This window comes from Streptomyces griseoloalbus, from assembly GCA_014650015.1.
GTDB lineage: Bacteria > Actinomycetota > Actinomycetes > Streptomycetales > Streptomycetaceae > Streptomyces > Streptomyces griseoloalbus.
Genome location: BMUD01000006.1, coordinates 301,681 through 359,351, shown reverse-complemented (window position 1 = coordinate 359,351; position 57,671 = coordinate 301,681). Strand labels below are relative to the sequence as shown.

The 57,671-nt window shown below is 71.6% G+C and carries 46 protein-coding genes and 2 pseudogenes (2 of these 48 only partly in view); 23 read left to right on the top strand and 25 right to left on the bottom strand.

The window, feature by feature from the left end:
• Positions 1–854 carry the 3' portion of an NAD(P)-dependent alcohol dehydrogenase gene (locus IE178_RS12275; RefSeq protein ID WP_193512241.1) on the top strand. The gene continues 127 nt to the left of window position 1, outside the view, so 854 of the gene's 981 nt are visible here — the last part of the coding sequence; the start codon falls outside the window, past its left edge; it ends in the stop codon at positions 852–854.
• 350 nt (positions 855–1,204) lie between these two features.
• Here IE178_RS12275 and IE178_RS12270 read toward each other — a convergent pair whose 3' ends face one another.
• Positions 1,205–1,852, bottom strand: coding sequence for a biliverdin-producing heme oxygenase (locus IE178_RS12270; RefSeq protein WP_193512240.1), 648 nt, complete (start codon positions 1,850–1,852; stop codon positions 1,205–1,207).
• Positions 1,853–1,981: 129 nt separating this feature from the next.
• Entirely contained in the window at positions 1,982–2,839 is an 858-nt protein-coding gene (gene map / locus IE178_RS12265) for a type I methionyl aminopeptidase (RefSeq protein ID WP_193512239.1), read from the bottom strand.
• Between the two features lie 59 nt (positions 2,840–2,898).
• On the opposite strand from map, the gene IE178_RS12260 reads away from it, so the two are divergent.
• On the top strand, positions 2,899–3,126 hold the full coding sequence (locus IE178_RS12260; protein ID WP_193512238.1) for a hypothetical protein: 228 nt from the start codon (positions 2,899–2,901) through the stop codon (positions 3,124–3,126).
• An 18-nt stretch (positions 3,127–3,144) separates the two neighbouring features.
• On the opposite strand, the gene IE178_RS12255 is transcribed toward IE178_RS12260, so the two are convergent.
• Positions 3,145–3,747 carry a hypothetical protein gene (locus IE178_RS12255; RefSeq protein ID WP_193512237.1) on the bottom strand — a complete coding sequence of 201 codons (603 nt, stop codon included), beginning with the start codon at positions 3,745–3,747 and terminating at the stop codon, positions 3,145–3,147.
• Positions 3,748–3,888: 141 nt separating this feature from the next.
• Here IE178_RS12255 and npdG point away from each other — a divergent pair, with 141 nt between their 5' ends.
• Both npdG and IE178_RS12245 read left to right on the top strand, forming a co-directional pair.
• Complete coding sequence (gene npdG, locus IE178_RS12250) at positions 3,889–4,614, top strand: NADPH-dependent F420 reductase (RefSeq protein ID WP_193512236.1); 726 nt, start codon at positions 3,889–3,891, stop codon at positions 4,612–4,614.
• A gap of 4 nt (positions 4,615–4,618) precedes the next feature.
• Positions 4,619–4,897 carry a hypothetical protein gene (locus IE178_RS12245; RefSeq protein ID WP_193512235.1) on the top strand — a complete coding sequence of 93 codons (279 nt, stop codon included), beginning with the start codon at positions 4,619–4,621 and terminating at the stop codon, positions 4,895–4,897.
• Between the two features lie 23 nt (positions 4,898–4,920).
• Here IE178_RS12245 and IE178_RS12240 read toward each other — a convergent pair whose 3' ends face one another.
• A complete protein-coding gene (locus tag IE178_RS12240; protein ID WP_193512234.1) occupies positions 4,921–5,715 on the bottom strand; it encodes a site-2 protease family protein in 795 nt (264 codons plus the stop codon).
• 240 nt (positions 5,716–5,955) lie between these two features.
• Here IE178_RS12240 and IE178_RS12235 point away from each other — a divergent pair, with 240 nt between their 5' ends.
• Positions 5,956–9,225, top strand: a complete 3,270-nt coding sequence (locus tag IE178_RS12235; protein ID WP_193512233.1) for an AfsR/SARP family transcriptional regulator — start codon at positions 5,956–5,958, stop codon at positions 9,223–9,225.
• A gap of 18 nt (positions 9,226–9,243) precedes the next feature.
• Here the strand turns inward: IE178_RS12235 and IE178_RS12230 are convergent, their stop codons facing one another.
• The 3 genes from IE178_RS12230 to panB all read right to left on the bottom strand — a co-directional run bounded on the left by IE178_RS12230 (position 9,244) and on the right by panB (position 12,172).
• Positions 9,244–10,065 (bottom strand): ABC transporter permease, encoded by an 822-nt coding sequence (locus IE178_RS12230; RefSeq protein WP_193512232.1) that lies wholly within the window; start codon positions 10,063–10,065, stop codon positions 9,244–9,246.
• Positions 10,062–11,087, bottom strand: coding sequence for an ATP-binding cassette domain-containing protein (locus IE178_RS12225; protein WP_193512231.1), 1,026 nt, complete (start codon positions 11,085–11,087; stop codon positions 10,062–10,064). The genes IE178_RS12230 and IE178_RS12225 overlap by 4 nt, the downstream gene beginning before the upstream one ends.
• 209 nt (positions 11,088–11,296) lie before the next feature.
• The gene (gene panB / locus IE178_RS12220; protein WP_193512230.1) at positions 11,297–12,172 is read right to left on the bottom strand and encodes a 3-methyl-2-oxobutanoate hydroxymethyltransferase; all 876 of its coding nucleotides are present in this window, start codon (positions 12,170–12,172) and stop codon (positions 11,297–11,299) included.
• 270 nt (positions 12,173–12,442) lie between these two features.
• Between panB and IE178_RS12215 the strand changes: the two genes are divergently transcribed.
• The 4 genes from IE178_RS12215 to IE178_RS12200 all read left to right on the top strand — a co-directional run bounded on the left by IE178_RS12215 (position 12,443) and on the right by IE178_RS12200 (position 17,324).
• The gene (locus IE178_RS12215) at positions 12,443–14,032 is read left to right on the top strand and encodes an MFS transporter (RefSeq protein WP_193512229.1); all 1,590 of its coding nucleotides are present in this window, start codon (positions 12,443–12,445) and stop codon (positions 14,030–14,032) included.
• 75 nt (positions 14,033–14,107) lie between these two features.
• On the top strand, positions 14,108–14,728 hold the full coding sequence (locus IE178_RS12210) for a TetR/AcrR family transcriptional regulator (RefSeq protein WP_184765462.1): 621 nt from the start codon (positions 14,108–14,110) through the stop codon (positions 14,726–14,728).
• 319 nt (positions 14,729–15,047) lie between these two features.
• Positions 15,048–15,965 carry an endonuclease/exonuclease/phosphatase family protein gene (locus IE178_RS12205; protein ID WP_438874367.1) on the top strand — a complete coding sequence of 306 codons (918 nt, stop codon included), beginning with the start codon at positions 15,048–15,050 and terminating at the stop codon, positions 15,963–15,965.
• A gap of 135 nt (positions 15,966–16,100) precedes the next feature.
• Positions 16,101–17,324, top strand: coding sequence for an MFS transporter (locus IE178_RS12200; RefSeq protein ID WP_184765464.1), 1,224 nt, complete (start codon positions 16,101–16,103; stop codon positions 17,322–17,324).
• Between the two features lie 666 nt (positions 17,325–17,990).
• On the opposite strand, the gene IE178_RS12195 is transcribed toward IE178_RS12200, so the two are convergent.
• The 3 genes from IE178_RS12195 to IE178_RS12185 all read right to left on the bottom strand — a co-directional run bounded on the left by IE178_RS12195 (position 17,991) and on the right by IE178_RS12185 (position 21,119).
• Positions 17,991–19,760 (bottom strand): NAD+ synthase, encoded by a 1,770-nt coding sequence (locus IE178_RS12195; protein ID WP_193512227.1) that lies wholly within the window; start codon positions 19,758–19,760, stop codon positions 17,991–17,993.
• Between the two features lie 76 nt (positions 19,761–19,836).
• Entirely contained in the window at positions 19,837–20,457 is a 621-nt protein-coding gene (locus IE178_RS12190; RefSeq protein ID WP_193512226.1) for a DUF305 domain-containing protein, read from the bottom strand.
• Positions 20,454–21,119, bottom strand: a complete 666-nt coding sequence (locus IE178_RS12185) for a thioredoxin-like domain-containing protein (RefSeq protein WP_193512225.1) — start codon at positions 21,117–21,119, stop codon at positions 20,454–20,456. Before IE178_RS12185 ends, IE178_RS12190 begins: the two co-directional genes overlap by 4 nt.
• Before the next feature lie 245 nt (positions 21,120–21,364).
• Here IE178_RS12185 and IE178_RS12180 point away from each other — a divergent pair, with 245 nt between their 5' ends.
• From IE178_RS12180 to IE178_RS12165, 5 genes and pseudogenes are all read left to right on the top strand, one after another.
• The gene (locus tag IE178_RS12180) at positions 21,365–21,808 is read left to right on the top strand and encodes an RrF2 family transcriptional regulator (RefSeq protein ID WP_193512224.1); all 444 of its coding nucleotides are present in this window, start codon (positions 21,365–21,367) and stop codon (positions 21,806–21,808) included.
• A gap of 241 nt (positions 21,809–22,049) precedes the next feature.
• The gene (gene glnA2 / locus IE178_RS12175; RefSeq protein WP_184765469.1) at positions 22,050–23,411 is read left to right on the top strand and encodes a gamma-glutamylpolyamine synthetase GlnA2; all 1,362 of its coding nucleotides are present in this window, start codon (positions 22,050–22,052) and stop codon (positions 23,409–23,411) included.
• Positions 23,412–23,808: 397 nt separating this feature from the next.
• A complete protein-coding gene (locus IE178_RS12170) occupies positions 23,809–24,783 on the top strand; it encodes a GNAT family N-acetyltransferase (protein WP_193512223.1) in 975 nt (324 codons plus the stop codon).
• Between the two features lie 46 nt (positions 24,784–24,829).
• Positions 24,830–24,997, top strand: a pseudogene (locus IE178_RS35850) (transposase); the annotation flags it as partial.
• Between the two features lie 364 nt (positions 24,998–25,361).
• The gene (locus IE178_RS12165; RefSeq protein WP_193512222.1) at positions 25,362–26,906 is read left to right on the top strand and encodes a pectate lyase family protein; all 1,545 of its coding nucleotides are present in this window, start codon (positions 25,362–25,364) and stop codon (positions 26,904–26,906) included.
• A gap of 321 nt (positions 26,907–27,227) precedes the next feature.
• Here the strand turns inward: IE178_RS12165 and IE178_RS12160 are convergent, their stop codons facing one another.
• The 5 genes from IE178_RS12160 to IE178_RS12140 form a co-directional block, all read right to left on the bottom strand.
• Positions 27,228–27,926 carry a DUF3618 domain-containing protein gene (locus IE178_RS12160; RefSeq protein ID WP_193512221.1) on the bottom strand — a complete coding sequence of 233 codons (699 nt, stop codon included), beginning with the start codon at positions 27,924–27,926 and terminating at the stop codon, positions 27,228–27,230.
• A complete protein-coding gene (locus IE178_RS12155; RefSeq protein ID WP_184765473.1) occupies positions 27,902–28,330 on the bottom strand; it encodes a phage holin family protein in 429 nt (142 codons plus the stop codon). The genes IE178_RS12160 and IE178_RS12155 overlap by 25 nt, the downstream gene beginning before the upstream one ends.
• Before the next feature lies 1 nt (position 28,331).
• The gene (locus IE178_RS12150; RefSeq protein ID WP_193512220.1) at positions 28,332–28,955 is read right to left on the bottom strand and encodes a hypothetical protein; all 624 of its coding nucleotides are present in this window, start codon (positions 28,953–28,955) and stop codon (positions 28,332–28,334) included.
• Between the two features lie 213 nt (positions 28,956–29,168).
• On the bottom strand, positions 29,169–29,609 hold the full coding sequence (locus IE178_RS12145; protein ID WP_184765475.1) for a VOC family protein: 441 nt from the start codon (positions 29,607–29,609) through the stop codon (positions 29,169–29,171).
• Between the two features lie 29 nt (positions 29,610–29,638).
• Complete coding sequence (locus IE178_RS12140; protein WP_193512219.1) at positions 29,639–30,151, bottom strand: pyridoxamine 5'-phosphate oxidase family protein; 513 nt, start codon at positions 30,149–30,151, stop codon at positions 29,639–29,641.
• Between the two features lie 201 nt (positions 30,152–30,352).
• Between IE178_RS12140 and IE178_RS12135 the strand changes: the two genes are divergently transcribed.
• The gene (locus IE178_RS12135; RefSeq protein WP_193512218.1) at positions 30,353–33,355 is read left to right on the top strand and encodes a bifunctional [glutamine synthetase] adenylyltransferase/[glutamine synthetase]-adenylyl-L-tyrosine phosphorylase; all 3,003 of its coding nucleotides are present in this window, start codon (positions 30,353–30,355) and stop codon (positions 33,353–33,355) included.
• Between the two features lie 36 nt (positions 33,356–33,391).
• Here IE178_RS12135 and IE178_RS12130 read toward each other — a convergent pair whose 3' ends face one another.
• Both IE178_RS12130 and IE178_RS12125 read right to left on the bottom strand, forming a co-directional pair.
• The gene (locus tag IE178_RS12130) at positions 33,392–34,261 is read right to left on the bottom strand and encodes a phosphatase PAP2 family protein (RefSeq protein WP_184765478.1); all 870 of its coding nucleotides are present in this window, start codon (positions 34,259–34,261) and stop codon (positions 33,392–33,394) included.
• Between the two features lie 132 nt (positions 34,262–34,393).
• Positions 34,394–35,428 carry a LacI family DNA-binding transcriptional regulator gene (locus tag IE178_RS12125; protein ID WP_184765479.1) on the bottom strand — a complete coding sequence of 345 codons (1,035 nt, stop codon included), beginning with the start codon at positions 35,426–35,428 and terminating at the stop codon, positions 34,394–34,396.
• A gap of 422 nt (positions 35,429–35,850) precedes the next feature.
• On the opposite strand from IE178_RS12125, the gene IE178_RS12120 reads away from it, so the two are divergent.
• The 7 genes from IE178_RS12120 (at position 35,851) to IE178_RS12090 (ending at position 48,597) form a co-directional block, all read left to right on the top strand.
• Positions 35,851–37,122 carry an extracellular solute-binding protein gene (locus IE178_RS12120; RefSeq protein ID WP_193512217.1) on the top strand — a complete coding sequence of 424 codons (1,272 nt, stop codon included), beginning with the start codon at positions 35,851–35,853 and terminating at the stop codon, positions 37,120–37,122.
• A 96-nt stretch (positions 37,123–37,218) separates the two neighbouring features.
• Complete coding sequence (locus IE178_RS12115; protein WP_184765481.1) at positions 37,219–38,223, top strand: carbohydrate ABC transporter permease; 1,005 nt, start codon at positions 37,219–37,221, stop codon at positions 38,221–38,223.
• A 13-nt stretch (positions 38,224–38,236) separates the two neighbouring features.
• On the top strand, positions 38,237–39,148 hold the full coding sequence (locus IE178_RS12110) for a sugar ABC transporter permease (RefSeq protein ID WP_184765482.1): 912 nt from the start codon (positions 38,237–38,239) through the stop codon (positions 39,146–39,148).
• A 147-nt stretch (positions 39,149–39,295) separates the two neighbouring features.
• On the top strand, positions 39,296–40,990 hold the full coding sequence (locus IE178_RS12105; RefSeq protein ID WP_193512216.1) for a glycoside hydrolase family 13 protein: 1,695 nt from the start codon (positions 39,296–39,298) through the stop codon (positions 40,988–40,990).
• 177 nt (positions 40,991–41,167) lie between these two features.
• Positions 41,168–42,541: an alpha-amylase gene (locus IE178_RS12100; protein ID WP_193512215.1), complete on the top strand. Its 1,374-nt coding sequence runs from the start codon at positions 41,168–41,170 to the stop codon at positions 42,539–42,541.
• A 204-nt stretch (positions 42,542–42,745) separates the two neighbouring features.
• Entirely contained in the window at positions 42,746–48,157 is a 5,412-nt protein-coding gene (gene pulA, locus IE178_RS12095) for a pullulanase-type alpha-1,6-glucosidase (RefSeq protein ID WP_193512214.1), read from the top strand.
• 56 nt (positions 48,158–48,213) lie between these two features.
• Entirely contained in the window at positions 48,214–48,597 is a 384-nt protein-coding gene (locus IE178_RS12090; RefSeq protein ID WP_184765486.1) for a 5-carboxymethyl-2-hydroxymuconate Delta-isomerase, read from the top strand.
• Here the strand turns inward: IE178_RS12090 and IE178_RS12085 are convergent.
• The 3 genes and pseudogenes from IE178_RS12085 to IE178_RS12075 all read right to left on the bottom strand — a co-directional run.
• A complete protein-coding gene (locus IE178_RS12085; protein ID WP_184765487.1) occupies positions 48,583–49,275 on the bottom strand; it encodes a TetR/AcrR family transcriptional regulator in 693 nt (230 codons plus the stop codon). The two genes, IE178_RS12090 and IE178_RS12085, sit on opposite strands and share 15 nt — an antisense overlap.
• Positions 49,276–49,491: 216 nt before the next feature.
• The gene (locus IE178_RS12080) at positions 49,492–51,426 is read right to left on the bottom strand and encodes a hypothetical protein (RefSeq protein ID WP_184765488.1); all 1,935 of its coding nucleotides are present in this window, start codon (positions 51,424–51,426) and stop codon (positions 49,492–49,494) included.
• Between the two features lie 2 nt (positions 51,427–51,428).
• Positions 51,429–51,605: pseudogene (locus IE178_RS12075) on the bottom strand (tetratricopeptide repeat protein); the annotation flags it as partial.
• Between the two features lie 160 nt (positions 51,606–51,765).
• Here IE178_RS12075 and IE178_RS12070 point away from each other — a divergent pair.
• Entirely contained in the window at positions 51,766–52,209 is a 444-nt protein-coding gene (locus IE178_RS12070) for a hypothetical protein (protein WP_193512213.1), read from the top strand.
• Between the two features lie 121 nt (positions 52,210–52,330).
• On the opposite strand, the gene IE178_RS12065 is transcribed toward IE178_RS12070, so the two are convergent.
• The 5 genes from IE178_RS12065 to IE178_RS12045 all read right to left on the bottom strand — a co-directional run.
• Positions 52,331–53,830, bottom strand: coding sequence for a DUF1996 domain-containing protein (locus IE178_RS12065; protein WP_193512212.1), 1,500 nt, complete (start codon positions 53,828–53,830; stop codon positions 52,331–52,333).
• Between the two features lie 216 nt (positions 53,831–54,046).
• Positions 54,047–54,700: a LuxR C-terminal-related transcriptional regulator gene (locus tag IE178_RS12060; RefSeq protein ID WP_184765491.1), complete on the bottom strand. Its 654-nt coding sequence runs from the start codon at positions 54,698–54,700 to the stop codon at positions 54,047–54,049.
• A complete protein-coding gene (locus IE178_RS12055) occupies positions 54,685–55,950 on the bottom strand; it encodes a sensor histidine kinase (protein WP_184765492.1) in 1,266 nt (421 codons plus the stop codon). Before IE178_RS12055 ends, IE178_RS12060 begins: the two co-directional genes overlap by 16 nt.
• A 69-nt stretch (positions 55,951–56,019) precedes the next feature.
• Positions 56,020–57,030: an SDR family oxidoreductase gene (locus IE178_RS12050; RefSeq protein WP_193512211.1), complete on the bottom strand. Its 1,011-nt coding sequence runs from the start codon at positions 57,028–57,030 to the stop codon at positions 56,020–56,022.
• A 73-nt stretch (positions 57,031–57,103) separates the two neighbouring features.
• Positions 57,104–57,671: the 3' portion of a winged helix-turn-helix domain-containing protein gene (locus IE178_RS12045; RefSeq protein WP_184765494.1), read on the bottom strand. It continues 20 nt past the right edge of the window; 568 of the gene's 588 nt are visible here — the last part of the coding sequence; its start codon lies off the right edge, out of view; the stop codon is at positions 57,104–57,106.

Sequence of the window (57,671 nt, the reverse complement as noted above, 5' to 3'; positions counted from 1 at the left end):
AGTTCACGGGCGTGGTGACCGAGGCGGGGCCCGCGGTCACCCGCTTCTCCGTCGGCGACGCTGTCGCGGTCGGTAACATCGTCGACTCCTGCGGCGACCGCACCATGTGCCGGGCCGGCCAGGAGAACTTCTGCCACACCTTCCCGACCCTGACCTACGGCGGCGCCGACCGGCACGACGGATCGGCCACCCTGGGCGGCTACTCCCGCGAGTACGTCGTCCGCGAGGGGTTCGCCTACGCGCTTCCCGCCGGCCTGGATCCTGCCGCCGCCGCGCCTCTGCTCTGCGCCGGGGTCACCGTCTGGGAGCCGCTGCACAGTTCGGGCGTGGGCCCGGGGACCCGCGTCGCGGTGGCGGGACTGGGCGGCTTGGGCCATCTCGCGGTCAAGTTCGCCGTGGCGCTGGGAGCCGAGACGTCGGTCGTCAGCCGCTCATCCGACAAGGCCGACGATGCTTGCCGGCTCGGCGCCCGGGGCCTGGTCGTCTCCACGGACCCGGAACAGATGGCCGACGCCCGGGACCGGTTCGACGTCGTCATCGACACCATCTCCGCCCCGCACGACCTCGGCCCGTACCTGCGGCTGGTCGCCATGGACGGCACGCTCAGCCTCGTCGGACACCTCGGCCCCGTCACCGTGGAGACCATGGACCTGCTCGTGGGCCGCAAGAAGCTCAGCTCCGTGGGCAGCGGCGGCAGGCCCGCGACCGCGGCCATGCTGGACTTCTGCGCCGAGCACGTGATCACCGCCGACATCGAACTGCTCGCCTCGTCACGGGTGAACGAGGCCCTCGACCGCCTCGGCCGCAACGACGTCCGCTACCGCTTCGTCCTCGACATGTCCGACCTGGACTGACCGGCGAGCGTTCACCGGGGAACTCGACCTCACTACGCGGCCGAGCCGCCGGCCGTACGGACCGGGGAGTGCTTCGGGTGATGTGGATCTCCGGCGTCGGGCCCGAATCGGCGCCGTCATCCAGGCCGGCCCGGGCCTTCCATGACGTCGAGAACGAAGGGCGTTGAGGCGGCTCCGCGGCCCCGCCCACTTGAAAAGCGTGAACATTTCAGTCGCCGCTGTCCATACGTCGCTCATCCGAGCGCCTGGCTGACATTGCCCTGTCCGCTGCTCGCACTTTTCAGTAGAGGGTGTCTCCCTCCCGCCCCGCGTCGCCGTGGTGAAGTGAGGCCGTAGGAAGGCTCAGGGAGTCACGCCGACAAGGGGAACTCCTCGCCCAGCGCCCGGAAGACGTCCGTGTTCAGCGCGAACGCCCGCTTGCACTCCGTCACGATGCGCTGCTTCTCCAGGTCGTCCGCCGGGACCGCGTCCAGGAGTTCGCGGTAACCCCGCTTGAAGGCCGCCGGGTTGGAGATGTTCTCGAAGACGTAGAAGCGGACGCCGTCGCCCTTCCGCTCGAACCCCCACGTCTTCTCCGCCTTGCCGCGGATGATCTGGCCGCCGGAGAGGTCGCCCAGGTAGCGGGTGTAGTGGTGGGCGACGTAGCCGGACGGCCAGGTGCGGGCGCACTCGGCGACGCGGGCCGCGTACGTCTGCGTGGCGGGGAGGGCGGTCAGTGTGGAGCGCCAGTCGGGACCGCGCAGGTGGGCCAGGTCCCGCTCCAGCGAGGCCAGCCGGAACAGCTCCGGCTGGATGAAGGGTCCGGCCACCGGGTCCGGCGCCAGCCGCCGCGCGGCGGACTCCAGTGCCTCGTACACGAACCACAGCTGCTCGGTGTAGCGCGCGTACGCGTCCACCCCCAGCCCGCCGCCCAGCAGATCACTCATGAACGTCGACGTCTCCGCCTCCACGTGCTGCTCGTGGGAGGCGGTGCGGATGAGAGCGGAGAAGGAGTCCATGAGTCCAGATCTTCTATGGTTAGGCTTGCCTAAGTCAACGGTTGCCGACGGGTTGTCGGTAACTTCCTACCCTGTCACGGCACGAAAATGCCCGCCCTCCGAAGAGGGCGGGCAGCGGGTCGGGCAGGTCTACGGCAGGGTCAGGATCTCCGCGCCCGTCTCCGTCACCACCAGCGTGTGCTCGAACTGCGCGGTCCGCTTGCGGTCCTTCGTCACGACCGTCCAGCCGTCGTCCCACATGTCGTACTCGTGGGTCCCCAGCGTCAGCATCGGCTCGATGGTGAAGGTCATCCCCGGCTGGATCACCGTCGTCGCGTGCGGGCTGTCGTAGTGCGGGATGATCAGGCCCGAGTGGAACGACGAGTTGATGCCGTGACCGGTGAAGTCACGGACCACGCCGTAGCCGAAACGCTTGGCGTACGACTCGATCACCCGGCCGATGATGTTGATCTGCCGGCCCGGCTTGACCGCCTTGATCGCACGGTTGAGCGACTCGCGGGTGCGCTCCACCAGCAGCCGGCTCTCCTCGTCCACGTCGCCCACCAGGTACGTGGCGTTGTTGTCGCCGTGCACCCCGCCGATGTACGCCGTCACGTCCAGGTTGACGATGTCGCCGTCGCGCAGCACCGTCGAGTCGGGGATGCCGTGGCAGATCACCTCGTTGACCGAGGTGCACAGCGACTTGGGGAAACCGCGGTAGCCGAGCGTCGAGGGGTAGGCGCCGTGGTCGCACATGTACGCGTGTGCCACCCGGTCCAGCTCGTCCGTCGTCACGCCGGGCGCGATGAGCTTCGCGGCCTCCTCCATCGCCCGTGCCGCGATCCGGCCGGCGGTCCGCATCGCCTCGATCGTCTCGGGCGTCTGCACCTCCGGCCCTGTGTACGGCGTCGGGGCGGGCTTGCCGACGTAGTCGGGACGACGGATGTTCCCGGGTACGGAACGGGTGGGGGACAGTTCCCCCGGTGCGAGCAGTGACTGGCCAGACATGCCGGCGAGTCTAATTCAGCGGCGATGGGGGACCATCTTCGTGGCGAGAGGAGCCGGTCATGCCCCTGTTCAAGAAGCGGACGGTCGGAAAGCCGGGCGAGTGGTACTACTGCCTGGAGCACAAGAAGGTCGAGGAGGGCCCGGACTGCCCCGGCAAGGACCGCTTCGGCCCGTACGCGAGCCGCACCGAGGCCGAACACGCCATGGCCACGGCCCGCGACCGCAACCTCCAGTGGGAGAACGACCCCAAGTGGCACGACGCCCCCGCGAGCGACCGGGACGACTGACCCCACGCCGCACGTGGACTACCAGCGCGTCGGCGGGGGAGCCGTCAGCAGGTCCGCCAGCCTCGACAGCCGGTCCCGGAAGCGGCGGCGGCCCCGGGGGACCGGCAGGGCGTTCTCCCCGGCCGCCGCGCTCACCAGGTGCTGCACGGTGTCCAGGTCCAGCTCCGAGCCGTCGGGCACGGGCAGGACCTCGTGGGCCAGCGCCGGGAGCTCGCCCGCGCCGGGACCGAGGGCCAGCAGCGTCGCCCCGGCCCGGCGGGCGTCGCAGACCCGCTCGAGAAGCCTGGCGGGCGGCTGACCGGGGGCCACCACCAGCAGCGTCTCACCCCGCCGCGCCGCCTCCAGGCGTCCCAGCCCCACCGCCAGATGCGCGGGGTCCGAGGGGCGCGCGTCATGCCGTACCAGCGTGGGGGCCAGCTCCGGGGTGCCCGACCAGGCGGCCTCGTCCACCAGGTGCGCCGCCAGATGCCACGGCTCGTACTCCGGCGTGCCCACGAGCAGCAGCCCGCCCCCGTGCGACACCACCGACCCGCGCAGCGTCCCCGCGAACCGTCGGGTGGCGCCCAGCCACTCGGTCCCGGCGAGCACGTCCCGCAGCAATGCCACCCGTACCGCATCCATGCGACCGCATCCTGCCCCCAACCCCGCGTCCGCGTCCCCGTGTTCGATGCCGATTCGCCCGACCCGGGGACGCGGCGGGCACCGCCGTGACGGGGCTCACGCACACCGGGAACGGTGCCGCGGCGGACGTAGAGTCGGCCCATGACCTCTACCGACAGCGCACAGCAGCCCGCGAAGGACACCGCCAAGGCACCCGCCAAGGACCCCTGGGACCTGCCCGATGTCTCCGGGCTGGTCGTCGGCGTGCTCGGCGGCACCGGGCCGCAGGGCAAGGGCCTGGCCCACCGGCTCGCCAAGGCGGGCCAGAAGGTGATCATCGGCTCCCGCGCGGCCGAGCGCGCCCGGGCGGCGGTCGATGAACTCGGGTACGGCGTCGAGGGCGCCGACAACGCCGAGACCGCCCGCCGCAGCGACATCGTGATCGTCGCCGTGCCGTGGGACGGCCACGGCGAGACCCTGGAGTCCCTGCGCGGGGAACTGGCCGGCAAGCTCGTCGTCGACTGCGTCAACCCGCTCGGCTTCGACAAGCAGGGCGCCTACGCCCTCAAGCCCGAGGAGGGGAGCGCCGCCCAGCAGGCCGCCGCGCTGCTGCCGGACTCCCGGGTCACCGCCGCCTTCCACCACCTGTCGGCCGTACTGCTCCAGGACCCGGAGATCGACGAGATCGACACCGATGTGATGGTGCTCGGGGAGGTCCGCGCCGACGTCGAGATCGTCCAGGCACTGGCCGGCCGCATTCCGGGCATGCGGGGCATCTTCGCCGGGCGGCTGCGCAACGCCCACCAGGTGGAGTCGCTGGTCGCCAACCTGATCTCCGTCAACCGCCGGTACAAGGCGCACGCCGGGCTCCGCGTCACGGACGTATGAGGCGATGGGGGACACTGGACGGCGTAGCAGTGTCCCCCACAGGTGCCCTCGACAGGAGCCAGCAGTCATGCCTCCCCTGCCCCCGCCCACCCACTCCCGGCGACTCGCCCTCTACGCCCTCGCCGTGTGCGTCCTCGCCGTCGCCGCGGCCGTTGTCTCCTTCGTGCGGGGCAGCGTGTTCATCGGCATCGTGTGGGTGCTGCTGGCGGGCCTGTCGTCCAACATGACCTGGTACTACGTGAAGCGGGGCGGGGCGGCCCGGGACGGCTCCGGCACGGGCTGACCTCCGGCACGGGCCGACGTCCGTCAGATGCCGCAGAACTCGTTCTCGCCCCGCCAGAAGCGGAACAGCTCGTAGCCGCAGTACGTGTCGAACTCGTGGATCCCCAGGGCCTTCAGCAGCGAGTCGACCACGTCGAAGAACGCGCCGTTCACCGCGGGCACCCACAGCAGCGCGAACACGAACAGCAGCCCGAACGGGGCGAACGGCTCCACCTGCCGGCGGACGGTGTACGACAGCCAGGGCTCGATCACGCCGTAGCCGTCGAGGCCCGGCACCGGCAGGAAGTTCAGGATCGCGGCCGTCACCTGGAGCAGCGCGAGGAAGGCGAGCGCGAACCGGAAGTCGGCCGGTACGCCGTCCAGCGCGTCCAGCCAGAACGGCGCCGTGCACACGACCGCGAACAGGACGTTCGTCAGCGGACCCGCCGCGGAGATCAGGCTGTGCCGCCAGCGGCCGCGGATCCGGCCCCGCTCGATGAAGACGGCGCCGCCGGGAAGACCGATCCCGCCCATGATCACGAACAGCACCGGCAGCACGATGCTCAGCAACGCGTGCGTGTACTTCATCGGGTTCAGCGTGAGATAGCCCTTCGCGCCGACCGAGATGTCGCCGCTGTGCAGGGCGGTGCGCGCGTGCGCGTACTCGTGCAGGCACAGGGAGACGATCCAGGCGGCCGTCACGAACAGGAAGACGGCGACGCCGGGCTGCTCGGCGAACCCGGTCCAGGTGGCCCATCCGGTGACCGCCGTGACGGCCAGGATTCCCAGGAAGACGGGGCTGATCCGCCGGTCGCTGGGGCGGGTGGTGGCGGTGGTCATGGGACTCCCTGGACGGTGGGGCACGCGGTGGGACACGCGGGGGACTGCCCGACGGTACCGGGCGCACCCGGAAAACGTCTCGCGCGGTCGGCCGGTTCCACGCAGGGTGGGACGGCCCGCCGGCGGAATCCGGGTGGCCCGGCGGCCGGTCGATCCGCCTCCGCGCCCCGCACCACGACCCGCACGAAGGCGCCGCCGCGCCGCCCGGCCCCGTGACCGTACGGACCGCCACCGGAGAGAATGGACCCCGTGCGCTACCGCATCCTCGGCACGACTCAGGCACTCCGCCCCGACGGCACCGTCGTCCCGGTCGGCGGGGCGCGGCTGCGTGCGCTGCTCACCGTGCTCGCCCTGCGGCCCGGGCGTACCGTCCCCGTGGGACTGCTGATCGACGAGGTCTGGGACGGTGAACCGCCCGCCGACGCCACCGGGGCGCTGCAGGCCCTCGTCGGGCGGCTGCGCCGGGTGCTCGGCGCGGACGCGGTGGCCTCCGCCGACGGCGGCTACCGCCTGACCGCCGTGCCCGACGACATCGACCTGCACCGCTTCGAGCGACTGGCCGGTGAGGGCCTGCGCGCCCTGGCCGACGGGAACCCCGCGAAGGCGGCCGTCGTCCTGGACGACGCCCTCGCCCTGTGGCGCGGCCCGGCCCTCGCCGGCCTGCCCGACCGCACCGCCGAGGCGGCCCGCGTCGAGACCCGGCGCCTGGACGCGCTGCGCGCCCGCCACGCCGCCGCCCTCGCCCTCGGCGAAGCCGAGCCGAGTCTGCCCGAGCTGACCGCGCTCTGCGACAGCCACCCCCTCGACGAGCCCCTCCAGGCCCTGCGGCTGCGCGCCCTGCGCGACACGGGCCGCACCGCCGAGGCCCTCGCCGCCTTCGAGGACGTACGACGCCTGCTCGCCGACCGCCTCGGCTCCGACCCGGGCGCGGAACTGCGGGCACTGCACGAGCAGTTGCTGAACGAGTCGGCGACGCCCGCCGCCCCGGAGCCGTCCCGGCCCGGCAATCTGCGGGCCCGGCTGACCTCGTTCGTCGGCCGGGAGGCGGACATCGAGACCCTCCGCGCCGACCTCGCCGCCGCCCGGCTGGTCACCCTGCTCGGGCCGGGCGGGGCCGGCAAGACCCGGTTGTCGCAGGAGGCCGCCGAGACCGTGCGGCAGACCACCCCGGACGGTGTGTGGCTCGCCGAACTCGCCCCGGTCGACGACCCCGACGCCGTCCCCGAGGCCGTCCTCACCGCCGTCGGGGCCCGCGAGACCGTCCTGTACGGCGCCGGCGCCGAGGGCATGAGGGCCGTCTCCGAACGGCACGCCGACCCCGTGGAACGTCTCGCCGAGCACTTCGCCGGGCGCCGCGTGCTGCTGATCCTGGACAACTGCGAGCACGTCGTCGAGGCCGCCGCCCGGCTCGTCGAGACGCTGCTGCAACGCTGCCCCGGCCTCACCGTCCTCGCCACCAGCCGCGAACCCCTCGGCGTGCGGGGCGAGTCGCTGCGCCCGGTGGAGCCGCTGCCCGAACCGGTCGCCCTGCGGCTGCTCGCCGACCGCGGGGCCGCCGCCCGCCCCGGCTTCCGCACCGACTCCGACGAGGACACCGCGGCGGCGTGCGCGGAGATCTGCCGCCGCCTCGACGGACTGCCCCTGGCCATCGAACTCGCCGCCGCCCGCCTGCGGATGCTCACCCCACGCCAGATCGCCGACCGGCTCGACGACCGCTTCCGCCTGCTCACCTCCGGCAGCCGCACCGTCCGGCCCCGCCAGCAGACCCTGCGGGCCGTCGTCGACTGGTCCTGGGACCTGCTCGACGAGGACGAACGCGACGTGCTGGGCCGGCTGTCGGTCTTCGCGGGCGGCTGCGACCTGGCCGCCGCCGAGGCCGTGTGCGGGCCGGCCGCGCTCGAAGCGCTCGGCTCCCTGGTGGACAAGTCCCTGGTGGTGGCCGCCCCCTCGGGTGACGGCGAGATGCGCTACCGCCTCCTGGAGACCGTCGCCGAGTACGCGGGCGAACGCCTCGACGAGGCCGGCCGGCGCGCGGAGGCCGAGCGCGCCCATCTGACGTACTACCGCGAACTCGCCCGCACCACCGACCCGTTGCTGCGCGGCCCGCAGCAACTGGCCGCCATGGGACGGCTGGAGCGGGAGTACGAGAACCTGCGCACGGCCCTGCGGCACGCCCTCTCGCAGCGCGACGAACAGGAGGCGCTGTGCCTCGCCCTGTCGCTGTGCTGGTACTGGCAGATGCGCGACCTGCGGATCGAGGCCCGCAACTGGTGCGCCGAGGTGATGGCCCTCGGCCCCGACCCGTTCACCGAACCGGTCCGGCCGGCCGCCCCGCTGTGGCAGCGCTGCACCGACGCCCCGCCCCCGATGACCGGCGAGGTCCTCGCCGAGGCCTGGCGCGGCGTGCACCTGGCGCACATGGCCTGCATGGACACCGAACTGGACGACTGGCAGACCCCGCAGGCGCAGCGCAAACTCCGCCTCATCGCGGCGACGTACGAGCCGGGCATGCCGCAGACCTGCCGCCCGCCCGGCATGCTCTGGACGTTCGCCGTGATGCTGACCGGCGACATGGACCGGCTGTACACCGTCACCGAGGCCGCCGTCCGCACCTGCCGGGAGACACCCGGCTACGAGTGGGAACTCGCCGCCAACCTCCAGCTGCGCGCCAACCTGCTGGCCAACCGCAGCGACTGGGCGGGCGACGCCCTGCGCGACGCCGACGAGTCGCTGCGGACCTACCGCCGGCTCGGCGACGCCTGGGGCACGGCGGAGGCGTACTCGGCGCGCGGCGAGGCCAACGAGCGCGGCGGCGCCTACGAGGCCGCCGCCGCGGACTACGAGGCGGCGATCGAGCGCGCCGAACGCCTCGGCGCCCGGTCCCAGAAGGCCGTGCTCATGGCCCGCCTGGGCAGCGCGCTGCTGGAGGCCGGCCACGAGGAACGCGGGGAGCGGCTGCTGCGCGAGGTCATCGACAGCCGGCCGGGCGGCCACAACGAGGCGCTGCCCGCCGCCCGGCTGTACCTGGCCGGCTGGCTCGGCACGGTCGGCCGCACCGCCGAGGCACGGGAGCATCTGCGGCTGCTGCGCGAGGAGTTCCGCATCGCGCACTACGTCGTCTTCGACGCTTTCATCCTCGGCGCCGAGGGATGGCTCGACGTGGTCGACGGTCACGCGGAGCGGGCCCTGGCCACCGTCCACCAGGCGCTCCGCCAGGCCGGCGACCCGGTGTCGGCCGCCATCGCGCCCCACATGCGTTCGGCGTTCGTCAGCGTCGGCGCGGCCGCCCTCGCCGGGCTGGACGGCGGCAGTCGCGCCCGGGACGCGGCCCGCTGCCTCGGCGCCGCCGACTCCTGGCTGCCCTCCGGCCATGTGAGCGGCCGCACGGAACGCATCGTCCGCGACCACGTCAAGGCCCGCATCCGCGAGGTCCTCGACGACGCGGCCTACGAGACCGCGTACGAGGAGGGCGCCGCCCTCACCCCCGGCGAGGCCGCCGCCCTCCTCTGACACCCCCCGCCGGACCGGTCAGCTCTTCGTACGGAACTTGTGGATCGCCACCGGGGCCATCACCGCCGTGATCCCCACCGACCAGGCCAGTGTCATCCACAGGTCGTGCGCGACCGGGCCGCCGACCATCAGTCCGCGTGCGGCGTCGGCCAGGGCCGACAGCGGGTTGTACTCGGTGAAGCTCTCCAGCCAGCCCGGCATCGACCGGGTCGGCGCGAAGATCGACGAGCCGAACTGCAGCGGCATCAGCACCAGGAAGCCCATCGCCTGCACCGACTGCGCGTTCTTCATCACCACGCCCAGCGTGAGGAAGATCCACATCAGCGCCGAGCCGAACACCGCGGACAGCCCCACGGCGGCGAACAGCCCCGGCCAGTCGGTGATGTCGAAGCCGACGAGCACACCGACGACCATCAGGATCGCCGTGGCGATCAGCATCCGCATCATCTCGACGGAGATCTTGGCGAACAGCACCGAGCCACGCCCGATCGGCAGCGACCGGAAGCGGTCCATGACCCCGGTGTTGAAGTCCTGGTTGAACCCGGTGCCCACCCCCTGGGCCATGTTCATGCCCATCATGGCCATCAGGCCGGGCACGATGTACTGCACATACGCCTCTTGCCCGCCGCCCAGCGACTGCCCGATCGAGCCGCCGAAGACGTACACGAACAGCAGGGTGAAGACGATCGGGAACAGCACGGCGTCGAACATCGACTCCGGGTCCTGCCGGATCCACAGCAGATTGCGGCGCACCAGCGCGCCGGTGTGGCGCAGATGACCGCGCAGCGGGATACGGGCGTCCGCGCGCAGGTCCGTGGTGGTCGGGGCCGTGGCACTCATACGGCGACCTCCTCGCGGGTCTCGGCCGGCGCGGCGTCCCGCGGGGCACTGGCGCGGTGGCCGGTGAGCGACAGGAACACCTCGTCCAGGCTGGGCAGTTCGGTGGTGAGGGAGCTGAGCGTGATCCCGCGCGCGGTGACCGCGCCGACCACGGCCGTCAACTGCTCGTCGCTCAGCACCGGAACGAGCACGGCACCCCGCTCGGTGTCCACGGTGGTCGTGGCGAGCCCGGTGATCCCCAGCTCGTCCAGGGCACCGGCCAGCGGCCGCAGTTGGCCCGGGTCGGCCGGGCGGATCCGCAGCGTACGGCCACCGACCTTGGCCTTCAGCTCCTCGATGCCGCCGCTCGCGATGACCTTGCCCCGGTCCACGACGGTCAGCTCGGAGGCGAGCTGCTCGGCCTCCTCCATGTACTGGGTGGTCAGCAGCACGGTCACCCCCTCCCCGACCAGGCGCTTGACCTCCTCCCACACCTCGTTGCGGGTACGGGGGTCCAGTCCCGTGGTCGGCTCGTCCAGGTACAGCACGGCAGGATGGCCGATCATGGACGCGGCCAGGTCCAGCCGCCGCCGCATGCCGCCCGAGTACGTCGCCGCCGGGCGCCGGGCCGCCTCGGTGAGCGAGAACCGCTCCAGCAGCTCGTCGGCGCGGGCCCGTGCCTCCTTGCGGGACAGGTCCAGCAGCCGGCCGATCAGATAGAGGTTCTCCCAGCCGGGAAGCTTCTCGTCCACCGAGGCGTACTGCCCGGTCAGCCCGATCACCCGGCGCAACTGCCGCGGCTGGCGGACCACGTCGTAACCGGCGACGGTGGCGTGACCGGCGGTCGGGGCGAGAAGGGTGGACAGGATCCGTACGAGGGTGGTCTTCCCGGCCCCGTTCGGCCCGAGCACCCCCATCACGGTGCCCTCGCGCACATCCAGGTCGACGCCGTCCAGCGCCTTGGTCGCGCCGTAGTGCTTGACCAGCCCCCGCACGGTGACGGCGCTCCCCGCGCCTGCCGTGTCATCGTCGTTTCGCGTCATGCCGACGACGCTGCCAGCCCCCACCGACAGATCACCGACAGATCACCGACAGACCACCGACAATCCCGCCGACAGCCCCGCCGCCGGCCGGAAACGCCGGGCCGCACGGCCCGCCCTCGTCACCCGGACGTGCGCCGGCCCCGCCGACGGGGGACGATCGGCGGGGCCGGCCGGGTGGTGCGGCATTGGCTCAGCGGCAGCGGAACTGCTCAGTGGACGGAGTGCTCCTCCTGCGGGAACGTCCCGCCGACGACGTCCTCGGCGAACGCCTTCGCCGCCCCGCTCATGACCTCGCGCAGATCGGCGTACTGCTTCACGAACTTCGGCACCCGCCCACCGGTCAGCCCGAGCATGTCGGTCCACACCAGCACCTGCGCGTCGGTCTGGGGCCCCGCCCCGATCCCGACGGTCGGGATGTGCAGCGTCCGGGTCACCTCGGCGGCCAGCTCGGCCGGCACCAGCTCCAGGACCACCGCGAAGGCGCCCGCGTCCTGTACGGCCTTGGCGTCCCGCAGCAACTGCTGGGCCGCCTCCTCGCCGCGCCCCTGCACCCGGTAGCCCATGGCGTTCACCGACTGCGGGGTCAGCCCGATGTGGGCCATCACCGGGATCCCGGACTCCACCAGCAGCTTGATCTGCCGGTGCGACCGCTCGCCGCCCTCCAGCTTGACGGCGCCCACGCCCGCCTCCTTGACCAGCCGGGTCGCCGAGCGCAGCGCCTGCACCGGCCCCTCCTGGTACGAGCCGAAGGGCAGGTCGCCCACGATCAGGGCCCGCGAGGTACCCCGGACGACCGCGGCGGACAGCATGGTCATCTCGTCGAGGGTGACGGGCACGGTGGTCTCGTACCCGAGGTGGCAGTTGCCCGCGGAGTCGCCGACGAGCATCACCGGGATGCCGGCCTCGTCGAACACGGAGGCGGTCATCGCGTCGTAGGCGGTGAGCATGGGCCACTTCTCGCCGCGCTCCTTGGCGGCGGCGATGTCGCGGACGGTGATGCGCCGCGTCCCCTTGCCCCCGTACAGCGCCTTGTTGCCGCCAGAGGGACCCGACGTCCCGGTCTGGGCAGCCGAAAGCTGCGTCATTGCAACGTCTCCCAACACGTCATCTCGAGGCGCCCTGACGGCGTCCCCGGACCACGTCCATGGTGGCACCTCGGCCGGACGAGGACCAGAGGCCCCCCTGTGAGTTCCGCCCCGCCGCCACCGCCGTACGAGGACCGGCACGTCCGGCAGGACCCGGAACGACCCCCAACCGCCCGGCAGCACGCCGCGCCGTGCAATGTCCCGGCAAGAACTCGGCAAAGTACTTCCGATACGAGACGGTCTCGTATCGAAAGTGGCTAGGCTGACCCCATGACTTCTCCTGCCGCCCCTGCCCGCCGGGTCCCGGAGGCCGTGCACCGGCTCCGCTGGGCGATCCTCGGCGTGCTGATGCTGAGCCTGCTGATCGTCGTCCTGGACAACTCGATCCTGAACGTCGCCATCAAGACGATCTCCACCCCGGCGCCCACCGGCCTGGGCGCCACGCAGAGCGAGCTGGAGTGGGCGATCAACGCCTACACGCTCGTCTTCGCGGGCCTGCTGTTCAGCGCCGGGCTGCTGGGCGACCGGCTCGGCCGCAAGAAGGTGCTGATCGGCGGTCTCGTCGTGTTCGGCATCGGTTCGGCGCTCGCCGCGTTCTCCGGCTCCCCGGCCGAGCTGATCGGCTTCCGCGCGGTGATGGGCCTGGGCGCGGCGTTCGTCATGCCGGCCACCCTGGCCGTCCTGATGAACGTCTTCGAGCGCGACGAGCAGCCGAAGGCCATCGGCATCTGGGCGGGCGGCGTGGGCCTGGCCATCGCCATCGGCCCGATCACCGGCGGACTGCTCCTGGACCACTTCTGGTGGGGCTCGGTCTTCCTCATCAACGTGCCCATCGTCGCCCTCGCCGTCGCCCTGATGCTGTGGCTGGTCCCCGACTCCCGCGACCCGAACCCCGGCCGGATCGACCCCGTCGGCGTCGTCCTCTCCGTCGCCGGCCTGGTCCTGCTGGTCTACGGCATCATCAAGGGCGGTCAGCTCGCCGACTTCACCGACGTCACGGTGGTGTCGACCATCGGCGCCGGTCTCGCCGTACTCGCCGCATTCGTATGGGCCGAGAAGCGCAGTGACCACCCGTCCATCGACATCACGTACTTCAAGAACAAGGTGTTCTCCGCCGCGATCGGCGCGATCGCCCTGGTCTTCTTCGCGCTGATGGGCGTGACGTTCTTCGCGGTGTTCTACACCCAGAGCGTGCGCGGCTACTCGCCGCTGGAGACGGGCCTGCTGATGCTGCCCCTGGCCGTCGCCCAGATGGTCTTCGCGCCCCGGGCCCGGCTGCTGGTGGACCGCTTCGGCAACAAGGCCACCACCACCGCCGGACTGGTGGTGCTCGCGGCGACGCTGGCCGCGTTCGCCGCCCTGGACGCGGACACACCCATCTGGATCCTGGAGGTCGTCTTCTTCCTCATGGGCGCGGGCATGGCCCATGTCATGACGCCGGTCAGCGTCGTCATCATGCAGGCCCTGCCCCGCGAGAAGGCCGGCTCGGCCTCCGCGCTCAGCAACACCTTCCGCCAGGTCGGCGGCGCCCTCGGCATCGCCGTCCTCGGCTCGGTGCTGTCCACCGCCTACCGCAACGGCATCGAGGACGAACTCGGCCTGCTGCCGCCCGGCGCACGCCACTCCGCCGGCGAGTCCATCGAGGCCACCCTGGCCGTGGCGGAGCGGCTGGGCCCGCGCGGCGAGGCACTGGTCGGCCCGGCGAACGACGCGTTCCTGCACGCGATGCACGTCACGGCGCTGTGGGGAGCGGGTGTGGCGGCGCTGGGCGCGATCGTCGTCGCGGTGTTCCTGCCCGGCCGCACCCGGGCGTCCGAAGGAAAGGGCCAGGACGAGGAGTTGGTGTCGGCGGCGGACTGAAAACCCACGGGCGGTGCACCGTTGCCGCCGGCCGCCGGGGAGAATCATCCCAGCCCACCGAAAGGACCCAGCGACGTGAGCCCGGCCGACACCGACCCCCGGCAGGACGGTCCCGCGCGGGGCCGCCCCCGCAGCGAGGCGGTCGAGCGCGCCATCATCGAAGGCGTGATGGGACTCCTGGAGGAGGGCGTGCCCCTCGCGGAGCTCTCCATCGAGCGCATCGCCCGCACCGCGGGCGTCGGCAAGGCCACCATCTACCGCCGCTGGAGCGGCAAGGAGGAACTCTTCGTCGACGTCATGCGCGCCGCCGAGCCCCCGGACCCCGAACTGCCCGGCACCTCCATGCGCGACGACCTCGTCGTCCTGCTGGAGTCCCTGCGCCGGCGCGGCCTGGCCGGCCGGACCTCGGCGATCCTGCACAACGTGCACGCCCAGATGAAGAGCAGCCCCAACCTCTGGGCCGCCTACCACAACACCGTCATCCTGCCGCGTCGCAGACTCGGCCTGGAAGTACTGCGCCGGGGCCGGGAGAACGGCGAACTGCGCGCCGACGTCGACGTGGAACTCCTCAACGACATCGTCGTGGGCCCCGTCCTCCTCCGCACCGTCATGCGCCCCGACGCCGACCTCCCGGACGACCTCGCCGAGCGGGTCGTCGACACCCTTCTCCAGGGCCTGCGCCCCGTCAACGGCTGATACCCCGGTGCGCGTTTCGTCACAGAGGGCGCTTTCCCCACCCCCGCGCGGAACTCATCGAGCGGCCTGTGACGTCCTCGCCCCCGTACGGCCGCCGAGGGGCGGCAGGAATGGAACCGATCATCCCCTAGGGTCATACGGACACAGGGGTGACGGTGTGCACGGCAGGTTGTGAGGCGACGGTATGGCGCAGCAGGCGTACATGACGCAGACGGACAACGGAAGCTCGGGGCCCGAGCCCCGGACCTCCCGGCTTCGGCGCCTGCTCGACCGCCTGAGCCGAGGCTGGCGCGGCGACCGCCGCATCTGGCGCCGCGGCATGGTCCTGGCCGTAGTCGCGGCCCTGCTGGCCCTGGTCATGCTGACGCACTCCCACATCCCGAACGCGATCGGCAACCTGGGCAGCCTGATCGAGACGTTCCTGCCCTGGCTGGGCCTGCTCATCCCCGTCCTGCTCCTGCTCGCCCTGCTCCGCAGGTCGGCGACGGCACTGATCGCGACGGTCCTGCCGGTGGCCGTCTGGCTGAACCTCTTCGGCGGCCTGCTCACCGACAAGACCGCCGCGGGCGGCGACCTCACGGTGGCCACGCACAACGTCAACGCCGACAACCCGGACCCGTCCCGCACCGCCCGGGACGTGGCCGCCTCGGGAGCGGACGTCCTGGCCCTGGAGGAACTGAAGGCGACCGAGGTCCCCACCTACGAGACGGCACTGGCAGGGACGTACGAGTACCACGCGGTGGTGGGAACCGTCGGGCTGTGGAGCAAGTACCCCCTGAGCGACGTGAAGGCCGTCGACATCCGCCTCGGCTGGAAGCGCGCGATGCGCGCCACGGTGACCGCCCCCGCCGGCCAGGTCGCCGTCTACGTCGCCCATCTGCCCTCGGTCCGCGTGAAGCTGGAGGCGGGCTTCACGGCCCGCCAGCGCGACAAGAGCGCCGACGCCCTGGGCGAGGCCATCGCCGCCGAACCCCTGCGCAACGTCGTCCTGCTCGGCGACCTGAACGGCACGATGAACGACCGTGCCCTGACCGCCGTCACCTCCCAGATGCGCTCCACCCAGGGCGCCGTGGGCAGCGGTTTCGGCTTCAGCTGGCCGGCGTCGTTCCCGATGGCGCGGATCGACCAGATCCTGGTCAGGGGCGCCGAACCGGAGAGTTCCTGGACCCTCCCGGCCACGGCGAGCGACCACCTCCCCATCGCCGCCCGTGTGAAGGTCACCACACCAAACGGTTGAAACCCCAGGTCATCCGCCCTCTTTTCCCCTCGTGGAAACCCCTCCGCAACCTGACGGAATACGGAACCCGGGATACTTTGTTCCGCACTTGAACATACAAAGTGCGCTCCACCGTCCCGAAAGGTCCGTAGTTCTATGCCCCTGGCCCTGCTCGCCCTTGCCGTGGGTGCCTTCGGCATCGGTACCACCGAGTTCGTGATGATGGGGCTGCTCCCCGACGTCGCGGACGACCTGGGCATCTCCATCCCCAGCGCGGGCCACCTGGTCTCGGCCTACGCCCTCGGCGTGGTCATCGGTGCCCCGCTGCTCGCCGCCGCGACGGCGAAGCTGCCCCGCCGCACCGTCCTGATCGCCCTCATGGCCCTCTTCGTGGCGGGCAACGCCCTCTCGGCGCTCGCCCCCGACCACGGCTGGCTCCTGGCCGCCCGCTTCCTCAGCGGCCTTCCGCACGGCGCCTTCTTCGGCGTGGGCGCGGTCGTGGCCATGACGATGGCGACCCCGGAACGCAAGGCGCGCTCCGTCTCCCTGATGTTCCTGGGCCTGACCATGGCCAACGTGGCGGGCGTCCCCGTGGCCACCCTCATGGGCCAGCACTTCGGCTGGCGGGCGACCTTCCTCGGCGTGAGCGCCATCGGCCTGGCGGCCATCGCCTCCCTGGCCCTCCTGATCCCCCGCGACCACACCCCCGCCCCGCAGCAGGGCCTGCGCGGCGAACTGGCCACCCTGCGCTCCCTGCCGGTCTGGCTGGCCCTCGGCACGACCGTCGCCGGCTTCGGCGCGCTGTTCGCGGCGTACAGCTACATCACCCCGATGCTCACGGACTCCGCCGGTTACGCCGACACCAGCGTCACGCTGCTGCTCGCCCTCTTCGGCGTCGGCGCCACGGCCGGCAACCTCCTGGGCGGGCGCCTGGCCGACCACTCCCTGCGCGTGACCCTCTTCGGCGGCCTGGCCTCACTGACGGCCATCCTCGCCCTCTTCCCCCTCCTGATGCGCACGGAGATCACCGCCGCGGTGGCCGTGACCCTGCTCGGCACGGCGGCCTTCGCGACGGGCTCGCCCCTCCAGCTGATGGTCATGGAGAAGGCCGCCGCGGCCCCCTCCCTGGCCTCCTCCGCCAACCAGGCGGCCTTCAACCTGGCCAACGCGGGCGGCGCGTGGATCGGCGGCCTGGCCCTGGCAGCCGGCTTCGGCCCGACGTCCCCGGCGGTCGCGGGCGCGCTGCTCTCCGCCTTCGGCATCGGCGTGGCGGCGGTGGCGTACGCGGTGGACCGCGGCGCGAAGCCGGGAACGGGCCGCGAGCGGGTGGTCGCGGGCCATGTGCCGCAGCAGGCGGAGGCCCTGGACGGCGTGAGCTGACACGCCCCGCGTCCCGGCGCGGGGCCTGGCTGGACGCCCGGCGTCGGGTGGGCCGGGGGGTGGTTGCGCAGCCCGGCGTTGGCGGGGTGCCGCCGCGCCCACCCTCCCCCACTCTCGGCTTCGCTTGAGCGGGGGGACCCCCATCGCCCCAGCGGCACGACTGCCCGCAGTGGGCGGCAGTGACTGCCGGCGGTGGGCGGCGGTGGCTGCCGGCGGTGGGCGGCAGTGACTGGCCGCGGTGGGCGGCTGGGGCCGCGTACGGCGCGAAGGGGACGGGGCGGGGGTGTCCGCCCGCAGTGGCTGGCGCGTCCGCACCCCCCGCTTCTCAAGTGACCGATTCCGCGCCAGTCCGAGGACGGACACCCCCGACCCGGCCCCGACCCACCCACCACCCGCAGGCGCTACAGCGGCCCCCACCGAAGCCGCACATGCGCCGCAGGCGGACAACCCGCACCCCCACCGAACCGAACGCCGCACCGCAGGCGGACAACCCGCACCCCCACCGAACCGAACGCCGCACCGCAGGCGGACAACCCGCACCCCCACCGGACGAACGCCGCGCCGCAGGCGGACAACGCGCACCCCCACCGGACGAACGCCGCGCCGCAGGCGGACAACGCGCACCCCCACCGGACCGAACGCCGCGCCGCAGGCATCACCACCGCATCACCCCACCGGAGGCAACTGCTCCCGCCACCCGTTGGTGATCGGCAACCGCCGGTCCTTCCCGAACCCCTTCGGCGAGATCTTCGTCCCCGGCGGATACTGCCGCCGCTTGTACTCCGCCCGGTCCACCATCCGCAGCGTCTTCGTCACCAGCTCCCGGTCGAACCCGGCCGCGACGATCTCGTCCGCCCCCCGGTCCCGGTCCACATACAGCTCCAGGATCGCGTCCAGCACCGGATAGTCCGGCAACGAGTCCGTGTCGACCTGCCCCGGCCGCAACTCCGCACTCGGCGGCTTGGAGATCGAGTTCTCCGGAATCGGCGGCGTCTGCCCCCGCTCCACCGCCGCCCGGTTACGCCACCGCGCCAACCGGAACACCGACGTCTTGTACACGTCCTTGATCGGCCCGTACGCCCCCACGGAGTCCCCGTACAGCGTCGAGTACCCCACCGCCAGCTCCGACTTGTTGCCGGGCGCCAGCACGATGTGCCCCTCCTGGTTGGAGATCGCCATCAGCAGCGTCCCCCGCAGCCGGGACTGCAGATTCTCCTCCGCCAGCCCCGTCAGCCCCAGCGCCCCCATGTACGCGTCGAACATCGGCTCGATCGCCACGGTCCGGAAGTTCAACCCCGTACGCCGCGCCAGCTCCGCCGCATCGTCCTTCGAGTGCCCGGACGAGTACTTCGACGGCATGGACACGCCGTACACGTTCTCGGCGCCCACCGCATCACAGGCGATCGCGGCGACCAACGCCGAGTCGATCCCCCCGGACAACCCGATCAGCACGGACCGGAACCCGTTCTTCGCGACATACGCCCGCAGCCCCACGACCAGTGCGGAGTACACCTCCTCGTCGTCGTCGTCGAGCCGCTCCGCGTACGCACCGCCGAGCTCGGCGTCGTACGCGGGCACCGGCGCCTCCGACAACACCACCCGGTCGATCCGCAACCCGTCGTCCACGACCCCCGTGGGCGCGTCGGCCTCCGCGGCGGGCAGCTCCAGGTCGACGACGACACACGCCTCCGCGAACTGCGGCGCCCGCGCCACGACCTCACCGTCACGGTCGACGACGATCGAGTCCCCGTCGAAGACGAGCTCGTCCTGCCCGCCCATCATCGCGAGGTAGGCGGTCGTGCACCCGGCCTCCTGCGCCCGCTTGCGCACCAGCTCCAGCCGGGTGTCGTCCTTGTCCCGCTCGTACGGCGAGGCGTTGACCGACAGCAGCAGTCCGGCATGCGCCGACCGCGCCGCCGGCACCCGCCCCCCGTCCTGCCACAGGTCCTCACAGATGGCGAGGGCGACGTCGACCCCGCGCACCCGCACCACCGGCATGGTGTCGCCGGGCACGAAGTACCGGAACTCGTCGAAGACGCCGTAGTTCGGCAGGTGGTGCTTGGCGTAGCGCAGCACCACCTCACCCCCGTACAGCACGGCCCCGGCGTTCTGCGGCGCACCGGCCGGCTGCCCGTACTTCGGCTGGGCGGCGGCGCTGCGGTCGAGGTAGCCGACGATCACCGGAAGGTCCCCGAAGCCCTCCTCGGCGAGCCGCGCGGCAAGCGAGCGCAGCGCCGCCCGCGAGGCTTCCACGAAGGACGACCTGAGGGCGAGGTCCTCGACGGGATACCCGGTCAGCGCCATCTCCGGGAACGCCACGAGGTGGGCTCCCTGCTCGGCGGAGTGCCGGGTCCAGCGGATCATCGTTTCGGCGTTGCCGGCGAGGTCACCGACGCTCGAGTCGATCTGATTCAGGGCGAGACGTAGTTGAGGCACGGGCCCAGTGTAATCGTCAAAACGACGCGATGTGCTGGGGGACGGACAGCCGCCCCCCACCCCCGGGGCCGAGCCGTCACTCGCGAGGCGCGGCCCCGCGCTCCCGCAACATCCCCGCCATCAGCTTGATCTCCGACTCCTGCGCCTCGACCATGCCCCGGGCGAGCCGCTTCTCCACGCCGACCTCGCACGCGCGGACACACCCCTGCGCCATGTGCACCCCACCCTTGTGGTGGTCCGTCATGAGCTGCAGATAGAAGACCTCGGCCCGCTCACCACCGAGCGACCCCAGCCGCTTCATCTCGGCGTTCGTCGCCATCCCCGGCATCAGCGCCCCGTCCTTGCCGGAGGCCATGTCGCCCATGCCCATCCAGGTCATCGGCGGCTCGGCGGACACCTTCGGCAGTTCCCACAGATCGAGCCAGCCCAGCAGCATGCCCCGCTGGTTTGCCTGCGTCTGGGCGATGTCGTAGGCGAGCCGCCGGACCTCCTCGTCGTCCGTCCGGTCCCGCACGATGTACGACATCTCGACGGCCTGCTGATGATGCACGGCCATGTCCCGGGCGAACCCGGCGTCCGCGGACCCGGCCGACGGAGTCCCGTCCGACCCCTCGTCCCCGGCCACCGCGTAGGTGATCGCGCCGGCCGCGACGAGCGCCGTCGCCGCGGCCCCCACGATCAGACCCAGCTGCCTCACTTGGACAGCCCGTTGGTACAGGCCGCCCCCGGCTCGGGAGTCTGCTGCCCCTGGACGAACTTCTCGAGGAACGCGTCCACGTCCGGGTCGTCGGCACCGGTCACCGCACGCTGGTGCCCCCAGGCGGTGAGCAGGATCGGGTCCTTCTGGTCGTCGACCGGGCTCATCAGCGTGTACGGCGTCTTCTTCACCTTCGCCGCGAGCGCGTCGACGTCCGCCTTGTCGGCCGAGGCGTTGTACGTCACCCACACCGCGCCGTGCTCCAGCGAGTGGACGGCGTTGGTGTTGTTGATCTCGTCGGTGTAGACGTCCCCGTTGCAGTTCATCCACACGGGGTTGTGGTCACCGCCCACCGGAGGCGAGACGGGGTAGCTCACGGCCTTGGTGACGTGATTGCGCCCCAGCGTGCCCTCCCACTTCCGCACGCCGTCCGTGCCCGTGACGAACTGGCCGGAGTTCTTGGAGTCGCCCGACGCGCTGCTGCCGTCGTCGTCCGACTGCGACTGGACGAGCACCACACCGCCGACGACGAGCCCGGCGACGATCACCACGCTGGCGGCGATGGTGAGGATCCGGGCACGGCGCTCGCGGGCCTTCTCGGCGCGCCGCATCTCCTCTATGCGCGCCGTGCGGGTCGCGCTGCTCTTCTTGGCGGAGCCCATGGGGAGTGTCCTTCGGGGGAGAAGTGTGACGAACGGGTGAGCTGATCGTAATGGGGAAGGAGGACGAGTCGTAGAGGTCTCGTCCATCAGACCGGCATGCACGCGCCTCCGCACCACTCACCGGCACCACTCACCCACCCGCACCACCCACCCGCCTCGCGCACCCGCATACGCGCCTTTTCCGCCCGCCCCCACCCCCCACCAAAAAATTGAACCGTCGATGCGCATTACCTACGCTGCCCGGTATGCGGCTGCTGCGCTCCACCGACCTGGCCCTGCGGGTCCTCATGCGCCTCGCCGTGGCCGGCGAGTCCAACCCGACGACGCGGGACGTCGCGGCGGCGATGGACGTGCCGTACACCCATGCCGCGAAGGTCGTCGCCGAGCTCCAGCACATGGGGCTGCTTACGGCCCGCCGCGGCCGGGGCGGCGGTCTCGCCCTCACGGAGCAGGGCCGCACCGCCTCGGTGGGCGCACTGGTCCGGGCCTTCGAGGGCGAGGGGGACGTCGTCGACTGCGAGGGCACGGCGACCTCGGCCGCCTGCCCGCTGAGCTCCGCCTGCCGGCTGCGCGGCGCCCTGCGCCGGGCCCGGGAGGCGTTCCACGCCTCGCTGGACCCGATCACGGTGGCGGACCTCGTCACGGAACCCACGGGCCCGCTCCTGCTGGGCATCTCTCCGAGACCGTGAGCCGGCGGCTCGCCGAACGTGCCGAAGGGCCGCCCGTTACGGATGCGCGCCCGAGCGGGCAAGATGGGTGCCGGAGCGGTACACCTGTCGTGTGCCAGGCGTTCACGCCGCGGTCAGCCGTCCGATCAAGGTCGGCAACGCGTATGAAACGCTGGTGTGGTGGGATGCTCGGGAGCCCGGCCGCCTCCCGTGGTGCGGGAGCGGACAGGCGGCCTGACCGGCAAGGATGGGGAAGCGGAAGATGGACAAGCAGCAGGAATTCGTGCTCCGGACGTTGGAGGAGCGCGACATCCGGTTCGTGCGCCTGTGGTTCACCGACGTGCTGGGCTTCCTCAAGTCGGTGGCCGTCGCCCCCGCCGAGCTCGAACAGGCGTTTGATGAAGGGATCGGCTTCGACGGCTCCGCCATCGAGGGCTTCGCCCGGGTGTACGAGTCCGACATGATCGCCAAGCCGGACCCGTCGACCTTCCAGGTCCTCCCCTGGCGCGCCGAGGCCCCGGGAACGGCCCGCATGTTCTGCGACATCCTGATGCCGGACGGCTCCCCGTCCTTCGCGGACCCGCGCTACGTCCTCAAGCGTGCCCTCGCCCGCACCTCCGACCTGGGTTTCACCTTCTACACGCACCCGGAGATCGAGTTCTTCCTGCTGAAGAACAAGCCGGTCGACGGCAGCCGGCCGACTCCCGCGGACAACTCCGGCTACTTCGACCACACCCCGCAGAACGTCGGCATGGACTTCCGCCGCCAGGCGATCACCATGCTGGAGTCGATGGGCATCTCGGTGGAGTTCTCCCACCACGAGGGCGCCCCGGGCCAGCAGGAGATCGATCTGCGCTACGCGGACGCGCTCTCGACGGCGGACAACATCATGACGTTCCGCCTGGTCATGAAGCAGGTGGCGCTCGAACAGGGCGTCCAGGCGACCTTCATGCCCAAGCCCTTCTCCGAGCACCCCGGCTCCGGCATGCACACCCACCTGTCCCTCTTCGAGGGCGACCGCAACGCCTTCTACGAGTCCGGCGCGGAGTACCAGCTCTCCAAGGTCGGCCGCTCCTTCATCGCGGGCCTGCTGCGGCACGCGGCGGAGATCTCCGCGGTCACCAACCAGTGGGTCAACTCCTACAAGCGCATCTGGGGCGGCGCGGAGCGCACGGCCGGTGCCGGCGGCGAGGCCCCGTCGTACATCTGCTGGGGCCACAACAACCGCTCGGCCCTGGTCCGCGTGCCCATGTACAAGCCCGGAAAGACCGGCTCGGCCCGGGTGGAGGTCCGCTCCCTCGACTCCGGCGCCAACCCGTACCTGGCGTACGCCCTGCTCCTGGCCGCCGGCCTGAAGGGCATCGAGGAGGGCTACGAACTCCCGCCGGGTGCCGAGGACGACGTCTGGGCCCTCTCCGACGCGGAGCGCCGGGCGCTCGGCATCGAGCCGCTGCCCCAGAACCTGGGCGAGGCGCTGACCCTGATGGAGCGCAGCGACCTGGTCGCCGAGACCCTCGGCGAGCACGTCTTCGACTTCTTCCTGCGCAACAAGAAGCAGGAATGGGAGGAGTACCGCTCCGAGGTCACGGCCTTCGAACTGCGCAAGAACCTTCCGGTGCTGTAACCGCGGGCCGCAGCGGGTTCCTCTGCATTCGGCACATGGGGCCGACGGTCGCGGACCGTCGGCCCCATCGCGTGTCACTGGCCCTGGGCCGCCTCTGGGCCGTCCGGCGCCGGATCGGCGCCCGCGGACAGGCTGTCCACGGCCCTCCGGGTCCGTGCGTCGCTACTCGGCATGAGGTGTGTACGGCCGCCCGGTGACGCTCGCCCGGCTTCGGCGGGAGGATCACTCCGGCCGCGACGAGAGGGCAGTTCCACGCCCGGTCGTTGACGTCGGAAGACGGCCGCCCGGTCGTCGGGGAACGCGACCGCTCGATCCCTGAGGTAGCGCCGGACCGGTCGCTTCGCCCGCGGCGCACGTCCGTGGTGCGATGGAACCGGGGGCGGAAGGGAGAGCGATCATGCCCGCAGCGAAGCGAACGAGTGTCGCCGCCCCGGTGTCGGTCCGCCCGCTGGTCGAGCCGGACCTGGATCGGGCCGACGCGATCTTCAGGGTCGCCTTCGGGACCTTCCTCGGGGCTCCTGAGCCGGAGACGTTCTTCGGGACCGCCGACTATGTCCGCACCCGCTGGGCGGCAGATCCACACGCGGCCTTCGCAGCGACCGTCGGGGGCGAGGTCGTCGGATCGAACTTCGCCGCCAACTGGGGCAGCGTCGGGTTCTTCGGCCCGCTGACCGTGCGTCCGGATCTGTGGGACCAGGGCATCGGCAGGCGCCTCATGGAACCGGTCATGGCCTGCTTCGACACCTGGGAGAACCGCCACCTCGGCCTGTTCACCTTCTCGCACAGTCCCAAGCACCTCGAGCTCTACCGCCGGTACGGTTTCTGGCCCCGATTCCTCACAGCCATCATGAGGAAACAGGTCGCCGTCAGTGCCGCGGTCCCCGGCCGAGTGCTGTACGGCGAGCTGACCGCCGCCGAACGGCCCGACGCACTGAGCCTCAGTCGCGCACTGACGGGGGCCGTGTACGAGGGCCTGAGCCTGGAGCGCGAGATCACGGCCACACAGGCGCAGGGGCTCGGTGACACCATCCTCCTCGAGGGCGCCGACTCCGGCCTCGACGGTCTGGCTGTCTGCCACTGCGGAGCGGGGTCGGAGGCCGGTGAGGACGTGTGCTTCGTCAAATTCGGCGCCGTACGCCCTGGCCCGGACGCCGCGGACCGGTTCGAACGACTGCTGAACGCGTGCGAGCAGCTGGCCACCGAGAAGGGACTGGCACAACTGGACGCCGGAATGAACCTGGCCCACCAGGACGCCTACCGGCGCATGGTCGACCGCGGTTTCCGTACCTGGCTGCAAGGCGTGGCCATGCACAAGCCCAACGAACCTGGCTACAGCCACCCTGACGCCTACGTGATCGACGACTGGCGCTGAGTCCACCGCCATACCCGGCCTTGGACAAGGCCCGATGCCGGTCCGGGACTTGAACACGCACGTCAGTCGCACCCTGCGAGAGTTGATCGCCGCCCGATGACGGCTGACCGTCTACCAGCTGCCGCCATACGCCCCCGAACTCGACCCCGTCGAGGGCGTGTGGTCGCACCTGAAGAGGTCGCCGGCCAACCTCACCAAGCGCGGTTTCGACCAGCGGCCTCCGCCGGGGCGCGGGTGCCCGCGGCCATCCTGGCCCTCTTGGCCGCGGGGCGCCGGCGGTTCAGCAGTTCCCCGCCCCCGCGGCGCAACCGCCCGCGATCCCGCAGGCCTCGACCGAACCGACCGATCCGGTCGGCTGACGCGCTTCTCACTAAACCGGAAGCTAGCTTTCCGTAACTGCGCGGAACCTTGCCAGCCCCTTGGGCGTGGCTCTACTGTCGCGACAACAGAAAGCGCTTTCTCGCCGATGGGTCCGGCCCACCCCGCCGTCCCGCATCGGCTCTACTGACATGCCCATGACAGAAAACTGCAGGTCGGGGCGGAACGCCCGGCACTTGAGGACGGAAGGCGAGACGAGAATGAGACGATCAGTCGCAGTGCGACTCTCCGCGTTAGCGGCCACGGGAGCCCTCGCGGCCGCGACGGGACTGACGCTGTCCACGGCCGAGGCGTCTGCCGCAGCCGCCGGTGCCACCGGCTACGCGACCCAGAATGGCGGAACCACCGGCGGCGCGGGCGGCCAGACGGTCCGCGCCACCACCGGCACCGCGATCCACCAGGCCCTGTGCAACCGGGCCAGCAGCTCCACCCCGATCGTCATCCAGGTCGAGGGCACCATCAACCACGGCAACACCAGCAAGGTGTCGGGCGACAGTTGCAGCACCGCCGCCGGTGTCATCGAGCTCAAGCAGATCAGCAACGTCACGATCGTCGGCGTCGGCAACGGCGCCGTCTTCGATCAACTGGGCATCCACATCCGTGAGTCCCGCAACATCATCATCCAGAACGTGACCATCAGGAACGTCAAGAAGTCGGGCTCGCCCACGTCGAACGGCGGCGACGCCATCGGCATGGAGAGCGGTGTCCGCAACGTCTGGGTCGACCACACCACCCTGGAGGCGTCGGGCGGCGAGTCGGAGGGCTTCGACGGCCTCTTCGACATGAAGAACAACACCCAGTACGTCACGCTGTCCTACAGCACCCTGCGCAACTCCGGCCGTGGCGGGCTGATCGGCTCCAGCGAGAGCGACACCTCGAACGGCTACGTCACGTTCCACCACAACCTGTACGAGAACATCGACTCCCGTACGCCCCTGCTGCGCGGCGGCATCTCGCACATCTACAACAACCACTACAAGAACCTGAACGAGTCCGGCATCAACTCCCGTGCCGGGGCCCGCGCGAAGGTGGACAACAACTACTTCGAGGACTCCAAGGACGTCCTCGGCACGTTCTACACCGACGCGGCCGGCTACTGGCAGGTCAGCGGCAACATCTTCGACAACGTGACCTGGTCCGAGCGCAGCGGCGACCACAACCCGGCCGGTCCCAACCCGACGTCGAACACCTCCGTCAGCATCCCGTACGCCTACACCCTGGACGCCGCCAACTGCGTACCGAGCGTCGTGAGCCAGACGGCGGGCGCCAACAAGGGCCTGAAGGTGTCGGACGGCAGCTGCACGCCGCAGAACCCGGACCCGACCGACCCGGACCCGACCGACCCGGACCCGACGGACCCGGACCCGACCGACCCGCCGAGCGGCACCAACCTCAGTCTCGGCGCCGGCGCCGACGGCACCAGCAAGGCCGACGGGACGAGCTACGGCAACGTGCGCGACGGCAACATGAGCACGTACTGGTCGCCGTCCGGCTCGACCGGTTCCGTCTCGGTCAAGTGGGGTTCCGCCACCACGGTCTCCAAGGTCAACATCCGTGAGGCGGCGGGCTCGGGCGCCATCGGCTCCTACCGCGTCATCAACCACGACACGGGCGCGGTCCTGGCCTCCGGCAGCGGATCGGGCGTCATCGGCTTCGCCCCGACCTCCCTGAAGAAGCTCACCTTCGAGATCACCAGCGCCTCGGGCACCCCGAGGATCGCCGAATTCGAAACGTACGCGAGCTGACACGTACCGGGGGCCGTCCTCGCGGCGGCCCCCGGGCTGAGCCGGTGCCATGCGTCACGGAGCGGGTCCACGCGTTCGACGTGGCCCGGCCGGGCGCCCTGGCGACGGGGGAGTGCCTGTCGAAGGGGCTGGCGATGCCGGTGACCGTGGGCGAGAACCACGGGAACGCGCGGACTTCCAGCCGGACGCGGCCGACAAGCCGGAGCGCGGCCGACGAACCGGAGCGCGGCCGACAAGCCGGAGCGCGGCCGACGAACCGGACGGAGTGAGCCCCGCCTCTGACCCGTGCGGGTGCCGGAGGCGGGGCTCGCTCCGCGTCGCTCAGGCGGGTCCGGAGCGACCGCGGGCCTCGTCCTTGACGCTGCGACCGGAGTCGCGGGCCTGGTCGGTGACCTGGCCTGCCTGGCCGCGGGCCTCGTCCTGGGTGGTGCGGGCAGCCTGCTGCGCGGTGTCCTTCACCTCCGCGGCCGCGGTCTGCGTGGCCTCCTTGGCGCCTTCCTTCAGGTGCTGCGCGGACTCGGTGGCGGCCTGCTTCACCGGCTCCAGCGCCTCGGCGCCGCGCTCCATCAGCTCGGACGCCTTCTGCTGTTCCCGTTCCGAGGCGGGCACCATCGAGGCGGCCAGCAGGCCGACGCCGAAGGCGACAAGGCCGGCGGCCATCGGATTGCCCTGGGTCTGGCGGCGGGCCATCTCGGGTGTCTGCTGGACGGCCTGTCCCGCCTGGCCGGCGGCCTCGCGCGCCGAGTCGGCCGCCCACTCGGTTCCTTCCTGCACCGAACCGGCCGCCGACTGCACCGAGTCGGCCGCCGACCGGGCGGTGCCGGTCATACCGTGCGCCGTGTGCGTAGCGGTGCCCATGACGCGGTCACGGACGCCCGACACCGTGCGGCGCATCCGCGCCTTGCGGCGGTGGGCCATGCGGCGCGGGCTGGCCCGGTCGGCCAGCCGGTCCACGTCCGCGGACAGCTGATTCCGCGTGGCCGCGATCTCGGCCCTCATTTGGTCGGGTGACGTGCCCATTCCGCGTCCTCCTTCAGCGTCTGGACGGTGTGCTCGGGCTTCGGTGAGACGGTGCGCATCTTCGCGCGGCCCTTCTGGAACAGCACGGCCGCGGTCACGGCCCACAGCGCGGCGATGATCAGGGCGGCCCAGCCCTCGTCCATCACACCGGCCAGACCGAACATGGCCGCCAGCGACAGGAACAGCAGGACCATGTAGCCGGCGAACCCGGCACCGCCGTACATCCCGGCGGCCTTGCCCGCCTTGGTGCCCTCCTCCTTGATCTCGACCTTGGCCAGTTCCACCTCCTGGCGGAAGAGGAGCTGGAGGTCCGACGTCACCGAGGACAGCAGCTCGCCCGCGGACCTTTCCTGTACCTGCGGCTCGGCCGAGCGGGCCCGCGACAGCGGTGACATCGTGGCCATCTCACGCCTCCGGGAACGGGCGGCCCGGCGTGCCGGCCGGCGGCGCGCCCGGGGCGGCGGGAACGGGCGGTGCCGGCGGCGTCAGCGCGCCCTGGCCCGGTGCCGCGGTGACCTGCCCCTGCCCGTCTCCGCCGGCCCGGGACGCCGTCTGCGTCACCTTCGCCAGGCGTCCGACGGCCAGTCCGGCCAGCAGCGCGCCGCCGAGGAAGGCGCCGGGGCGGCGCCGGGCGAAGCCCTGGAGGTCGGCGACGAGGCCTTCGACTCCCTGCCGCTCCAGATAGTCGGCGGCCCGCTGCCCCTTGTCGCCGGCACGGGCCGCGAGGCTGCGGGCGGGCGAGTCGCTCTCGGCGTGCGCGGCCAGGCCGGAGAAGTCGTCCGCCCACTGCCGCAGCGTGTCGGCCGCCCGCCTGGCCTGCCCGTCCGCCTCGTCGATCGCACGGCTGCGCAGGTCCTCCATGACCGTGCCGGCCTGCTGCCGCGCCTCACCCACGACGGTCCTGGCCTGATCCGCCGCGGTCCCCGCGACCTGGCCGGCGGCCTGCTTGGCCTGGCCGGCCGTCGCGGAGGTCTCTGCCCTGACCTTCTCTCCAGTGCTCCCGGATCCGGTTCGTGCGGACTCACTCATCGGCGATTTCCCCTCAGTCTCTGCGTACGGCCCGTGCCCCGTGACACGGTGTCCCCGTGACACGGTGTGGACCGGGAGTCGCGCTCCGGGCCGCACACATGGCCGTCCGTTCGCACCCGAGTGGCCATTTGGGGTGGTTTGACACGCAATGAGGGAAATACGTGTGGTGCGGTGAGTGAAGGGTGACTCAAGAGGCGGGACGAGGGAGTCGCTCTACGCCCCCGCCGGATCCCCCAGCACCTTGTGCAGCGGCTCCGCCGCCCGCCTGCGGTACTCCTGGACGGACCAGCCGTTGCCGTCCGGGTCCGTGAAGTACATGAAGGTGGCGCCGTCGGACTCGGTGTACTGGACCGGTTCGGAGACGTCCAGACCCCGTCCGACCAGCTCCGCGTGGGCCGCCTGGATGTCGGCGACGCAGAGCTGGAGCCCCTGGTAGGAACCGGGGGCCGGAGTGGGGCCGGGGGTCATTTTCCACAGGCTGTGGCCGAGGGCGATCGAGCAGCCGGAGCCGGGCGGGGTCAGCTGGACGATGCGCAGGCCCGGCATGACCTCCTGGTCGATGTCGACGTGGAAACCGACCTTGTCCCGGTAGAAGTCCCGGGCCCGGTCGACGTCGCTCACCGGGAGCGGGATCACTTCGAGGGTCATGTCCATGAACTCCGGCTCCTTCGTCGACTTCGGCGTCAGGCGAACCGCCACCTCGTCTGGCTGAACGGCTCACCCTTACCGAAGCCGAAAACGGTCCTCGGCGCCACCGCGTACACGACGGCGTGTCCCGCGCCGTGGTGGAAGTACCCGTCGCGCACCTCGAAGTGCCAGAAACGGCCGTACTTCGCCTCCCACGCCGCCGCCAGGCCGCGCAGTGCGCCGTCGTCGGCGACCCGTACCGCCTCGCCCTCGACCACCAGGTCGTAGCCCCTGTCCCAGGTGTTGGTGCCGGTCGTCAGCACGACATGCGGGTTCTCCGCCAGGTTGCGGGCCTTGCGCTCGTCCGGCCCGGTGCAGAAGTGCAGCGCGCCGTCCGACCAGACGGCCGGGAGCGGGGTCACATGGGGGCGGCCGTCGGGGCGGACCGTGGAGATCCAGAAGAGTTCCGCCTCCGTGAGCAGGCGCCGCGCCTCGGGCCACGGGGGCGCGGTCGCCGCCGGATCGCTGTAGCGCGGGTCGAGGCGGGTCCGGGGTGTCGTGCCGGTCATGTGGTGCCCTCCATCGCTGTTCGGCCGTACGGGCCCTCCATCGCGGTCGGAGCCGTACGTGCGCTTCTTCCGTCCCCCTCCATCAGACCCCGCCCGGCCCCCGAACTCATCGCGGCCGCCCCGGGCCGTCCACCGGTACTCCGGTTAGGCTCATGGCCGTACGACCCTGATCCGAGGCACGAGGCACGAGGGAGGCCGGGGATGACGTCGGCGCCGGGGCGCAGGAGCAGTATCTTCACGCGGCTGCTGCGGCACGGCTTCACCGATCCCTCGGCCGCCGAGCGGCTGCTGGACAGTACCGGGCTGGCCGCCGTGCGCGACGACCCCGTCCTGCTGGACGCCCTCGGCGCCACCGCCGACCCCGATCTCGCGCTGTTCGGGCTGGTACGGCTGCTGGAGGCGCAGAGCGGTGCCACCGCACGCCAGGAGCTGCTGGACACGCTGATAGCGGCCAAGCCGCTGCGGGACCGGCTGCTCGGTGTGCTCGGCGCCTCCGCCGCGCTCGCCGAACACCTGGCCCGGCACCCGAGCGACTGGCAGGCCCTCGTCACCTACGAGCCACGCGACCTGCACCCCGGGATCGAGGAGTTCGAGCGCGGTCTCGCCGACGCCACCGACCCGGTCTCGCTCCGCGTCGCCTACCGGCGCTGTCTGCTGTCCATCGCCGCCCGTGACGTAGGCGGCACGATCGAGGTCGCCCAGACCGCCGCCGAGCTCGCCGACCTCGCCACCGCGACCCTGCGCGCCGCCCTGAAGCTCGCCGGTGCCGCCGCGCCCGAGGACGCCGCCCTGTGCCGGCTCGCGGTGATCGCGATGGGCAAGTGCGGGGGACACGAACTCAACTACGTCTCCGACGTCGACGTGATCTTCGTGGGCGAGGCCGTCGACGGGGGAGACGAGGGCAAGGCGCTGCGCGCCGCCACCCGGCTGGCCTCGCACATGATGCGGATCTGCTCCGAGACCACCGTCGAGGGCTCCATCTGGCCCGTCGACGCCAATCTGCGCCCGGAGGGCCGCAACGGCCCGCTGGTGCGCACCCTCGCCTCCCACCTCGCCTACTACCAGCGCTGGGCCAAGACCTGGGAGTTCCAGGCGCTGCTGAAGGCCCGCCCGGTCGCCGGCGACCCGGCCCTCGGCGAGGAGTACATCGCCGCGCTCCAGCCGCTGGTGTGGCAGGCCGCCGAGCGGGAGAACTTCGTCGCCGACGTGCAGAAGATGCGCCGCCGGGTGGTGGAGACCATCCCCGCCGCCGAGATCGACCGGCAGCTGAAGCTGGGGCCGGGCGGTCTGCGGGACGTCGAGTTCGCGGTGCAGCTGCTCCAGCTGGTGCACGGCCGCGCCGACGCCTCCCTGCGCAGCGGCACCACCCTCGACGCGCTGAAGGCCCTCGCCGCCGGCGGCTACGTCGGCCGCGCGGACGCCGCCCAGCTCGACGACGCCTACCGCTTCCTGCGCTCCATGGAGCACCGCATCCAGCTCTACCGGCTGCGCCGCACCCACCTCGTCCCCGAGGACGAGGCCGACCTGCGGCGTCTGGGCCGCTCCCTCGACCTGCGCACCGACCCGGTCGCGACACTGAACCGGGAGTGGCGGCGGCACGCCTCCGTCGTACGGCGGCTGCACGAGAAGCTGTTCTACCGGCCGCTGCTCGACGCCGTCGCCGCGCTCGCCCCCGGTGAGGCCCGGCTCAGCGCGGAGGCGGCACGGGAACGCCTGGTCGCCCTCGGATACGCCGACCCGGCCGCCGCGCTGCGCCACCTGGAGGCGCTGGCGTCCGGCGTCACCCGCAAGGCCGCCATCCAGCGCACCCTGCTGCCCGTGCTGCTCGGCTGGTTCGCGGACTCCGCCGACCCGGACGCCGGGCTGCTGAACTTCCGCAAGGTCTCCGACGCGCTCGGCAAGACCCCCTGGTATCTGCGGCTGCTGCGCGACGAGGGAGCCGCCGCCGAGAACCTGGCCCGGGTCCTGTCCGCCGGCCGGCTCGCCCCGGACCTGCTGATGCGCGCCCCCGAGGCGGTCGCGCTGCTCGGCGACGGGGACGGCGGGGGACTCACCGTGCGCTCCCGCGCCCATCTGGAGCAGGAGATCCTGGCCGGCGTCGGCCGCGCCGACAACGCCGTCCAGGGCGTCACGGCCGCCCGGGGGGTGCGCCGCCGCGAGCTGTTCCGTACGTCCGCCGCCGACATCGTCGGCTCCTACGGCACCGAGTCCCAGCCCGCCGAGGCCGACCAGGGCGCACTGGTGGACCTGGTCGGCGGCGCGGTGTCCGACCTGACGGCCGCCACCCTCGCCGGCACCCTGCGCGCCGTGGTCCGGCAGGGCTGGGGGGACACGCTCCCCACCCGGTTCGCGGTCATCGGCATGGGCCGTTTCGGCGGGCACGAACTGGGCTACGGCTCCGACGCGGACGTCCTGTTCGTGCACGAGCCGCGCGACGGCGTGGACGAGCGGGAGGCGTCCGAGGCGGCCAACAAGGTCGTCTCCGAGATGCGCCGGCTGCTCCAGATCCCCAGCGCCGACCCGCCCCTGCTCATCGACGCCGACCTGCGCCCGGAGGGCAAGTCGGGCCCGCTGGTGCGCACGCTGAAGTCGTACGAGGCGTACTACCGGCGCTGGTCGCTGGTGTGGGAGCGGCACGCGCTGCTGCGCGCCGAGCCCGTCGCCGGGGACGAGGACCTGGGCCGCCGCTTCATCGAGATGATCGACCCGCTGCGCTACCCGGCCGCCGGGCTCGGCGACGAGGCGGTCCGTGAGATCCGGCGGCTGAAGGCCCGTATGGAGTCCGAACGGATGCCGCGCGGGGCCGACCCCAAGCTGCACGCCAAGCTCGGCCCGGGCGGGCTGTCCGACGTGGAGTGGACCGTGCAGCTGCTCCAGCTGCGGCACGGCGCGCGGGAGCCGGGCCTGCGCACCACCAGGACGCGTCAGGCGCTGGCCGCCGCCCGCGCGGCCGGGCTGCTCTCCGAGGAGGACGCCGGCATCCTCGACGAGGCATGGGTGCTGGCCACCCGGGTCCGCAACGCGGTGATGCTGGTCCGGGGCCGGGCGGGGGACACCTTCCCCAGCGTGCCCCGGGAACTGGGGGCCGTCGGCCGTTACCTGGGCTACGGCCCCGGCCACGCGGGCGACATGCTCGACGCGTACCGGCGTACGGCACGCAGGGCGCGGGGTGTGGTGGAGGAGCTGTTCTACGGGGGGTTGTAGCGTCCCGGTCCCCCGAAGGGCATGGCGCGCCGCCCGTCATCCCTGTTTCGGCAGCGGGATCGGGCCCGGCTCCCGTTCCTCCCGGCCGGGCACCAGCCTCGGCAGGGCGTACGGCAGGCTGCCGTACCAGAGCCGTGCGACCCCGTAGCCGAAGGCGAGGCAGAGGACGCCGCCCACCGCGTCCAGCCAGAAGTGGTTGGCGGTGGCGACGATGACCACCAGCGTGGCCACCGGGTACACCATGCCCAGGACGCGCACCCACGGGACCGTGGCCAGCGCGAAGAGCGTCAGGCCGCACCAGACCGACCAGCCGATGTGCATCGACGGCATCGCGGCGTACTGGTTGGACATGTTCTTCAGATCGCCGGAGGCCATCGAACCCCAGGTCTCGTGCACCAGGACGGTGTCGATGAAGTCCTGGCCGTTCATCAGGCGCGGCGGGGCCAGCGGATACAGGTAGTAGCCGACCAGGGCGATGCCGGTGGTGGTGAAGAGGACCAGCCGGGTCGCCGCGTAACGGCCGGGATGACTACGGTAGAGCCACACCAGGACACCCAGCGTCACCACGAAGTGCAGCGTGGCGTAGTAGTAGTTCATGCCGACGACGAGCCAAGTCACCGAGTTCACGGCGTGGTTGACGGACTCCTCGAACGCCGTGCCGAGTTGGTGCTCCAGCCGCCAGATCCAGTCGGCGTTGCGCAGCGCCTCGGTCCGCTGTTCGGGCACGGCGTTGCGCACGAGCGAGTACGTCCAGTAACTCACCGCGATGAGCAGGATCTCGAACCACAGCCGGGGCCGGCGAGGGGCGCGCGGGCGGCGCAGGAACGTCCGCCCCGTCTCGTCCGCGACGGGGTTGCGAACAGCCTCTTCCCGGCCGTCCAGCGTTGTCACGGTCGTGTCACCCATAGGCACAGAGTCTGCCAGAAAAGACCCACCCCTCAGATCCTCCCCCGGTCGGGACCGACCCGCATGTTTTCCCCCGGGGACGGGCGGGCCGTCTCCTACCGTGGCAGTGCGCGGAAGGTCGTTTCCTCCACCCTAGGGACGACTCCGGTCCCCAGGAGCCGACGCGGTCGAACCGCGCACCACCAGTTCCGGCATGAACACGAACTCGCTGTGCGGTGCGGGCGTTCCGCCGATCTCCTCCAGCAGGGTGCGCACCGCGGCCTGGCCCATCGCCGGGACCGGCTTGCGGACCGTGGTCAGCGGCGGGTCGGTGAACGCGATCAGCGGGGAGTCGTCGAAGCCGACCACCGAGATGTCCTTCGGCACGTCCAGGCCGCGCTGCCGCGCCGCCCGTATCGCGCCCAGCGCCATCATGTCGCTCGCGCACACCACCGCCGTGCAGTCGCGGTCCATGAGCGCGGTCGCGGCGGCCTGGCCGCCCTCCAGGGTGTAGAGGGAGTGCTGGATCAGCTCGGTCTCGACCGTCTCCGCGCTCAGGCCCAGCTGGTCCTGCACGGTGCGGACGAAACCCTCGATCTTGCGCTGGACCGGCACGAAACGCTTCGGCCCGAGCGCCAGTCCGATGCGGGTGTGGCCGAGGGAGGCGAGGTGGGTGACCGCGAGGGCCATCGCCGCCCGGTCGTCGGGGGAGATGAAGGGCGCCTGCACCTTCGGCGAGAAGCCGTCCACGAGCACGAACGGCACGCCCTGGGCGCGCAGTCGCTCGTAGCGCTGCGTGTCGGCGGTGGTGTCCGCGTGCAGCCCGGAGACGTAGATGATGCCGGCCACCCCGCGGTCCACCAGCATCTCCGTCAGCTCGTCCTCCGTCGACCCGCCCGGGGTCTGGGTGGCGAGCACCGGGGTGTAGCCCTGGCGGGTCAGCGCCTGCCCGATGACCTGGGCCAGCGCCGGGAAGATCGGGTTCTCCAGCTCCGGGGTGATCAGACCGACCAGGCCCTCGCTGCGCTGCCGCAGCCGCACCGGGCGCTCGTAGCCCAGGACGTCGAGGGCGGCGAGCACGGACTGGCGGGTGGTGGCGGCGACGCCCGGCTTGCCGTTGAGGACGCGGCTGACGGTCGCCTCGCTCACCCCCGCCTGAGCGGCGATATCGGAAAGCCTTGTGGTCACAGGACTGGACTGTAGCGGCCGGGTCTCGCCGTGCACACCGATCGGACGCCTGGTGCGCGCCGTCGAACGGCCCGCTGCGGGCTGCTGGGTCATCGCGATCCCTCAAGTCGTGGTCGGCGTCCGGTTCGCAAGGGATGATTCCCCCGGCGGCAACGGATGGCAAGTCCTTGCAGAGTCTTGCACAACTGTCCGAACCCCCGCCGTACGGGCGGAAACCCGGGGTTCCGGGCGGTCGGGGCAGGTCACGGCGGCATAACTCTCGGCGTTGCTTGCAAAACTTTTCTGCAAGGTCTTTCGAATCGGTTCCATCGCTGTTACGTTCACGTCGCCCGGCGGCCGCAACGGCGCAGTCGGCAAGTCGGCGGGAGCGGCAGACGGGGCCGCGCCCGCACCACTCGGGCTTTCACCCTCAAGGAGAACTCATGCGGCGTGGCATAGCGGCCACCGCGCTGGTGGCGTCCCTCGCCCTCGCGGCGACGGCCTGCGGCGGAGACAGCGACAGCGGCGACAAGGCCGGCGGCCCGGTCACCATCACCTGGTGGGACACCTCCAACGCGACCAACGAGGCGCCGACGTACCAGGCCCTGGTCAAGGAGTTCGAGGCCGCCAACAAGGACATCAAGGTCAAGTACGTCAACGTCCCCTTCGACCAGGCGCAGAACAAGTTCGACACCGCCGCCGGTTCCAAGGGTGCCCCCGATGTGCTGCGCTCCGAGGTCGGCTGGACCCCCGCCTTCGCCAAGAAGGGCTTCTTCGTCCCGCTGGACGGCACCGAGGCCCTCGCCGACCAGGACAAGTTCCAGCCCAACCTGATCGAGCAGGCCAAGTACGAGGGCAAGACCTACGGCGTCCCGTTCACCACGGACACCCTGGCCTTCGTCTACAACAAGGAACTGTTCGAGAAGGCCGGCGTCGAGGCCCCCAAGACCTGGGACGACCTGAAGAAGGCCGCCGCCACCATCAAGGACAAGACCGGCGTCGACGGCTACTGGGGCTCCACCGCGGGCTACTACGCCCAGCCGTTCCTCTACGGCGAGGGCACCGACATGGTCGACGCCGACGCCAGGAAGGTCACCGTGAAGTCGCCGGAGGCCGAGAAGGCGTACGGCACCTGGCTGGACCTCTTCGACGGCAAGGGCCTGCACAAGGCCGACACCACCGCCGACGCCTACGCCCACATCCAGGACGCGTTCGTCAACGGCAAGGTCGCCTCGATCATCCAGGGCCCGTGGGAGATCACCAACTTCTACAAGGGCTCCGCGTTCAAGGACAAGAACAACCTCGGCATCGCCACCGTCCCGGCCGGCTCCACCGGCAAGGCGGGCGCCCCGACCGGCGGCCACAACCTCTCCGTCTACGCCGGCTCCACCGAGGACAAGCAGCAGGCCGCGCTGAAGTTCGTGAACTTCATGACCTCGGCCAAGGCGCAGGAGACCATCGCGCTGGAGAACTCCACGCTCCCCACGCGCGACGACGCCTACACCGACAAGGTCAGGACCGACCCGGGCATCGCCGGCTACCAGACGGTCCTCCCGGCCGCGCAGCCGCGTCCGGCCCTGCCCGAGTACAGCTCGCTGTGGGGTCCGATGGACGACGAGCTGCCCCAGATCGCGGGCGGCAAGGAGTCCCTGGACAAGGGGCTCGGTGACGCGGAGACCGCGATCGCCAAGCTGGTGCCGGACTTCAGCAAGTAACCCCGTGCGGCCGCCGGATCCGCTTCCAGGAGGGGAGGGTCCGGCGGTCGCCGGCCTGTGTGCCGTACTCCTTGATCATCCAGAAGGTGCCGAACCATGACAGTCGCCATCGACCGCGCGACCGGCAAGCGCCGCGGTGACCGCGCGCCCCGGCCCGGGCCGGTCCGCCGTATGAAGCGCAGTTTCGACAAGCACTGGTACGCCTACGTCATGATCGCGCCGGTGGCCGTCGTGCTCGGCGTCCTCGTGCTGTACCCCCTGGGGTACGGCCTCTATCTCACGCTCACCGACGCCAACAGCCTCAACGCGGCCCGCACCATCGGCGTCAACGAGATCGAGGCCACCTACAAGTTCATCGGTCTGGACAACTACGCCGACATCCTGTGGGGCGAGACCGCCTACGACCGCTTCTGGTCGCACTTCATCTGGACGATCGTGTGGACGGCCGCCTGTGTCGCCCTGCACTACGGCATCGGCCTGGGCCTCGCCCTGCTGCTCAACCAGAAGCTGCGGGGCCGCACCCTCTACCGGCTGCTCCTGATCCTGCCGTGGGCCGTGCCGACCTTCGTCACCGTCTTCGGCTGGCGCTTCATGCTCGCCGACGCGGGCATCATCAACTCCGGCCTGGACGCCCTGGGCCTGCCGACACCGCTGTGGCTGGAGGACACCTTCTGGCAGCGGTTCGCCGCGATCATGGTCAACACCTGGTGCGGTGTGCCGTTCATGATGGTCTCCCTGCTCGGAGGCCTGCAGTCCATCGACGCCAGCCTGTACGAGGCGGCCGAGATGGACGGCGCCAACGCCTGGCAGCGGTTCCGCCACGTCACCCTGCCCGGCCTGCGCTCGGTCAGCTCCACCGTGGTGCTGCTCGGCATCATCTGGACGTTCAACCAGTTCGCCGTCATCTTCCTGCTGTTCGGCAACACCGCCCCGGACGCGCAGATCCTCGTGACCTGGGCCTACCAGCTCGGCTTCGGGCAGCAGCCGCGCGACTTCGCGCAGTCCGCGGCCTACGGCATGCTGCTGCTGGCCATCCTGGTCGTCTTCACCTCCTTCTACCGCCGCTGGCTGAACCGCAATGAGCAGCAGCTCGCGATCTGAGGCAGGAGTCCCCATGAGCACCACCACCGTCACCACCACTGCTCCGGCGGACCGGCCTGCCGACGAGAAGACCCCGCCCCGCGCGACGCGCCGGCGCGGCGAGGGCAGCCCTCTGGCCCGTCTCACCTCGCACGGTGTGCTGATCGTGGCCAGCGCGATCGCGCTGTTCCCGGTCGCCTGGCTGGTCTTCCTGTCCCTCGGCCCCGACAAGGACGACTATCTGCGTCCCGGCGGCATCTGGGGCAAGATGACGCTGGACAACTACACGTTCGTCCTGCAGAACACGAACTTCTTCGACTGGCTGAAGAGCTCGCTGATCGTCTCGCTCGGGACCACGGTCATCGGCGTCCTGGTCGCCGCCACCACCGGCTACGCGGTCTCCCGCATGCGTTTCCCGGGCTACAAGAAGTTCATGTGGGTGCTCCTGGTCACCCAGATGTTCCCGGTGGCCGTCCTGATGGTGCCGATGTACCAGATCCTCTCGGACCTGCGGCTCATCGACAGCTACCTTGGACTCATCCTCGTCTACTGCTCGACGGCGGTGCCCTACTGCGCCTGGCTGATGAAGGGCTACTTCGACACCATCCCGTTCGAGATCGACGAGGCGGGACGGGTCGACGGGCTGACCCCCATCGGCACGTTCGCACGGCTGATCCTGCCGCTCGCCAAGCCGGGTCTGGCGGTCGCCGCGTTCTACAGCTTCATCACCGCGTTCGGCGAGGTCGCCTTCGCCACGACGTTCATGCTCGACGACGAGAAGTACACGCTCGCCGTCGGTCTGCAGAGCTTCGTCAGCGAGCACGACGCACAGCGCAACCTCATGGCCGCCACCGCGGTCCTGATCGCGATACCGGTCTCCGCGTTCTTCTACCTCGTGCAGAAGAACCTGGTCACCGGCCTCACCGCCGGCGGCACGAAGGGCTGACCCCCTTCGCGTCAGCGACTCCCGCGTGCCTGACTCGCGCGGGTGGGCGGCCGCGGTGTCCATCCGACCCCGCTGTCACCGCGGCCGCCCTGTCCCACAGCCGCCCCTCCACTCGCCTTCCCGACCGAAACTCGTATCAAGGACGACATGAGCCAGCAGCACTCCGCCGCACCGGCCCCGACCCCCACCACCGACGCGGCCGTCGCCACAGTCGCCCGGCGCCGCGACTGGTGGCGGGACGCGGTGATCTACCAGGTGTACCCGCGCAGCTTCGCCGACAGCAACGGCGACGGCATGGGCGACCTGGAGGGCATCCGCTCCCGCCTGCCGTACCTGCGCGACCTCGGCGTGGACGCCGTGTGGCTCAGCCCCTTCTACGCCTCGCCGCAGGCCGACGCCGGCTACGACGTCGCCGACTACCGCGCCGTCGACCCCATGTTCGGCACCCTGCTCGACGCGGACGCGCTGATCCGGGACGCCCACGGACTGGGCCTGAGGATCATCGTCGATCTGGTGCCCAACCACTCCTCGGACCAGCACGAGTGGTTCAAGCGGGCCGTCGCCGAGGGCCCCGGCTCCCCCCTGCGGGAGCGCTACCACTTCCGGCCCGGCAAGGGCGCGGACGGTGACCTGCCGCCCAACGACTGGGAGTCGATCTTCGGCGGCCCCGCCTGGACCCGCGTCACCGAGCCCGACGGCACGCCCGGTGAGTGGTACCTGCACCTCTTCGCGCCCGAGCAGCCCGACTTCAACTGGGAGCACCCGGCGGTCGGCGACGAGTTCCGCTCGATCCTGCGGTTCTGGCTGGACATGGGCGTCGACGGCTTCCGCATCGACGTGGCCCACGGCATGGTGAAGGCGGAGGGCCTGCCCGACCTCGGCTCGCACGAGCAGTTGAAGCTGCTGGGCAACGATGTCATGCCGTTCTTCGACCAGGACGGCGTCCACGACATCTACCGCCAGTGGCGTCTGATCCTCGACGAGTACTCCGGCGAGCGCATCTTCGTCGCCGAGGCCTGGACCCCGACCGTCGAGCGCACCGCCAACTACGTCCGCCCGGACGAGCTGCACCAGGCGTTCAACTTCCAGTACCTGGGTACCCACTGGGACGCCGAGGAACTGCGCACGGTCATCGACCGCACCCTGGACTCCATGCGCCCGGTCGGGGCCCCGGCCACCTGGGTGCTGTCCAACCACGACGTCACCCGGCACGCCACCCGCTTCGCCAACCCGGCGGGGCTCGGCACCCAGATCCGCCTGGCCGGCGACCGCGAACTGGGGTTGCGCCGGGCCCGTGCGGCGACGCTGCTGATGCTGGCGCTGCCCGGGTCGGCGTACGTCTACCAGGGCGAGGAGCTGGGCCTGCCGGACGTCGTGGACCTGCCGGACGAGGTGCGCCAGGACCCGGCGTACTTCCGGGGCGCGGGCCAGGACGGCTTCCGTGACGGCTGCCGGGTGCCGATCCCGTGGACGCGGGAGGGCTCGTCGTACGGCTTCGGTGAGGGAGGCAGCTGGCTGCCGCAGCCGGAGGGCTGGGGCGAGCTGAGCATCGAGGCGCAGACCGGTGAGCCGGGCTCGACGCTGGAGCTGTACCGGTCCGCGCTCGCCGTGCGCCGGGAGCAGGCCGACCTGGGCGCGGGCGACGCGGTGGAGTGGCTGCGGGCCCCCGAGGGCGTCCTCGCCTTCCGGCGCGGGGAGTTCGTGTGCGTCGCCAACACCACGGGGGAGCCGGTGACGACCCCGGCCTACGGGCGGGTGCTGCTCGCCAGCGGCGAGGTGGCCCAGACGGCCGGCGAGGCGGAGGTCCCGGCCGACACCACCGTGTGGTGGACCACGGGCTGACCTTCGGACCTCCGTCCGGTCCGCAACTTTTTTCATACAAGTCGGTACGGCCCGCTGCCCTTTCGGGTGGCGGGCCTCTAACATCTGCGGTGCCGCAAGGTTGCTGAAGTTTTCTGCAAGAAGCTTCAGGCGACTTGGGCGGTTTCCCCACACCCTTCGATGAAGAAGGAACCCCACATGGCACGCAGAACCCTCTCCGGGGCCGTCGCCCTCGCGGCCGCCTCGGTTGTCATGGCCCCGACCGGTGCGGAGGCCTCACCGCCGGGCACCAAGGACGTCACCGCCGTCCTCTTCGAATGGAACTTCGCCTCCGTCGCCCGCGAGTGCACCAACACCCTCGGCCCCGCCGGATACGGATACGTCCAGGTCTCCCCGCCCGCCGAGCACATACAGGGCTCCCAGTGGTGGACGTCCTACCAGCCGGTGAGCTACAAGATCGCCGGCCGCCTCGGTGACCGCGCCGCGTTCCGGAACATGGTGAACACCTGTCACGCGGCCGGGGTGAAGGTGGTCGCCGACACCGTCATCAACCACATGTCGGCGGGCAACGGCACCGGCACCGGCGGCTCCTCGTACACGAAGTACAACTACCCCGGTCTGTACTCCTCGTACGACTTCGACAACTGCACCTCGCAGATCACCAACTACCAGGACCGCGGGAACGTCCAGAACTGCGAGCTGGTCGGACTGGCCGACCTGGACACCGGCGAGGAGTACGTCCGCAAGACCGTCGCCGGGTACCTCAACGACCTGCTCTCCCTCGGTGTGGACGGCTTCCGTGTCGACGCGGCCAAGCACATGCCGGCCGCCGACCTGGCCAACATCAAGTCCCGCCTGAGCAACCCCGGCGTGTACTGGAAGCAGGAGGTCATCCACGGCGCCGGGGAGGCCGTCCAGCCCACCGAGTACACGGGCAACGGCGACGTCCAGGAGTTCCGCTACGCCTACGACCTCAAGCGGGTCTTCAACAACGAGAACCTCGCCTACCTGAAGAACTACGGCGAGGGCTGGGGCTACATGAACAGCTCCGTCTCCGGCGTCTTCGTCGACAACCACGACACCGAGCGCAACGGCAGCACGCTGAGCTACAAGGACAACGCCACCTACACCCTGGCCAACGTCTTCATGCTGGCCTGGCCCTACGGCGCCCCCGACATCAACTCCGGCTACGAGTTCACCGACCACGACGCCGGACCCCCGAACGGGGGCCGGGTCGACGCCTGCTGGCAGAGCGGCTGGAAGTGCCAGCACGCCTGGACGGAGATCAAGTCCATGGTCGCCTTCCGCAACGCGACCCGGGGCCAGTCGGTCACCAACTGGTGGGACAACGGCGGCGACGCGATCGCCTTCGGCCGGGGCGGCAAGGGCTTCGTGGCCATCAACCACGAGTCCGGCTCCCTGACCCGCACCTACCAGACCTCCCTCCCGGCGGGCACGTACTGCAACGTCCAGAACAACACGACCGTGACGGTGAACGGCTCCGGCCAGCTCACCGCCACCCTCGGCAGCAACACGGCCCTCGCGGTGTACGCGGGCAAGTCGAGCTGCTGAACGCGCGCGGGCCGCGCCGCCGTTCACGGGGCGGCGGCGCGGCCCGCACCCGTATGCAAGTCCTTACCGTTACTTTCACAACCCTTGCTGTAAAGCTTTCAACGGGGATACGGTCACGCCGACGCTCCGGTGAGGTGGCCGAAACAGGCCGTGCCGTGGCGTGGGGTCGATCCACATGAGCCGTAAGCGCAAGGAGTTCACGCCTTGATACCCAGATGGCCCGCGCCCCCGGGGCGCCGCACCGCACGCGGCAGACGCGTCGCCGCCGTCACCGTGGCCGCGCTCGCCGCCGCCCTCGTGCAGCCGCTCGCCGCCCGTGCCGACACCCCGCCCGCGCCCCCCTCGGACGCGACGCTCGCCACGTCCCCCGCACGGCACGACCTGACCCGCGAGCAGTTCTACTTCGTCCTGCCGGACCGTTTCGCCAACGGCGACACGAAGAACGACCGCGGCGGACTGACCGGTTCACGCCTCACCACCGGGTACGACCCCACCGACAAGGGCTTTTACCAGGGCGGCGACCTCAAGGGCCTCACGAAGAAGCTCGACTACATCAAGGGCCTGGGCACCACCGCCATCTGGATGGCGCCGATCTTCAAGAACCAGCCCGTGCAGGGGACGGGGGAGAACGCCTCCGCCGGCTACCACGGTTACTGGATCACCGACTTCACCCAGGTCGACCCGCACTTCGGCACCAACGCCGACCTCGAGACCCTCATCGACACGGCCCACGACAAGGGCATGAAGGTCTTCTTCGACGTCATCACCAACCACACCGCCGATGTCGTCGACTACGAGGAGAAGTCCTACGACTACCTGTCGAAGGGCGCCTTCCCGTACCTGACCAAGGACCGCGAGCCCTTCGACGACGCCGACTACGCCGACGGCTCCCGCCGGTTCCCCCGCGTCGACGCCGGTTCCTTCCCGCGCACCCCGGTCGTGCCCGCCGCGAAGAAGGACGTCAAGGTCCCGTCCTGGCTCAACGACCCGGAGATGTACCACAACCGGGGCGACTCCACCTTCGCCGGAGAGTCCAGCGAGTACGGCGACTTCTCCGGGCTCGACGACCTGTGGACCGAGCGTCCCGAGGTGGTCGGCGGCATGGAGAAGATCTACCAGCGGTGGGTGAAGGACTTCGACATCGACGGCTTCCGGATCGACACCGTGAAGCACGTCAACATGGAGTTCTGGACCCAGTGGGCCACCGCCCTGGACGCCTACGCGGCCAGGAAGGGCCGGGACGACTTCTTCATGTTCGGCGAGGTCTACTCCGCCGACACGGACGTCACCTCCCCGTACGTCACCGAGGGCCGCCTGGACGCCACGCTCGACTTCCCGTTCCAGGAGGCGGCCCGCCAGTACGCCTCCCAGGGCGGCAGCGCGCGAAAGCTGGCCTCGGTCTTCGGTGACGACTACAAGTACGCCACCGACAAGGCCAACGCCTACGAGCAGGTCACCTTCCTCGGCAACCACGACATGGGCCGCTTCGGGACGTTCCTGAAGCAGGACGACCCGCAGGCGTCCGACGCCGAGCTGCTGAAGAAGGACATGCTCGCCAACGAGCTGATGTTCCTCAGCCGCGGCAACCCGGTCGTCTACTACGGCGACGAGCAGGGCTTCACCGGCGCCGGCGGCGACAAGGACGCCCGCCAGACCCTGTTCGCGTCCAGCACCGCCGACTACCTCGACGACGACCTGATCGGCACCGACCGCACCCACGCGGACGACACCTATGACACGCGGTCGCCGCTCTACCGGCAGATCAGCGCCCTCGCGAAGCTCCGCAAGGCCCACCCGGCCCTCACCGACGGCATCCAGCAGGAGCGCTACGCCGCCGACGGCGCGGGCGTCTACGCCTTCTCCCGCACCGGCACGGGGAAGGACACCACCGAGTACGTGGTCGCCTTCAACAATGCCGGTGAGGCCGAGGAGGCCACCTTCGCGACCGGCTCCGCCCGGATGACGTTCAAGGGCCTTCACGGCACCGACGCCACCGTCACCAGCGACGCCGACAAGAAGATCACCGTCACGGTCCCGGCCGGTTCGGCGATCGTCCTCAAGGCGTCCGGCCCGCTCGCGAAGCCCGCTGCGAAGCCCACGGTCACGCTGAAGGCCCCGGACGCCGGCGCCACCGGCACCGTCGAGCTCACCGCCGACGTCGACGGCGGACAGCTCAACCGGGTCGTCTTCGCCGCCCAGACCGGCAACGGCGCGTGGCGGACCCTCGGCTCCGCCGACCACGCCCCCTACAAGGTCACCCACACCATCGGCGAGGACGTCCCCGCCGGCACCGCCCTGCGCTACAAGGCCGTCGTGATCGACTCGGCCGGCCGCACCGCGAGCGCCACGGCCGCCTCCACCACCGGCACCCCGCCGGCCGAGGAGCCGCCCACCGCGGCCTCCCGCGACTACGCGATCGTCCACTACAAGCGTGCGGACGGGAACTACGACGACTGGGGCCTGTACGCCTGGGGCGACCTGGCGGACGGCGAGGCCACCGAGTGGCCGGACAGCCACCCCTTCACCGGCCGCGACGCCTACGGCGCCTTCGCCTACGTCAAGCTCGAGCCGGGCGCCTCGGATGTCGGCTTCGTGGTGATCGACAAGGACGGCAACAAGGACGTCGCCACCGACCGCACGATCGACGTCACCCAGCACGGCGAGATCTGGATCGAACAGGGCAAGGAGACCGTCACCACCGAACGGCCCGAGTACCCGGCCCAGGACACCACCAAGGCGGTGCTCCACTACCAGCGCGCCGACGGGAACTACGACGGCTGGGGCCTGCACACCTGGACCGGGGCCGCGAACCCCACCGACTGGTCGAACCCCCTGAAGCCGGTGAGGACCGACGCCTATGGCGCGGTCTTCGAGGTGCCGCTCGCCGAGGGTGCCACCAGCCTCGGCTACATCCTCCACAAGGGCGACGAGAAGGACCTCCCGTCCGACCGGTCGCTGGACCTCAAGGCCGACGGCCACGAGGTGTGGCTGGTGAACGGCCAGGAGAAGTACCTGCTGCCGCAGCCGGCCGGCTCGGCGGCGGCCCTCGACCTGACCACCTCCAAGGCGGTCTGGATCGACCGCGACACCGTCGTCTGGGACGGCTCGAAGGCCGCCGCCTCCACCCAGCTGCTCGCCTCCCGCACGGGCTCCGTCAAGGTGCAGGACTCTGCGCTGACCAGCGACGACGCGCGCTGGCTCCGCCTGACGGAGACGACCCTCACCGACACACAGAAGACGACGTTCCCGCACCTGAAGGACGGCACCGCCTGGTCCGTCGACCCGCGCGACCGGGACCGCGTGCGTGAGGCACTGCGCGGCCAGGTCGTCGCCTCCCAGCACGCCGCCAACGGTGCCGTGCTCGCGGCGACCGGCGTGCAGATCGCGGGCGTCCTCGACGACCTCTACGCCGACCGCGCCACGACGGCGAAGCTCGGCCCGACGTTCCGCCACGGCCGGCCCACCCTCTCCGTCTGGGCGCCGACCGCGCGGAACGTCTCGCTGGAGATCGGCGACCGCACCGTCCGGATGCGCCGCGACGACGCCACCGGCGTCTGGTCCGTCACCGGCCCGGGCTCCTGGAAGGGCAAGCCGTACCGGTACGCGGTGCAGGTGTGGGCCCCCACCACCCGCGAGATCGTCACCAACAAGGTCACCGACCCCTACTCCGTGGCCCTGACGACCGACTCCGAGCGCAGCCTCGTCGTCGACCTCGACGACCGCGGCCTCGCCCCGAAGGGCTGGTCGGGCCTGGACAAGCCGAAGGCGGTGCCGCTGAAGGACGCCCAGATCCAGGAGCTGCACATCCGCGACTTCTCCGTGGAGGACCGTACGGCGGAGAACCCCGGCACCTACCTCGCCTTCACCGACAAGGACAGCGACGGCTCCGAGCACCTGCGGGAGCTGGCGGAGGCCGGCACCTCGTACGTGCACCTGCTGCCCGCCTTCGACATCGCCACCATCCCCGAGAAGGAGTCCGACCGGGCGACCGCCGGCTGCGACCTCGCCTCCTACCCCGCCGACTCCGACCAGCAGCAGGAGTGCGTGGCGAAGGCCGCCGCCAAGGACGCCTACAACTGGGGCTACGACCCGTACCACTACACGGTGCCCGAGGGCTCCTACGCCACCGACCCGGACGGCACCGCCCGCACGGTCGAGTTCCGCGAGATGGTCAAGGCGCTCAACGAGGACGGCCTGCGGGTCGTGATGGACGTCGTCTACAACCACACCGCCGCGAGCGGTCAGGCGAAGACCAGCGTCCTCGACCGGATCGTGCCCGGCTACTACCAGCGGCTGCTCGCCGACGGCTCGGTCGCCAACAGCACCTGCTGCGCCAACACGGCCACCGAGAACGCCATGATGGGCAAGCTGGTCGTCGACTCCGTCGTCACCTGGGCCAAGGAGTACAAGGTCGACGGCTTCCGCTTCGACCTCATGGGCCACCACCCGAAGGCCAACATCCTCGCCGTCCGTGAGGCCCTCGACGCGCTGACCGTCGAGAAGGACGGCGTGGACGGCAAGGACATCGACCTGTACGGCGAGGGCTGGAACTTCGGCGAGATCGCCGACGACGCCCGCTTCGAACAGGCCACGCAGAAGAACATGGCCGGCACCGGCATCGCCACCTTCTCCGACCGGGCCCGTGACGCCGTGCGCGGCGGCGGCCCCTTCGACGAGGACCCCGGCGTCCAGGGCTTCGCCTCCGGCCTCTACACCGACCCCAACTCCTCGAAGGGCAACGGCACCGAGGCCGAGCAGAAGGCCCGCCTCCTGCACTACCAGGACCTGATCAAGGTGGGCCTGAGCGGCAACCTCGCCGACTACACCTTCACCGACACCAGCGGCAGGGAGGTCAAGGGCTCCCAGGTCGACTACAACGGCGCCCCCGCCGGATACGCCGACGCGCCCGGCGACGCCCTCGCCTACGCCGACGCCCACGACAACGAGTCGCTGTTCGACGCGCTCGCCTTCAAACTGCCGAAGGACACGGCGGCCGCGGACCGGGCCCGTATGCAGGTCCTCGCCATGGCGACGGCCACCCTCTCGCAGGGCCCGGCCCTCTCCCAGGCGGGCACCGACCTGCTGCGCTCCAAGTCCCTGGACCGCAACTCCTACGACAGCGGCGACTGGTTCAACGCCATCCACTGGAGCTGCGCGGACGGCAACGGCTTCGGCCGCGGTCTGCCGCCGGCCGCCGACAACGAGGCCAAGTGGCCCTACGCCAAGCCCCTGCTCGGCACGATCACGGTCGGCTGCCCGCAGATCGAGGGCGCCTCGGCCGCGTACCGGGACCTGCTGAGGATCCGTTCGACGGAGCAGGCGTTCTCCCTCGGCACGGCCGCACGGGTGCAGTCCCGGCTCTCCTTCCCGCTGTCCGGGACGGACGAGACGCCCGGCGTGATCACCATGACCCTCGGTGACCTGGTCGTGGTCTTCAACGCCACGCCCGAGCGGCAGGAGCAGCGCGTCGCCGCGCTCGCCGGGACCGGCCACCGGCTGCACCCGGTGCAGGCGGCCGGCGGGGACGCGGTGGTGAAGACCTCGTCCTACGACGAGGAGTCCGGCACCTTCACCGTCCCGGCGCGCACGGTCGCCGTGTTCACCACGGCCGGCTGACCGGCCGGCGCGGCTGCGGCTAGGGTGAGCCCTTCTGACCCGGAACAGGAGGGCTCATGCCGCAGATCACCGTCGACTACTCCGAGCGACTGGCGGACGGCTTCGACCGGCCCGCCTTCGCGCGGGACCTGCACACCGCCGTCGTGGACATCGCGGCCGCCAAGCCGCCGGCGTGCAAGACACGGTTCCGGCGGACCGAGGACGTCGTGGTCGGCCCCGACACCGACGGGCACGCCCTCGTACACGTCCACATCGCCCTGCTGCCCGGCCGGACCGAGGAGACCAAGGCCCGGCTCACCGAGGCCGTGCTGGACCTGCTGCGGCAGTACGTGAAGCCGGGCGGGGACCTGACCCTGCACGCCTCCGCCGAGGTCCGCGAACTCGACGCCTCCTACCGGAAGTTCGAGGAGTGGACGGGCTCCGTCTCAGGACGCCAGTGAGATCAGCCGGGTGGCCAGGTCGGTGAACGGCCCGTCACCCGGCTCGTTCTTCAGCAGCCCGCGCAGCAGTGCGGCCAGCTCCTCGTCCCGGGCGGCTGCCACGGCGGCGAGCGCGGCGAAGTCCTGCACCAGCTGCGCCTCCAGCTCGGCGCGCGGGATGCGCCGCCCGTCCAGCCAGATCAGCGCCGTCGACTCGACGAGCGAGATCCAGGAGCGCACCACCAGCTCCAGCCGCGCCGGCACCGGACCCACCACACCCATGTGCGACAGCATCTGGTCATACGCGGCCTGCCGTACGGAGTCGATCAGCGCGTTGGTCGTCGAGGAGCCCACCGCCGGGCCGCCGCGCATCAGGGCGGAGAAACCGGGGCCGTGCTCGTCGACGAAGTCGAAGAACCGCACCATCACCCGCCGCAGCCGCGAACCCAGCGGGCCCTCGTGCGGTTCGGCGAACCGGGACGCCAGATCCTCCGCCGCACGCCGCAACGCGGCCTCGTAGAGGCTGAGTTTGCCGGGGAAGTAGTGATACACCAGCGGGCGCGAGATGCCCGCCCGCGACGCTATCTCGTCGATGGAGACCTCGTCGGGCGAACGCCGGCTGAACAGTTCGAGGGCCACGCCGATCAACTGCTGCCGCCGCTCCTCGACTCCCATTCTGCGACGCGCCCCGGTAGTCATGCGAACACCTTACCGATCGAATCCGGCCTCGAACGGCCCGGACCGACCGGTTGGCCCTAGGGCCTGTCTGACCCTTCGCGTCGTCGCCCGCAGGGCGGCCTCGCGGCGTCAGGTGCGTGCTCTCGGCGTGCCGGGTGGATGTACTCGGCTCTGCGCCCGGTGCGGCGAGAGTGCGTGCATGGCGTCGCGAGGCAGGCGGGAATTGTCAGACAGGTCCTAGCGCAGGCCGCTGATCGGCTCCCCGTTCTTCAGCGTGCCCTCGAGGTACGCCCGGGCTCCCTTCTTGGCGCGGACGGTCAGCAGACGACCCCGCGCCGCGCCCTCGACCCCGCCCGTCGCCCTCACCGACGCGGTGTCGTCGCTGCCGGCGGCCAGCAGGTACCAGGAACCCGCCTCGGACTTCCACAGCACCCCCGCGAGCACCCGCGGCTCCCGCTCCCCGCACGCCGGCACGTCCTGCGCCTTCGCCGCCACCGCCCCGAACCGCCCGCCCGGCGTGTGGAACTGCGCCAGCACCCGGGCGCCGCCGCCCCGCCAGGTCTCGGCCCGCGTGCACACCCACGCCGCCGACCCGCCCCCGCCCTCCGCGGCGCCGGGCAGTGGCTGCTCGGCGAACGCCCAGGCGTTCACACTCCGTACGCCCGCCGAGCGCACCGCGGCCAGCGAGCAGGCGAAGGGCGCCCAGGTGCGCAGCGCCTCGGCACCGGAGGCCGGCCGCGGCGCGTCGGGCGGCCCCGCGGTGAGCCGCGCCGGGACCAGTTCGCCGAGATCGGTCACCAGCCGGGTGCCGGCGGCGTCGGTCAGTTGCAGCACGTTCCACGAGGTGCACGGCTCCGGCCGCTGGGCGGGGCCGGCCAGGGGCGAGGTCACACCGCCAGTAAGGGTGAGGCGCATCGCGCCGGAGCCCGGCGCGCGCAGGTCCCGCTCGCCCGCGCCGCGCACCCAGGGCGCCGTCAGATACCGGACGTTGCCGTCCGCCCGGCTCAGCACCACCGCGCCCGCCTCGTCCCGGCCGGCCCCGTCGACCCGGGCGAAGTCGAGCGCGGCACCCCGGGAGCCGTCCCTCGGCTCGGCGTACCGGGCGATGCGCAGACCGTCGTACAGGATCACCACGCGCGCGGTGTCGACCGTCCCGGCGTACAGCAGCTGGGGCGGTCCGGCGGGGCCGCCGGACGGGGTGCCCGGGGTCGCCGACACCTGGACGCTCGTGCCGGGCCGGGCCCAGACGGCGAGGGCGCGGCGCAGCAGGCCCCGGTCGTCGGTGAGGTCGCCGCGCGCCGGCCACACGGAGAAGTCGGTGCGCGCGGCGGTCTTCCAGGCGGTGGGGGAGACCCGCGTCAGCTTCCCCGGGTCCAGCGCGGCCTGTGCGGCGGGGTTGCGCGCGTACGGGGGCGCCGCGGGGCCGTCGCCGCCCCAGCCGTCGCCCGGCAGCCCGAGCAGCGTCCCGCAGACCACCAGCGCCGCCCCGGCGACCAGCGAGGCCTTCACCTGCCGGCGGCGGCGCAGCAGATCGGTCGGCCGGGCCTGGAGCGAGCAGGGGTCGAACTCGGGGGAGTCGAGCAGCCGGTACGCGTCGCGGATCCCGTCGGCCTCGTCGAGCGCGGCGTCCACGTCGGCGACGCCGGCGGCCGTGAGCACCTCGCGCACGTCCCCGTCCGGGAGCCGCTCCAGGCCGCGCAGCGCGTGCGCGGCGCGGGCCGGACCGGACAGGGCGGCCAGCCGCTGGTCCAGCGCGAGCTCGTCGGCGCCGCCCGGGCGCGGGAACAGCCTCAGGCCCCACACCTGGGGGAGCAGCGGCGGCAGTTGCGCCCGCTTCGGCCATGCCCCGCGCTTCAGTGGCAGGCCGGCCTCCAGCGCCGTGCGCACCACCTGGAGGCGGATCAGCGCGTACCCGGGGTCGCCGTCGCGGCCGGTCTGCTGGGCGGGGATCACCGGTGCCGGGGTGCGGCCCCGCGGAAGGGCCCGCTGGACCAGACAGTGCGCGGTGAGCACCCGCCTGCCGCGGCCCCTGCCGGACGGCAGCACCAGGTAGGCGAGCCGCACGAGCCGTGGATAGTGCTCGACGAGCGCGGCCTCGGCCTGCTCGACGTCCACGACCGGACCGGCGGGGGAGGAGGGTGCGGAGGGCTGGGCGACATCTGGTGACTGCACGTTCAGCTGAACGAGCGAACCGGTGGATGGTCACCTGGGCGGTCCCTGGGCGTCACTCCGCGGCGGGTTCGACGAGCCGGACGGGCGTAGTCGGCCATCGGGCGCCGATGGCGCGGCGGATGCGGAGCGAGGGCGCCGAGGATCAGCGCCAGACCCTCGCGGTCCCGCCCGAGACTCGACGGACGCGGCGCCAGTCGCTGTTCATCGGGTCACCCTCGCACGCGGGTACCCGCGGCCGCACCGGGATTGAGCGCTGCGGGCGCCGCAGCCGTATCGGAGACGGAGGGCCCCGCGCCGGGGCTCCGAGCGGCATGTCGCCGTCAAGGACCGGAGGAACACATGAGGGTGACCCGACCGATGCTCGCGCTGACCGGCGCCGTGGCGGCCCTGGCGCTGGCGGGCTGCGCAAGCGGCGGCGGCGGGGGCCAGGTGCCGCCCACCGCGACCGGCAGCCTGGAACATCTGGCCGCCGAGGCGAGGTGCGTGCCGGACCTGCAGACCGACGCCGACACCATCCGCCAGGCCCTGTGCGGGAAGGGCGACGGGAAGTACGTCCTCGCCACCTTCGCCACCGACCGCGGCCAGCGCGAGTGGATCAACACGGCCAAGGACTACGGCGGTCACTACCTCGTCGGCCGCAAGTGGGTGGCCGTCGGCCACGAGGACGTGGTCGCCGGCCTGCGGGGCCGGCTCGGCGGCACCCTGGAGCAGGGCACGGACCACAGCGGCGGCGGGCACGGCGGCGGTTCGCACCCCGCCGGTCACGCCGCCCACGAAGGCTGAACGCGCGCCCGGCCCCACAGGACGGGCACACCGGGCGAGGGAGGGCGGTGGCGGGAAACCCCGCCACCGCCCTCCCTCGCCGGCGGCCCACCGGTGACTCACCGGCGACCGGTGGGACCGGCTACTGGCAGTCCTCGCCGCTGTTGACGCACTCGACCACCTGGTTCATCAGGTCCTCGTCCATGACGTTGATGAAGTCGTTGTGATCGGTGATCGGCTTGTGCAGCTGCTCCGGGAAGCTGTCCACCGCGTACGGGTTCCGCACCCGACCGTTCTCTATGACCGGGGTGGGGATGTCGTAGACCAGGCGGATCCGCAGCTGCGGGACGGCCTGGAAGCCGTTCGGGCAGCTGCCGTCCTGCTGGACGAACGCCATGTGGTCACGGTGGTTGGCGCTGTCGGTGTTCCGGCCGTCCCAGCAGCTCTGGAAGTTGGCTGTCCGCACCACCTGGCTGCCCTCCGGGCACAGCGGGTACTTGTCCGTCACCTGGCGGTCCTCGAAGCCGGTGCAGCTCCAGGAGCTGTTGGCGTTCGCGTCGCCGTTGACGAACGACTTGGCGTCACCGGTGATGATCCGCAGGAACCTCGGCATCGCCACGACATCGCCCTGCTGGTTGCCGACGAAGGTGAGCTCGGCCCGGGCGGGCTTGAGGATCCTGCCGACGTTGCCCTCGGCACCACCGCCCTGGTCGTTCGCGTCGAACTCCCGCGTGCCGTCCTGGAGCCGCAGCACCGGCCAGTAGTAGGTGGACTTGTCGCCCTGGTTCCGGCACGAGGTGTCGGCGTCGGCGAGGTCCTCGTCGCTGGAGAAGGCGTCGTTGTCCTGGTTGCCGACGTAGTCGTGGGTGTGGTGCGCGCCGTTGTCGACACCCGGGGCGGCGATCAGGTTGTCGCTGTTGAACAGGTTGTTCTCGTTGACACCGCAGTCCGTGGTGAAGGAGCCGGTGGAACCGGAGTCCCCGTTGGCCGCCAGCCCGTTCCGCAGACCGCGGGAGTCCGGCTGGACGTCGTTGATGTCGATGAAGTCCTCGGCCACCGGGCCCGCGGCCCCGTTGCCGTTGTCGTCCTGGTCCTGGCCGCCGTCCTGGCCGTCGCCGTTCTGTCCGTCTCCGCCCTGGCCGTCTCCGCCCTGGCCGTCGCCGGGCTGCTGGTCGGCGGGGCGGCCGGTGCAGCCGGCGAGCTGGTCCAGGCCGTCGTCGGCCTGGCCGCCGGCCCGGTTGATCTCCAGCTTGATGCGGTCGATGAGCACCTTCCGCCGGTCCTTGAGCGGCCCCAGAATGGAGTTCTCGACGAACCGCGGATCCCCGTCCTGGGCCCGGCGCGTGGTGACGAGGCGCTGGTAGGCCTCGGTGATCTGCTGGTCCATCGAGGCCAGTTCACCGTCGACCTCCCCGCGGGCCCGGTCCGGCACGCCGGAGAGCCGCTGGCCGACGTCCGGGCAGTCGATCGTGGCGACCTGCGCCGCCTGCGACGTGGTCCGGTCGTGGCCTGCGTTCTCCTCGTGCGCCGAGGCGTGGAAGTTCGCCCAGATCAGCCCGCCCCCACCGAGCGCCAGGGCCGCCGCCCCGGCTACGGCCTTGGTGGCCAGCGGCGTACGGCGTTTTCTTGTGTTGCGTCCCATGGAACTCCTCTGACTTCCTTGCGGGGCCATCCCGATGCGGGGCATCGAGGCGCCCGACAGGAGTGAAGCGGCGCCCATGAGTACGGGAGCCGCCCCACGGGTGTTCACCCGTCCCTCAGATCGGTGAGAAGTCCGTACCGGCGCACTGGCTTCAACAGCCCCTGCGACACCGGGAGTTGCTGATCGCCCACCCGGTGTGAAGGGCCGGGGCCGGTGTCACCGGCCGTGGTCGAGATACGCGAGTACCGCCAGCACGCGCCGGTTGTCGTCGTCCGACACCTCCAGGCCCAGTTTGGCGAAGATGTTGGCGGTGTGCTTCGCGATCGCCCGTTCCGTCACCACCAGCTTGGCCGCGATCGCCGCGTTGGTCCGCCCCTGCGCCATCAGCTCCAGCACCTCCCGCTCGCGGGGCGTCAGCCGCGCCAGCGGCCGGTCGTCGCCCGACTGCCGTGCCAGCAGCTGCTGGATCACCTGCGGATCCATCGCCGTACCCCCCTCCGCCACCCGTCGTATCGCGTCCACGAACTGGTCCGCGTCGAACACCCGGTCCTTCAGCAGATAGCCCACCCCGCCGCTGCCGTCGGCGAGCAGCTCCCGCGCGTACAACTGCTCCACGTGCTGGGAGAGCACCAGCACCGGCAGCCCGGGCCGCCTGCGCCGCGCGTCCAGCGCGCACTGCAGCCCCTCGTCGGTGTGCGTCGGCGGCAGGCGCACGTCGACGACGGCGACGTCGGGTTCCCGCTCGGCCAGCGCTCGGGCCAGTTCGGGCCCGGACTCCACGGCCGCCGCGATCTCGAAGCCGTGCGCCTCGAGGAGCCGGACGAGTCCGTCGCGCAGCAGGAACAGGTCTTCGGCTAGGACAACGCGCAAGGGATCTCCATGGTGACCATGGTGGGGCCGCCCGCGGGGCTGCTGACGGCCAGGACGCCGTCGAATGTACCCAGCCGCCGCTCCACTCCGGTCAGTCCCGACCCGGCCCCGATCACCGCGCCGCCCCTGCCGTTGTCGGTGACGCTCACCCGCAGATGACCGTCGGCGTGGTGCATGTCGACCCAGACGCGGTCCGCGCCGGAGTGCTTCGCCGCGTTGGTGAGCACCTCGCTCACCGCGAAGTACGCGGCCGACTCCACCGGCGCCTGAGCCCGCCCGGGCAGATCCACGCTCACCTCGGTGACCACCGGCAGCCGCAGTGCCAGCGCCCGTACCGCGTCACCGAGGCCGCGCTCGGCCAGCACCGGCGGATGGATGCCGCGCACCAGCTCCCGCAGCTCGGACAGCGCCTCCACGGAGGACTCGCGGGCCTGCGCGATCAGCTCCTTCGCCTTCGCCGGGTCCTTGTCGAGCAGGACCTCGATGGTCCCCAGGTCCATGCCGACCGCGACCAGCCGCGCCTGCGCCCCGTCGTGCAGATCCCGCTCGATGCGCCGGAGCTCGGCGGCGGAGGTGTCCACGGCGTCCCGCCGGGTCTCGGTCAGTACCCGCACCCGCTCGGTCAACTCGCCCCGGGGCGAACCGAGGACGGCCCGGGTGAGCAGGAAGTGCCCGTGCAGCAGACGCGGGGAGAAGAAGTGCGCGAAGAGCAGCAGGGTGAGGGCGAGCGCCCCGGCGCCGAGCGCGGACGGCTGGTCCGTGACCCGCACGAAGCCGTACCAGTAGCCCTCGGGGAGCACCAGCCACAGCCCGGCGGCGAGGGCGAGGCCCTCCAGCGGATAGATCAGCAGCGCGGCGGGCAGCAGCGCGGTGACGAAGCCCGCGGTCATGTCGACCGGCAGCCACCGCAGATCCCGCCAGGTCGCCGGGTCGCCCAACATCCCGAACGTCCGCCCCCACGGATTGGCGTCCTTCGGCAGCGGCCGGTACGACGGAGGGATCCGCACCCCGCCCCACTCGGCCGCCAGCACCCGCCGCCAGTTCGCGAACGTCCGCACCCCCTGAAGCACGTACGGGGTGGTGACGATGCCGATCCCGACCGGGATCAGCGCGATGGACAGGACGGACAGCACGAAGCACAGCACCGCACCCGGCAGCGACACCAGGGACAGTGCCAGCCCCCGTACCGCGGCGAGCGCGATGCCCCGCCCCATGGTCCGCCCGCTGCCGCTCTTCGAGTCGATGGTCATGGCACCAGTCTGGCCGAGCGGAATCCGGGGGGCACTGGGCCGAACCCCCCGGTCGGGGGGTGGTGTTACCTACACCCCTCCGGCGCTCGCCAGCACCCTCGCCTCCACCGCCGGATCGAGGCCCTTGCCCGTCCGGTCCGGGCGCTGCGGCGCGCTGCCGCCGATCTCCCGCAGCCAGTGCCAGGTGTCGGCGACGGTCTCACCGACCGGGCGGCAGCGCAGCCCGGTCGCGACCGCCGGGGAGACGTCCGCCGAGTGCAGCGCGTCGTGCAGATCGCTGCCCGGCGGCACCCACACGGGAAGCTGCGTCCACGGCTCGATACCCGCCTCGAGAATCACCTCCGGCGCCGTCCACCGCAGCTCGGCCGTGCCACCGGCCACCTCGGCGCACGCCTGGAGCAGTTCGGCCATCGTGGCGTGCCCCTGCGGGGAGATGAGGTTGTACGGCCCGCTCAGCTCCTGCTCGGCCGACCCGAGGATCCACTCGGCGAGATCACGGGCGTCGATGTACTGCAGCGGCAGCCCACGCGGCCCCGGGGCGAGGACCGGTCCGCCGCGCGCCATCCGGTTCAGCCACCAGGGCAGCCGGCCCACGTTCTCGTACGGCCCGAGGATCAGCCCGGCCCGCACCAGCACCGACCGGTCCGCGCCGAAGGCGTCCACGGCGGCCAGCTCACCGCCCCGCTTGTCCCGCGCGTAGTCCGTGTGACCGGCGTCCGCCGAGGCGCCCTCCACCACCGGAGCCCGCTCGGTGTACCCGGCGGGCGGGGCCCACTCGTACACCGAGCAGCTCGACACGTACACGTACCGCCCGGCGCGGCCCCGCAGCAGCCGCGCCGAGTCCCGCACCGCGCGCGGTGCGGCCGACCAGGTGTCGACGACGACGTCCCACTCCCCGGGGTCCTCGTCGAGCGCGGCCAGACCGTCGAGCGCGGTGCGGTCGCCCAGCAGCGTCCGCACGCCCCGCGGTGCCTCGTGCCGCCCCCGGTGGAAGACGGTCACCTCCCAGCCCCGCGCGAGGGCCGCCTCGGCGACGGCCTTCCCCACGAACTCCGTACCACCCAGCATCAGAAGTCTCATACCGGTGACTCTGCCCGCTCGGACGGTGCGGGGGAACGGCGATCTGCTGACGGCAGACCGGCGGGGCGCGCGCTCAGCGCCCGGCCGGCGGAACGTACTTGTAGCCGACCCGGCGCACCGTGCGGATCGCGTCGCGGTGGGGGGCACCCAGCTTGCGGCGCAGCCGGGCGATGTGGACGTCGACGGTACGGCCGTCACCCACATGGCCGTAACCCCACACCGTGCCGACCAGGTGGTCGCGGGTGTGCACCCGGCCGGGGTGCGCCACGAGATGGGCCAGCAGCTCGAACTCCAGGTAGGTGAGGTCGAGGGGGCGCCCGTCCACCTCGGCGGTGCGCTGCACGGTGTCGACCCGGATCAGCGGGTCGCCGCCGGGCGCGGCGGCGGGGGACTCGGCCGGGTCCGGTACCGGCACCGGGAACGGCGGCTGCCGGTCGGCGGGGACCAGCACCAGGTAGCCGACCATGGGGGGCCGTCCGGGCAGGGTGGGCAGGGCGTTCTGCGGCGCGGGCAGCCAGGTGGCACCCGGCGGCAGCAGATCCGCGACCGTGACCGCCTCGTCACGGTCGACGGCACGCAGCCGGTGCCGGGGACGAACGGGAACGGAGGCGGGGGCAGGGGCCGTTGACGTGGTGGTGGGC

What these genes read in the sequence shown, in the direction of transcription:
- IE178_RS12270 (WP_193512240.1), bottom strand. Translation starts at nt 1,852, where the DNA reads ATGGACTCCTTCTCCGCTCTCATCCGCACCGCCTCCCACGAGCAGCAC.
- map (WP_193512239.1), bottom strand. Translation starts at nt 2,839, where the DNA reads ATGTCTGGCCAGTCACTGCTCGCACCGGGGGAACTGTCCCCCACCCGT.
- IE178_RS12260 (WP_193512238.1), top strand. Translation starts at nt 2,899, where the DNA reads ATGCCCCTGTTCAAGAAGCGGACGGTCGGAAAGCCGGGCGAGTGGTAC.
- IE178_RS12255 (WP_193512237.1), bottom strand. Translation starts at nt 3,747, where the DNA reads ATGGATGCGGTACGGGTGGCATTGCTGCGGGACGTGCTCGCCGGGACC.
- npdG (WP_193512236.1), top strand. Translation starts at nt 3,889, where the DNA reads ATGACCTCTACCGACAGCGCACAGCAGCCCGCGAAGGACACCGCCAAG.
- IE178_RS12245 (WP_193512235.1), top strand. Translation starts at nt 4,619, where the DNA reads ATGGGGGACACTGGACGGCGTAGCAGTGTCCCCCACAGGTGCCCTCGA.
- IE178_RS12240 (WP_193512234.1), bottom strand. Translation starts at nt 5,715, where the DNA reads ATGACCACCGCCACCACCCGCCCCAGCGACCGGCGGATCAGCCCCGTC.
- IE178_RS12235 (WP_193512233.1), top strand. Translation starts at nt 5,956, where the DNA reads ATGGACCCCGTGCGCTACCGCATCCTCGGCACGACTCAGGCACTCCGC.
- IE178_RS12230 (WP_193512232.1), bottom strand. Translation starts at nt 10,065, where the DNA reads ATGAGTGCCACGGCCCCGACCACCACGGACCTGCGCGCGGACGCCCGT.
- IE178_RS12225 (WP_193512231.1), bottom strand. Translation starts at nt 11,087, where the DNA reads ATGACGCGAAACGACGATGACACGGCAGGCGCGGGGAGCGCCGTCACC.
- panB (WP_193512230.1), bottom strand. Translation starts at nt 12,172, where the DNA reads ATGACGCAGCTTTCGGCTGCCCAGACCGGGACGTCGGGTCCCTCTGGC.
- IE178_RS12215 (WP_193512229.1), top strand. Translation starts at nt 12,443, where the DNA reads ATGACTTCTCCTGCCGCCCCTGCCCGCCGGGTCCCGGAGGCCGTGCAC.
- IE178_RS12205 (WP_438874367.1), top strand. Translation starts at nt 15,048, where the DNA reads ATGGTCCTGGCCGTAGTCGCGGCCCTGCTGGCCCTGGTCATGCTGACG.
- IE178_RS12200 (WP_184765464.1), top strand. Translation starts at nt 16,101, where the DNA reads ATGCCCCTGGCCCTGCTCGCCCTTGCCGTGGGTGCCTTCGGCATCGGT.
- IE178_RS12185 (WP_193512225.1), bottom strand. Translation starts at nt 21,119, where the DNA reads ATGGGCTCCGCCAAGAAGAGCAGCGCGACCCGCACGGCGCGCATAGAG.
- IE178_RS12180 (WP_193512224.1), top strand. Translation starts at nt 21,365, where the DNA reads ATGCGGCTGCTGCGCTCCACCGACCTGGCCCTGCGGGTCCTCATGCGC.
- glnA2 (WP_184765469.1), top strand. Translation starts at nt 22,050, where the DNA reads ATGGACAAGCAGCAGGAATTCGTGCTCCGGACGTTGGAGGAGCGCGAC.
- IE178_RS12170 (WP_193512223.1), top strand. Translation starts at nt 23,809, where the DNA reads ATGCCCGCAGCGAAGCGAACGAGTGTCGCCGCCCCGGTGTCGGTCCGC.
- IE178_RS12165 (WP_193512222.1), top strand. Translation starts at nt 25,362, where the DNA reads ATGAGACGATCAGTCGCAGTGCGACTCTCCGCGTTAGCGGCCACGGGA.
- IE178_RS12160 (WP_193512221.1), bottom strand. Translation starts at nt 27,926, where the DNA reads ATGGGCACGTCACCCGACCAAATGAGGGCCGAGATCGCGGCCACGCGG.
- IE178_RS12155 (WP_184765473.1), bottom strand. Translation starts at nt 28,330, where the DNA reads ATGGCCACGATGTCACCGCTGTCGCGGGCCCGCTCGGCCGAGCCGCAG.
- IE178_RS12150 (WP_193512220.1), bottom strand. Translation starts at nt 28,955, where the DNA reads ATGAGTGAGTCCGCACGAACCGGATCCGGGAGCACTGGAGAGAAGGTC.
- IE178_RS12145 (WP_184765475.1), bottom strand. Translation starts at nt 29,609, where the DNA reads ATGGACATGACCCTCGAAGTGATCCCGCTCCCGGTGAGCGACGTCGAC.
- IE178_RS12140 (WP_193512219.1), bottom strand. Translation starts at nt 30,151, where the DNA reads ATGACCGGCACGACACCCCGGACCCGCCTCGACCCGCGCTACAGCGAT.
- IE178_RS12135 (WP_193512218.1), top strand. Translation starts at nt 30,353, where the DNA reads ATGACGTCGGCGCCGGGGCGCAGGAGCAGTATCTTCACGCGGCTGCTG.
- IE178_RS12130 (WP_184765478.1), bottom strand. Translation starts at nt 34,261, where the DNA reads ATGGGTGACACGACCGTGACAACGCTGGACGGCCGGGAAGAGGCTGTT.
- IE178_RS12120 (WP_193512217.1), top strand. Translation starts at nt 35,851, where the DNA reads ATGCGGCGTGGCATAGCGGCCACCGCGCTGGTGGCGTCCCTCGCCCTC.
- IE178_RS12115 (WP_184765481.1), top strand. Translation starts at nt 37,219, where the DNA reads ATGACAGTCGCCATCGACCGCGCGACCGGCAAGCGCCGCGGTGACCGC.
- IE178_RS12110 (WP_184765482.1), top strand. Translation starts at nt 38,237, where the DNA reads ATGAGCACCACCACCGTCACCACCACTGCTCCGGCGGACCGGCCTGCC.
- IE178_RS12105 (WP_193512216.1), top strand. Translation starts at nt 39,296, where the DNA reads ATGAGCCAGCAGCACTCCGCCGCACCGGCCCCGACCCCCACCACCGAC.
- IE178_RS12100 (WP_193512215.1), top strand. Translation starts at nt 41,168, where the DNA reads ATGGCACGCAGAACCCTCTCCGGGGCCGTCGCCCTCGCGGCCGCCTCG.
- IE178_RS12090 (WP_184765486.1), top strand. Translation starts at nt 48,214, where the DNA reads ATGCCGCAGATCACCGTCGACTACTCCGAGCGACTGGCGGACGGCTTC.
- IE178_RS12085 (WP_184765487.1), bottom strand. Translation starts at nt 49,275, where the DNA reads ATGACTACCGGGGCGCGTCGCAGAATGGGAGTCGAGGAGCGGCGGCAG.
- IE178_RS12070 (WP_193512213.1), top strand. Translation starts at nt 51,766, where the DNA reads ATGAGGGTGACCCGACCGATGCTCGCGCTGACCGGCGCCGTGGCGGCC.
- IE178_RS12065 (WP_193512212.1), bottom strand. Translation starts at nt 53,830, where the DNA reads ATGGGACGCAACACAAGAAAACGCCGTACGCCGCTGGCCACCAAGGCC.
- IE178_RS12055 (WP_184765492.1), bottom strand. Translation starts at nt 55,950, where the DNA reads ATGACCATCGACTCGAAGAGCGGCAGCGGGCGGACCATGGGGCGGGGC.
- IE178_RS12050 (WP_193512211.1), bottom strand. Translation starts at nt 57,030, where the DNA reads ATGAGACTTCTGATGCTGGGTGGTACGGAGTTCGTGGGGAAGGCCGTC.